Origin of the sequence: Natronolimnohabitans sp. A-GB9, from assembly GCF_030848565.1 — an archaeon.
Classification (GTDB): domain Archaea; phylum Halobacteriota; class Halobacteria; order Halobacteriales; family Natrialbaceae; genus Natronolimnohabitans.
The window spans coordinates 1-56,639 of sequence record NZ_JAVDDV010000002.1 but is presented as its reverse complement, the minus strand read 5'-3'; the positions used below and the strand labels follow the sequence as shown (position 1 = coordinate 56,639).

Here is a 56,639-nt window from a genome sequence, read left to right as displayed (position 1 = left end):
CCGGCGCCGTCGCGATGTACATCAGCGAGGATCCCGACCTCGTGGAACTCTCGACCGGACAGGGCTATGGCTCGGCCGACGAGACCGACTTCCTCAAGCCCAACCAGCAGTTCCCTTCCGTCGACGGGAAACGTTCCGTGCAGGTGTATCTCGCCCGGATGCGGGAGGCCCTGGAGGATTACGAGAGCGTCGCCGGCGACGTTCATCCAGACGACGTCGCGTTCGTGCCGTTCCACACGCCGTTCCCGGGGATGGTTCGGAAGGCGGCCATGCTCGCCTATCGACACGTTATCCGCGATACGAGCATCGAGGACGAACTCGCCGAGGAGATCGGTCGCCAGCCCCGTCCAGAGGCGTTCGATTCCGACGAAGCGTACCGCGACGCCATGCGGGAGTATATGGATGCGCTCAAAGAGACCGCGGCCTATCAGGAGTGGTACGACGCGACGATCGATCCGACGCTGTCGATCTCCCGTGAGGTCGGTAACTGGTACACCGGCTCCGTCCACATCGCCCGCGTGAGCGCGCTCAAACGAGCACTCGAGGACGGCCGCGAGATGACCGACGAGATGCTGCTGGTCGGCTCCTACGGCAGCGGTGCCCAGGCGGAAATCCACGCCGAGACCGTCCAGGACGGCTGGGAAGCGGAGATCGAGGCGCTGAACGTCGAAGAGCAACTCGAGGACCGATACGATATGTCCTGGGAGGACTACGAGGAGATCCACGACGCACACAACCACGACATGGACGTCGACGTCGAGGAGTTCACGACGCCCGAATCCGAGTTCGTCTTCGACGGCTGGGGTCGAATGGGCGAGCGGAAGTACCGCTACGTCGAGTGATACTGTCGGATACGAGCCAGTATCTGTCAGATAACGGTTACCGAGAGCTATTTTCGCGGGACGAATCCGGTGAGCGGGACGATCTCTGAGGGAGGCTCCTATCGTCGCGTGTAGTGGTACGATCGTCGAAAGCCGCGACTCGAGCGAAACGCACTACACCGTCGGCTAACTAGGTCGATCAACGGGGATTCGAGAATCACTCAACTATGGACCCGCTTACGTTCCTCGGTGTCGACGTCGCGCTGTTTCTGGTCATCGGTCTGCTCGCCGGTGCCCACTGTATCGGGATGTGTGGGCCGCTCGTGACGGTGTATGCCAATCGGATGGACGACGGGACCGAGGACGGAGCGACCGCTGCGACCCGACGGACGGGTCATCTCTCGACCTACGAGGTCCGCCAGCACGCACTGTTCAATCTGGGTCGGACGGCGAGTTACACTCTCCTCGGGGCCGCCTTCGGCGCGCTTGGCGGACTGTTGTTCGTCACGACCGAGCAGCTCACGCCGGTCGTCGACGTCGTCCGTGGCGGTCTCGGCCTCGTCATCGGCGCGTTCGTCATCGCGACTGGCGTCTACTACGCGCTGGGGCGGACGACCGGCGGGATCCAGATACCTGGTCTACAGCGAGTCACCGGCTGGCTGACGGCACACGTCGATCGACTCGCGAACGGGCCGGGAATCGTCGGATTAGGTGCGGTTCACGGGCTGTTGCCGTGTCCGGTCCTCTATCCCGCGTTCCTCTACGCGTTTACGACCGGGTCGCCGACCAGCGGCGCCCTCGCACTCGCCGCACTCGGGATCGGAACGGTGCCTGCCGTCTTCGCCTACGGGACCGTCATCGACGCGGTCGATGCGACCCACCGACGGCGCGTCCACCGATTGCTCGGGGTCGCGTTCGTCGTCCTCGGCTACGTCCTGCTAACACACGGATTGATGAGCCTGGGGATCCACCTCCCGCATCCGGAGCTGCCGTTCTACGACGGCCTGGACGCGCCTGGGGGCCACGACCACCACTAACGATCAGTCATGTCGAGTTCGAACTCCTGTACGCTGTGTGAGCTGCCCGTCGAGGAGAGCGGCGTCACGGCGGACGGAAACGCGTTCTGTTGTCAGGGCTGTCGCGACGTGTACGACGCGCTCGGCGACATCGACACCGTCGACGCCGACGACGTCCGCGAGACCCGAGCCGAACGCGACGAGGACCGGACGGTGCCGCCGGACCACGAGACGACGTTCCTCGAGGTCGACGGGATGTACTGTGCGACCTGCGAGGCGTTTATCGAGACGGTCGCAAGCGAGACCGACGGCGTGAGCAACGTCAGCTCGAGTTACGTCACGGACACGGTCAGAGTCGACCACGACCCCGACGTCGCCCCCGTCGAGACGCTCAAAGACGACATCAGCCAACTGGGCTACAGTGCGTACGACCGCAAGGACGCGATCAGCCGCCGACGGGCAGACAACTGGGAGATGGGCCGGATCGCCGTCGGCGTTCTCATGGGAATGATGGTGATGTTACAGTACGTCGTCATCATCTACCCCACTTACTTCGACGGGGCGTTCTACGACGAGCGGACAGCCGAGTTCTTCTCGGAGGCGCTTGCAAGCGACATCGCGACACCGTTTTTCCTCGGGATCGGAGCGCTGACGACGATCATCCTGGTCATAACCGGAAAGCCGATCCTGCAGGGTGCTTACGTCGCGGTCAAAACGCGGTCGCCGAACATGGACCTGCTCGTGTCGATCGCCGCCGTCAGCGCGTGGCTCTACAGTACGATTTCGATCGCCATCGCCGACGAAGTCCACCTCTACTACGACGTCACGGTCGCGATCATCGTCATCGTCACCGTCGGGAGCTACTACGAGTCCGAGATCAAGCGGAAGGCAACCGAACGGCTCTCGGATCTGACGGCCGTTCAGGTCGACGAGGCCCGACGCGTCCGCGAAGACGGTGACACCGAAGAAGTAACTGTCGACGGGCTGACGGCTGGCGACCGTGTACTGGTCCGTGGTGGCGAACGGATCCCGATCGACGGGACGGTCGTCGACGGTGAGGCCGCGGTCGACGAGGCGGTCGTCACCGGCGAATCGCTGCCGGTCACGAAGACCGACGGCGACGACGTCGTCGGCGGATCGACAGTCTCGGATGGCGCACTCACGATTCGCGTCGGCGAAGACGCGACGAGCACCTTAGATCGGATCAGCGAACTCGTCTGGGACCTCCAGAGTGGCACCCACGGCATCCAGAAGCTCGCGGACAAGTTGGCGACGATCTTCGTCCCACTCGTCCTCGTCCTCGCAGTCGTCGTCACGACCATCTACCTTCTGCTTGGCTCGGGTATCGGCGACGCGTTGCTCGTCGGACTGACCGTGCTGATCGTCTCCTGTCCCTGCGCGCTCGGGCTGGCGACGCCGCTTGCCGTCGCTGCCGGGATCCGCGACGCCTTAGAGCGTTCGATCGTCGTCTTCGACGACAGCGTCTTCGAACGTATCCGCGACGCCGATACCGTCGTCTTCGACAAGACCGGAACGCTGACTACCGGCGATATGACGGTCGTCGACGCCGACGTCGACGACGACCTCCTCGAGAAGGCGGCGACACTCGAGGGGCGGTCCGCTCATCCCGTCGGCGAGGCGATCGCGGCCGAGCGACCGGTCGCCGACGGCGGCGCAGTCGAATCGGAGACGGCCGCCACAGCCGATGCCGAATCCGACACGACTGCCGACGAGCGCATCGAGTCCTTCGAGAGCCACCGCAACGGCGTCACGGGCGTCGTCGACGGCGAAGAGATCGTCGTCGGTCACCCGGACCTGTTGCGCGACCGTGGCTGGACGGTGTCCGAGGAGATCCTCGAGACAGTCCACGAGCACCGCGAGACCGGTCGCGTCCCGGTCGCCGTTGGCCGTGACGGGTCCGCTGATGGTGTCGTCGTCGTCGGCGACGACCTCCGCGAGGGGTGGGACGAGACGCTGTCGGCGATCGCCGAGACCGACACCGACGTCGTCGTCCTCACGGGCGACGACGCCCGCGCTGCGAGTCGCTTCCGTGAGCACGCAGCCATCGATCAAGTGTTTGCAGGCGTCCCGCCGGAGGGGAAAGCCGAGACCGTCGAGCGACTCGGCCAGCAGGGCCAGACCGTCATGATCGGCGATGGGACCAACGACGCGCCGGCACTCGCTGCCGCCGATCTCGGCATCGCGCTCGGCGGCGGGACTGCGATGGCTGCCGACGCGGCCGACGTCGCTCTCGTCGACGACGACCTCTCGTCGGTCGACACCGTCTTCGAACTCGCACGCGCGACCGACCGCCGCGTGAAAGGCAACATCGGCTGGGCGTTCTGTTACAACGGGATCGCGATCCCACTTGCCGTGACGAGCCTGCTCAACCCGCTGTTTGCTGCGATCGCGATGGGACTGAGCAGCCTCCTGGTCGTCACCAACTCCTCGCGGTCGCTGCTCGACGATTAATACGGACCGCTGTACGTCACCGAACTGAAAGTCGCCAGTGCAATCATCTGTCGGGGGCTCGTAACACGGCCCATGGCCGACCGATCCGACCCGCCAGGGCCGGGATGGCTCTCTAACCGAACCGGGATGACGATTCTGGCGGCCCTCAGCGTCTTCCTCGCGACGCTTATCCTCCTGCCATATCTCCAGTACGTGTTGCTCGGAATCGTCCTCGCGTATATCCTCATGCCGGCTCAGCGGCGCCTCGAGCGCACCCTCGGCTCGATGCTGGCCGCGCTCGTCCTCGTCACGATTGCCGTGTTGGCGATCCTCCTCCCGGTCACGTACGTGCTCGCGATCGCACTCGGCCAAGCGCTCGAGGTGTTGACGGCGATCCAGGAGGGGTCACTCGGCATGGCAGACGTCGAAGCGCAACTCGAGGACGGCCACGGGATCGATCTCTCCGATCTCTATGACACCTACCAGGAGCCGATCGGAACCGCGTTGCAGGGACTCGCGACCAGCGGCATCGAACTCGTCAGCGGCCTCCCGGCGATACTGATCGGGCTGACAGTGACAGTGTTCGTGCTCTTTGCGCTGTTGCGCGACGGCGATCGGCTCGTCGCCTGGACGCAAACCGTGTTACCGATCGACGACGAGATCCAGCGAGAGCTGCTGGCCGAGCTCGATCAGCTCATGTGGGCTTCCGTGGTCGGGAACGTCGCCGTCGCGGCGATCCAGGCGATCGCGCTCGGACTCGCGCTGGCGGTGCTTGGCATTCCTGCCGTCGTCTTGCTCACCGTGACGACGTTCGTATTGGCCCTGCTCCCGCTGATCGGTGCCTTCGGCGTCTGGCTGCCCGTCGCCGTCTATCTCGCCGCTACCAACGATCTCGTCGGTGCCGTCGCGATCGCGGCCTACGGTTCGCTCGTCAGCGCCTCCGATACCTACCTTCGGCCCGCTCTCATCGGTCGGACGAGTGCCTTCAACTCCGCTATCGTCGTCGTCGGGATCTTCGGCGGGATCGTCGTCTTCGGCGCGGTCGGCCTCTTTATCGGCCCCGTCGTCCTCGGCGGTGCGAAAGTCACCCTCGACGCCTTCGCTCGAGAACGGACCGCCGACCTCGACTCGTCCGCTCGAGTCGAGCCCGAATCCGAGGCCGGCGCCGAGGAAGACGACAGTAACGACGCGGATACGGTGGGTGCCGTCGAAGCGGACGAGCAGCCGTCGGAAGCGTCCGGGCGCGACGGCGTGTCGGAGTCGGATACCGGCGACGAGAGCACCGACAGCGAAACCCGGGACGGACTGGACTCGCGTTCGGGGACGCCGGCCGACACCGAGGCGGATCGATCGGGGTGATCGCCGTCCGGACGGGGCGAGGTGGGGCGACGTGGAGCGGGGTGGGGTACCCCCTCTCGTGTCTATCCGCTGCCGAATCGAAGGGGTGCGTTCATTACCCTCTGTCCGTTATGCTCGGGTATCATGTCTCGGATCGGCGCCCGCAACCGACGCGGGTGGGGATGGACAGACGCGCACGATCGGGACCGGGACGACTAAGCCATGCACGGATCAGACGCCACGGGGAGCCCGTACGCTCCCCACACGGAGACGGAACAGTCGCGGATGCTCGAGACGATCGGCGCGGAGTCGATCGATGACCTCTTCGATATCCCCGACGCGGTCGGGTTCGACGGGACGTTCGGGATCGACGCGAGATCGGAACGGGAGACACGGCGGCTCGTCCGCTCGATTTTACGTCGCAACGACGACCTGACCGAGCTTCTGGGTCGGGGCCACTACGGCTACTACGTGCCGTCGCTGGTCGATCACCTCGCGGATCGCTCGGAGTTTCTCACCTCGTATACGCAGTACCAGCCGGAGGTCTCACAGGGGTTCCTGCAGGCGCTGTTCGAGTACCAGTCGCTTCTGGTCGAGTTGACGGGACTCGACGTCGCCAACTGCTCGATGTACGACGCTGCGACGGCACTCGGCGAGGCCGCGACGCTGGCCGAACGCGTCCGCACGACGAGCGGCCATCGAGTGCTCGTCCCCGACCGCTTGCTCGAGGGACGGCGCTCGACGCTCGAGAACTACGTCGCCGGCACCGATCTCGCGATCGAAGAGTACCCGACCGACGACGGAAACGCCGATCTGGCGGCTCTCGAGGAAGCCGTCGGCGAGGACGTCGTCATGGTTTACGCGGAGAATCCGACAGTACGGGGGACGATCGAGGAAGGGCTCGCGTCGATCGGCGAGTTCGCCGCCGAAAACGACGCGCTGTTCGTCCTCGGCTCGGATCCGATCGCGCTCTCGGTGCTCCAGCGACCGGCCGACGTCGGCGCCGACGTCGTCGTCGGCGACGCGAGCGTACTCGGCTTGCCGACGAGCTACGGGATGGGGCTCGGCCTGTTCGCGTGTCGCGAGGACTACCTCCGACAGGTCCCCGGCCGACTCGTCGGCGCCAGCGAGGACGCGACCGACCGGCGGGCGTTCACGCTGACGCTCCAGACCCGCGAACAACACATCCGCCGGGAACGGGCGACGAGTAACATCTGTACCAACCAGGCCTGGGTCGCGTTGCGAACGGCGATGCACGCCGCGTCCCTCGGCCCCGACGGGCTGGTCGACCTCGCGAACCGCGGTGTCACCCGCGCTCAGAATCTCGCCGCCCGAGTCGACGATCTCGAGGGCGTCGACGCGCCGGTTCACGACCGCCACCACCTCAGGGAGTTCGTCGCCCGGGTCGATCGGCCGGCGCGGGCGGTCGCCGACGACCTCGAGGATCGCGGCTTCGCGGTCCACGTCGTCGGCGAAGACGAGATACAGCTCTGCGTCGCCGGCGTCTCCGACGAACGACTCGATGCGTTCGTCGCGGCCCTCGAGGAGGTGGTTCGATGAGCGACGAACCTGACGCCGCCGACCACGCCAGCGCAGACGAACAGGCCCGTTACGACCAGGCTCGCTACGTCGAGAACGGACAGTACGAGCCACTACTATCGGAGAAAGACCAAACGCGCGTCGAGGTCGGTGGCGACGACTCGCCGCTTCCCGACGACCTCACTCGCGATTCGATCGAGCTCCCGTCTCTCTCCGAGCCCGAACTGGCGCGCCACTACACGCGTCTCTCCCAGATGGTCTACGGGATCGACAGCGGACCGTACCCGCTTGGCTCGTGTACGATGAAGTACAACCCCAAGTTCACCGAGGACGTGGCTGCACTTCCCTCGGGTGCGGTCCATCCCGATCGCTCGGAGAAGTCGGTCCAGGGCACGCTCGAGCTCATGTACCGGCTACAGGATTACCTGGGACGGATCGGTGGCATGGACGCCGTGACGCTCCAGCCACCCGCCGGCGCCGCCGGCGAGTTCGTCGGGATCCGCGTCGCTGCGGCCTACCACGAGCACAACGGCGAGGAAGGCCGCGACGAGGTCATCGTCCCCGAAAGTGCCCACGGAACGAACTTCGCCAGCGCCGCGCTGGGCGGCTACGACGTCGTCTCGCTGCCAAGCGACGACGCCGGTCGAGTCGATCTCGAGGCGCTCGAGGCCGCCCTCTCCGAGAATACGGCGGCACTGATGCTTACGAACCCGAACACGCTGGGACTGTTCGAACGCGACATCGAGGAGATCGCCGACATGGTCCACGACGTCGGCGGACTGTTGTACTACGACGGGGCCAACCTCAACGCCCTACTCGGCCGTGCGCGGCCGGGTGACATGGGATTCGACGTGATGCACTACAACGTCCACAAGACGTTCGCGACGCCCCACGGAGGGGGTGGGCCGGGTGCTGGTCCCGTCGGCGTCGTCGACGAGCTGGCGCCGTTCCTGCCGTCCCCTCGTGTACGGGAAGCCGACTCGACCGACACCGAAACGACCTACGAACTGTTCGACCCCGAACACACCATCGGCAAGGTCCACGGCTATCAGGGCAACTGGCTCGTGTTGATCAAGACCTTCGCCTACATCGCTCGACTGGGCGACGAGGGGCTGACCGACGCCAGTGCGAAGGCCGTCCTCAACGCGAACTACCTCGCGAGCCGGATCGAGTACGACGTTCCTTACGAACCGTTCCACCACGAGTTCGTCGCCAGCGCGGGCGACCAGGACGCCGCCGACGTCGCGAAACGGATGCTCGACTACGGCGTCCACCCGCCGACGACCAAGTGGCCTGAGATCGTCCCCGAGGCGCTGATGACCGAGCCGACGGAGGTCGAGAGCAAGGAGACCCTCGACCGACTCGCAGCCGCGTTCAACGCCGTCGCGGACGAAGACGACGGAACACTCGAGAGCTCGCCCGAACGCACCACCGCCCGACGGATCGATCAGACCAGCGCCGCGCGAAACCCGCGGCTGTCCTGGCACGCACTCGAGGACGGCGAGGAGTAGGACGTCGGCGGACGGTCACGGACTGTTCTTCGGACGCTTCCAGCGGGCTAGCCCATCTACTGGGTCGGAGACTGGATCCCGTCTTCCATGTGCTCGAGCAAGGCCGGATGGAGCGTGCCGTTCGAGCCAAGCAGCGCCGAGCGATCGCCCGTCTCGAGGGAAAACGTGAAGGGATCGCCGTTCTCGTCGGAGATCGTCGCGCCGGCTTCGCGAGCGATCACGAGGCCGGCGGCGATGTCCCAGGGGTAGGTGTCGTGCTCCCAGACGGCGTCGGCGCTACCGCTGGCGAGATAACAGAGATTGAGTGCGGCCGAGCCCAGACGGCGGACGCCGCGGGATTCCTGGTAGAAATGTGAGAGGAAGAGTCCGTCGGGATCGTACCCCGAGATGAGCATGCTCTCGTCGAGTCGGTCGCGGTCGGTCGTCGCGATCGGATCGCCATCACGCCAGGCACCCTCGCCGGCGATACCGGTAAACAGCTCGCCGGTCTCGGGGACGTAGACGACACCGATGATCGGCTCTCCGTTCTCGACGAGGCCGATCGAGACTGAATAGTTGGGATTGCCGTGGGCGAAGTTTCCGGTCCCGTCGAGGGGGTCGACTACCCATGTGTAGTCGGTGTCGGTCCCGTACTGACGAGTGCTCTCCTCGGAGAAGACCGCGTGGTTTGGGTACTCGTTGCGGATGACGGTCGTGATGATCCGGTCGGCCTGGTGGTCGGCCTCGGTGACGATGTCCGACTTGTCAGTCTTTTGATCTATCGACTCGACCTGTCCGTGGAGTTCACACAGCGGTTCGCCAGCGGCTTCGGCGGCCTCCGTCGCGACGGTGAGTGCACGTTCGACGAACCCCTTCGACTCCCGGCGCGACGATTTCGCCGTCGACCGTTGCTCGAGGCGCTTTTCCGGCGGCACCTCGGCGTCGCGGATGTCCCAGCCGAGTTTCTTCGTGATCGCGGTAAAGAAGTGGTCGTCGTAGCTTGTGCGGACGACGTGAGCCAGTTTGTCGGCCCCCGTCACGACGATCTCGTCGTCGCCGCTCAAGATAGTGTGGGCGCGGCCGCCGTCGACCAGCAGGCTCGCCTGTCCTTGCGTGACGATCCGCAGTTCGGTCTCCGGTGAGACGACGATCGGCCGGACGCCGAGTTTGTGTGTATGCAGCGGGACGATCTGGAGCGTGTGGTTGTTCACGGGGTAGTGGACTGGCCCGTTGGCCGACAGCGAAATCCCCGTCGAGCCGGTCGGCGTCGAGACGGCGAGTCCAGTCCCCTCGAACTCGCCGACGTACTCGTCGTCCGCGTAGACGTCGAGTCGAGTCACTTTCCGGTCGATCGGGTTCTCCGGGGGGACCTGCTGGACCATCACGTCGTTGATCCCGGTCGCGTCCACACCCGGAGCGTCGACGTGGATCTGCTGGCGGCTGTCGACCTCGGCGCGCCCGCGTAACGTCTCGTCTAAGGCGTCCTCGAGGTCCTCCGGCTCGACGCGAGCGAGAAACGCGAGCGTCCCCGTGTTGACACCCAGCTGTGGAACGTTCCGAGGAGCGAACGTCTTGATTCCCTCGAGGAACGTCCCGTCGCCGCCGAGCGTGACGCCGAGTGTCGCCCGGTTCTCGTCGTAGACGCCGCCGATGTCGTCGCCGACGTCGACGGTCGAGAGTTCGATTCCGTGTTCGTCGGTCCAGTCGGCGAGTCGCTCGAGGGTCTCGTCGCTGTCCGGACTGACGATCGCGATGAGTTCGTCCGTAGTGGCCAGCCTCCGTCCTTGCATACTGTTACCGTCCCACATTGCACCACAGATCGTGATAAATGGTGTTATCAGCCGCCTGTTCGTTCTGGGGACGGAATACGTCGTCGATTCCGGGAGACATGGGGTAACACTTGTAATCCTCGACGGGGATATACGTGTTGTATGTCTGTCATCGATATCGCACGGGAGACGGTCGTCACCGTCGAGCCGGACGCGGCGTTGTCCGACGTCGTCCGGACGATGCGATCGAACCGGGTCGGGAGCGTCGTCGTCGTCGAGGAAAGCGAACCGATCGGGCTCGTCTCCGATCGCGATCTTGCCCTCGAGGTCCTCGACGGAGAGGGAGCAAACGAGGAGACGCCGGTCTCCGATATCATCACGGGCGAGATCCGGACGGTATCGGCGGACACGGGTGTCTACGATCTCGTCGATCTCATGTCCGACACCGGCGTCCGCCGTCTTCCCGTGGTCGACGACGGTGACCTCGTCGGAATCGTCTCGCTGAGCGACGTCGTGGTTCTGCTGGGAATGGAGCTCCAACACGTCGCGAACACGATCCGTGCGGTGTCACCGGCGTACGAACGGTCCGCGACGGATCTGTGAGACGATTAGTAAACTGGAGTCAACCCGGGTGATCGTATACCGTCGGACAGAACGGGTGATACCTTCACCGGATGCGTCCCCGATGACGGTGTATCAACGCATCTGTCCGACGGTGTATCAGACGGGCGAAACGGTGGATCGGGAGCGTTACGCTTCGGCGCTCGAGTCGACGGCCGTCCCGTTGTTACCGATCTGGACGAAGCCGTAATCACAGTCCGGACAGTGCCACTTGACCTTCTCGCCCAGGTGCAGCGTCGTGCTCGCGGCGCGATAAAACGTCTTCTCTCCGCCGCAGTTCGGACACTCGTGCTCGAGTTCCATCGCCATGAGCGGGGCTTGGGTACGCCACGTGTTTAACGTACCGATTCAGGCGACATCGGCGTTCGACGGCGCTACAGTAACAACTGAAACGATGTTCCTCCGATCGCACTCGCTCCCAGATCACGTCGGTCTCCGGTCGCGTCGCTGGCCTCATACGGACTGCTGTCCCGCTGTCTCGCCGATCGCCAGGACGGGTCGGCGATCGGCGGGAATTGATTACAGTAGACCGTATCATGTACGCCGCTCGCTCCAACCCGCGCTCCACTCGTGCGAACGGGTGTGCAGTGACGGTCAGTAGCTACGATCGGTTCGGTCTCCGCCGTCGACCGTTTGCATCCAGCTGTCGGCTAGTAATTAAGTGTTTACCGGCCGTCGACTCGGGCATGTCGATCTACACTGGACGCGGTGACGATGGAAAGACCGATCTCCGGGACATGAGCCGCGTCTCCAAGACGAGCGCGCGAATCGAAGCCTACGGGACCGTCGACGAACTCAACGCCCTTCTTGGAACGATCCGACCGACGGACCACGACGACGTCAACGACCGGCTGCGGACGGTCCAAAACCACCTTCACGTCGTTCAGGCGGATTTCGCGAACCCCGATCCCGACGAGGACGATCCCGTCGTCCGGGCCGAACACGTCGAGACTATCGAGGACTGGATCGACGAGTACGACGAGGAACTCGAGCCGCTGACGTCGTTTATTCTGCCGACGGGAAGCGAGGACGGCGCAGCACTCCACCACGCCCGAACGGTTTGCCGGCGCGCCGAACGCCGCGCCGTCGCTCTTGCCTCCGAAGACCGGATCAACGAACAGGCCGTGCAGTATCTCAACCGCCTCTCCGACGGCCTGTTCACGTTCGCCCGCGTCGTCAACAAACGCGACGGCGAACCCGAGGAGTCGCCGCAGTACTGACGGCTACGCCTCCCGTTCGGGCTCTACGCCAACCAGTCGCTGTCCGAGCACGTCCGCGTACCCCGACGGCGTGAGCTTCAGCGCGGGGACGCCGGGGAACGTCAGCGTCTGGAGCGTCAGAAGCGGCCGATCGATCTCGACGCCGGCCGCTCGTAGCGCGTCCTCGAGGTCGTCGTACCCACGGACGACGTCTTCGACCGGCGCTTCGGTCGCGACCCCACCGACTGGCAGTTCGAGGTCGGCGACGACGGCGCCGTCTCGAGCGACTGCAAAGCCCCCGCCTAGCTCGGCGACCCGTCGAGCGGCGACGACGGCGTCGTCCGTGTCGGCGGCGACGACTGCCAGCCCGATCGCCTCCCAGGTCAGGCTCGTCGCGACCGCGCCATCCTCGAGGCCGAACCCGGTCAGGAAGCCGGTGAAGCCGCGCTCGTCGGTCCCCGGCTCGCGGTCGAGCAGCGTCGCCGTGAGGACGTCGGCTTCGGGGTCGGGACCGAGTCGACCCTCGTCGGGAGCGTTGCTCGAGTCCGTGCCACCCACGACGGCGGGCTCGGCGGTCGTCTCGGTCGTCACGAGCCCGCGATCGACTGCCATCGCGCGAACGACGCCGCCGACTGCGGCCTCGAGTGGCGCCGTGAACCGATCGCGCTCGAGGTCGACCGACACCTGCTCGTAGACGTAGTCGGGATACGGCTCCGCTCGCGGTTCGACGTTCGGCGTGCCCTCAGAGACGACCTGTTCGCCGTTCGTGAGCACCGTCTCGACGGTCATCGACTCGAGGTCGTCGACGACGATCACGTCCGCGTACGCACCCGGGGCGATTCGGCCCCGCCCCTCGAGCCCGAAGTGTTCGGCGGGGTTGCGCGTCGCCGCGTCGATCGCATCGCGTGTCGGGATCCCGGCCTCGATCGCGCGGCGAACGACGTCGGCCATCCCGAACCCGTCGCGGAGGTCGTTCGGCCAGACGCCGTCGGTCGAGAGCGAAACGCTTCCCCCGTCGAGGTCGGGAAACGCCGCTGCTAGCGCCGGAAGATCGTCGCGGTTCGAGCCACAGCGACCGACGACGTGGAGGCCGTTTGTACCACGCTCACACACTCCGTCGGCGGTGATCGCCTCGTGATCGTTGTCCACGACGGTCGCAAAGGCCCGGAGCGCGTCGCCCCGACAGCCAGCCCCGTGGCCGACAACGACGGCGCCGGCCTCGCGGGCCTGATCGACGAGTGCCTCGAGTGTCGTGTCACGGTCGACGACGTGGATCCAGTCGATCTCGCCGACGCCGACCACGCGCTCCCGGCCGAGCAGGTCGGCATACGCCTCGAGTTCGGCGTCGTCCCCGCGGGCCGGTTCGAACGTGTCGACGAACGGCTGTGGTGGCAGGGTGAGGTAGGCAGTCACCGGCAGGTCGGCGGTGCGCTCGAGGGTCGTCTCGACGCCTCGAGCACCGAAATGGAGCCCGAGTCCGGAGGTTTCGGTGACGATCGCGGTCGTCCCGCCCGCGAGGATCCCGGGGACGATTCGCTCGGGTACCAGCTGGAGGTCGGCGTGGGTGTGGGCGTCGATCAGCCCCGGCAAGACGACGCGGTCGGTCGCGTCGACGACTGTCGTCTCGGGGCCGGTCACGGAATCGGCGTCTTCGAGTAGCGCTGCGATGCGGTCGCCGACGACGGCGACGTCGCGTTCGAGGAACTCCCGGCGATTCGAACAGTAGACCCGCCCGCCTGTGACGACAAGCTCCGCGATTCCGTCCGCTCGCTCGAGAGCGACCGGCTGTAACTCGTTCATAGCCGTGGTAATTCGTGTCCACCGTCGTATGTCATCCGATCGCGAACGATTCTGCCGGGGCCAAAGGAGAGCCGGAGCCAATCCGTCTCGAGGCGGCCCGCGAATCGCTGGCGGCCTAATGCGGACCGCCGAGGGACGGGTTCGGCAGCGACCGGGAGTACTCGAGGATCGCGCTCACGAACCGACACCGACGAGCGCTGAAAGGAAGTCTTAAGTCGGACGATCCGATACACTCTCCTGCGGGTTGGTGATCTAGTCCGGTTATGATACCTCCTTCACACGGAGGAAGTCGGCAGTTCAAATCTGCCCCAACCCACTTTTGACGACACAATTACGAGGAGCGTAGCGACGAGTCCGTGTCGTCAAAAGTGGTCGGCAGTTTGGACCAGACGAGGCGCGCACAGCGAGCTCGTCTCGGCGTGGTTTAAATCTGCCCCAACCCACTACTTCTGTCGCGAACAAACTCGCGAGCGACAAGATTGTGACGTCGGGCAGATTTGAACGAGACCGAGGTTCTGCATTGCAGGCGCGGGTTCTCGGGCGTCGTTCAAATCTACCCCAACCATAGAACTACGCACGGTTTGTAACCATACATCTTCGCGCTCCTCAGGCCTTGTAGCGGCAGGACCGTCGTTTTGGGTAGGCGTTCGGGATCTCGAACTCGCTCAGTCATTTCACGGAGATCATCTCCACCGGGGGTCCGTGTATATATCATATCAGAAATAAATACCGGTATACGATAGGATATCTCCCGGTACTTACCACCTGAGGACTCGCTGTATTCCGTCGTCGAACTCGAATTCGTTACCGAGGTTAGCAGGTCTACAGGTACCACACCGTGCACAGTATCGCGCTGAAGGGTCTCTACTGGCGGAAATCGGTAAATCGATCGGTGACGGGGCGATTCGTTCGCTGGTTTTCCATCCGGTTGAGAACCGGTTTTAGTTCGTCGAACCGGGGACCTCTCGCGACAAGACAGTCCTCTGGATTCCATTCGATAAATCCATACTCTGCCAGCTTAGGAAGGTGAACGTGATGGTTCTGGATGAGTTCCATGTCTGCTTCGGGTATCTCCAACTGCCCCGATAAAAACTGATCGAGGAGTGCGTCGTGGGCTTCGATCAATTCCTGGGACGTGTCGGAGAGTTCTGATACCCGTCGCAGATCGCTGTCCAGTAAGTCGACGAGCAGTTGCCGCCGCTGTCCGTCTGCCAATGCATCGAATACGTCGTCGTCTTCTATCACTTCGCCTCGGAGATGCTGATCTGAGGAATGCGCAATCATGTATGCTATTACGTGCCACTCACGGAAGGGTTCCTGTTACGTCCACAGTTACATGCGCTTCGGATTAAACAGGCTACGGCCGGGAGGTGCGGGAAAGAACAGTAGACTGATGATCACGATCTTTCGGCACCATCCACTCATGACTGCTGTACCGAGTTCCCGCCGATTGCCGACACCGTTCTGGCGATCGGCGGCCAGTGACGACAGGAGACCGTCTCACTCAACGCTTTCCGTGCCCACAGGGGGCTGTTCCTCGATACGTCTGTCTCCGGGCCTCTCAACGAGACGTACTCGTGGCGTGTTCTGTCACGATACTCGGAGAAGAGATACGCCCAGAAGGATACGGCAGAATATACGCACCGGGAGATCAGTCCTCGAAGAGATCCTCTCCGAAGTGATTGAACGGTTGAACGTGGTACTCATTGATGATCTGGCTGGAGACGATTTCGAGGCCGAGATCTTCGATTCCCGTGAGGGTCTCATCTGCCATCTCGGAATCGACGGCTACCGACTCAATATGGACATTGTGGGTGCCAGTTGTCATCTCACGAACGTTGATCACGCCAGGGAGATCTAACGCCTTCTGGGCCAGTTCGGCTCGTTTTGCAACCGGCGCTCGACACACGATGAACAGATGGAGTTCGAATCCCGCCTCCTCGTAGTCGATCTCGGGGAGATAGCCACGAATCACGCCCTCCTCGAGGTATTCGATGCGGTTTCGCACTGTGCTGGCCGAGGTTCCGACCATATCGGCCATCTCCGCGGCTGTAGCTCCCCGTGCATTCTTCTGGAGAAGGTGGAGAATACCTCGGTCAACATCGTCGAGGTTGTGGACCATGAATACGAATACGGACTCCAATTCGAAAGAAGTTTTTTCCAGCTATCTTGTACGATGAACATCCTCCTCGAGCGTCTCATCCAATCCGAATCAGTATCCATCCTGTCCCATTCTGCTGTGACTCACACAGCCCGTCCAACGGTTCTGGATCTATCGTCGTATATACTGGACGCAACTCCCAAGGATCACACTCCGTTAGTGAACTTACAGCATTCTTGATCGGTTTCGCACAGCCGAACGCACCTGTCGCGGGAGAGACGACGGTGATCTCTGCCACTGTTTCTGCTGTCTCTTCACTCGTCGTCGGAAAATCCGCCCGCACAGCGAAACGAGACGTTCGTTCCCGCAGAGGGAGTCTCCGTCTTGGCGTCGTTCGAATCGGTTCCACCCACTTGCAAGTGGAAGGTCAACACATATCATCACGAAACCTGTCCGGAATGACGCTGCGCGTCGCGCCGGAGGACCGGCGCGTCCGCTGTCATACAGTGACCATGAACCGACGAACAGCCATCAGCGTCCTCGCCGGTGCCGGAATCGCATCGATTGCCGTGAGTCCCGTCGCCTCGAGTGACGACGGTTCGGACGAGGCGGACGTGGCGTTCGAACTCTCTGACTACGAAATCGTCGAATGTGGAACTACCTGCCGGGACGCGACTGCCGAGTTGGCCAACGACGGCGACGACGACGCGAGCGACGTCACCGTCTCCGTAACCGTCAGCGCCGATGGGACCGACGTCTGGGAGAGCGAGGAGGACATCGGCACGCTCGAGGCCGGCGACACGGTGACGAGAGAGGAGCGTGTCGACCTCGGCTACCGTGACGCGGCACGGGTGCGGGCCAACGACGGGGACGTCGATGTCACGACGGTCGTCGAGTCCGACGAGGAAAAAGCCGAGTTCGAAAACGAGCAGAACGTACTGTGAATCCGCCGACGGCGGGTGTCGCGTGAGTGCACCGACCGCCGTCGTCGGCGCAGTATAGTAGCCACTGACAGTCAGTGCACACCCGATCGCACGAGGGCTGTACGATCGGTGTGGGAACCGTTTCAGTCGTTACTCTAGCCTGCAAGAGTTAAGCTGTCGGACGTAGTATGGCAGCATATGGCATACCTACTTCGCTGTGATAGCTGCGACCTCGACAGCGAGTGTCCGGACTGGCCGGAAGCCAACCGGCGAGCCAGCGACCACGAGGCCGCGTATCCCGACCACTGGGTGACCATCCACGAACTGCAGGAGGCCTGATACGGACCCCTGGACCGATGTTCCGTCGATCACTGACCCATCCTGGCGATCGTGGGACGTGACGACAGCAGACCGTATCACTCGGCTTCGGCCGTCGGAGAGACGCCGAGCGCGGCCGCGAGGATCGCGGTCTGGACCGTCCGCAGGTCCGTCTCCTGGATCGTCTCCGCGGCCCGAAACCGTTCGCGGATCTCGGAGACGCGCTGGGGTGTTGCGGCCAACTGAACGAGGACGAACTCGTCCGGCGCGACGGCGTCTGCAGCCTCGAAATCGGCCCGATCGTAGAGGCCGGCGAACTCCGCAAGCACGTCCGCGACGAACGCGTCGGTCGCCTCCGCGCCCGGATCGCCCTGGGGGACCGCATCCGCGGTCTCGTCGAAGTACGTCTCGAGGTCGACGACGCCAGCCGTCTCGTACAGAGTGTCGCCGAGAGCGTCGGCGACCGGCCGCGAGAGGTAGACGCCGAACAGCTTGTATCGATCGTCACCGGTCATACTCTCACGTTCGAGCCAGAGCCACTAATCAAAACCGACGCTCGAGTTCCGAGCGGACGGTCGGTGGGAGTTCGAGCGCCGCCACCAGCTCTTCGCGGTGGTCCGGCTCTCCGTGGCCGGCGACGAATCCGTTGAGTCGTGCGACGACCGTCGAATCGACGAACGCGTCGCCACAGCGGGCCGCGAGTTCGTCGCCCGCGACCGGCGTCGATCGGAGTTCGTACTTCTGGTGGTAGTCCTCGGCTCGAGTGAACGCCTCGAGGCGTTCGATGTCGGTCGCGGCCGATCGACCGGCGCGCTCCTCGCGAGCGGTCCGCGATTGTCTGGCCGTCTCGTACTGTGTGTCGTCGTGAGCGAGGACGACGCTGCGGTACTGTCGCTTCGGTGCAGGCGACGCCCAGTCATGGTTCGCCCAGAACCACTCGAGGACGTCCTCGTAGCGGAGTGCGTCCGGATCGTACTCGAACTGGACGACCTCGGTGTGATCGCCCAGCGAGTGATAGCTCGGCTCGGGTGTCGTCCCACCTGCGTATCCGACCCGCGTTCGAACGACGCCCGACCGTGCTCCGAACAACGCGTCGGGGCCCCAGAAACAGCCCATACCGAACGTGGCTGTCGCCGTCTCGCCTGGCGGAAGCGCGCCCACGTCCGACTCGAGTGCCGACGGCCACGGTCGATCCCGGCTCGAACGGTCCATAGCGAATCGACGGGCCGCGGTCGGATGGACTTGTCGCTGTCTCCGCCCTGCACCGTCCGTGACGATCGAGTTGCGTTCACGAACGACGCTGAACTGCCGCCTGAGACGTTCAGAACTCGTAATGTGCGATCTCGGTCGCGTCACAGGTCGGACAGACGACGGGATCGTAATCGAACTTCGACCCGCAGTTGCGACACTCGTAGAGCTCCCCATCGTCGTCGATGAGCAGCCGGAGTCTGGTCACCATCCCCATCCCACGTAACCAATAGTTCCGAACGATCATTAACTAGAGTGCCAGCATTGTTCGACAGCTACCGACAGTCGGTTCGGTAGCGAGCACCGACCTTCGAACTCCGGCTCACGGTTCTCGTCGATCGTTCCGCCGGCAAACCGGGTCGAGTGAACCGGAGTCGACACCGAGTATCCAGCCCTGTGGCGACCGACACGGGCGGAACGACTATCGGACACTCTCTGGTACTGCATCGCATGAACGATGCAGTCATCGTCGATGCGGTCCGGACGCCGTTCGGGAAACGAAACGGGTCGCTTCGTGAGATGCATCCACAGGATCTGGCGGCGAAACCCCTCGAGGCCCTCGAGGAACGGAACGGCTTCGATCCGGAGACGGTCGAGGACGTGATCTACGGCTGTGTGACGCCGGTCGACGAGCAAGGGCTCAACATCGGCCGAATCGCGCCGATGGTCGCCGGCTGGGGCGACGGCGTCCCGGGCGTCCAGCTCAACCGTATGTGTGGCTCCGGCCAGCAGGCGGTCACCTTCGCGGCGACGAACGTCATGGCCGGCCAGCACGACGTCCTCGTCGCCGGCGGTGTCGAGCATATGAGCCGCGTACCGATCGGGTCGGACGGTGCCGACGGCGTCGCCGGCACGGATGCCGTCACCGACACCTACTTCGAACAGTTCGACGAGCTGACCCACCAGGGCGAAGGGGCCGAACGCATCGCCGAGGAGTATGGCTTCTCCCGGACGGAACTCGACGAGCTCGCCGTCGACTCACAGCGCCGCTGGAAGACAGCCTGGGACGACGGCCGGTACGACGACCAGATCGTCCCCGTCGAGACCGAACTCGAGGGCGAATCGATCACCGTCGAGCGGGACGAACATCCCCGACCCGAAACGGATCTCGAGAGCCTCTCGTCCCTTCCGCTCTCGTTTCGCGAGGAGGGCGACGGCGTCCACCATCCCGGCAACTCCTCGGGAATCGTCGACGGGTCGGCGGCCCTGCTCGTCGCAAGCGAGAAGGCGGCTGCCGAACACGGCTGGGAGCCGATGGCCCGGATCGTCGAGACCGAAGTCGTCGGTGTCGATCCCGTGACGATGCTCACCGGCCCGATCCCGGCGACCGAACGGGTCCTCGAGAAGGCCGACCTCGAGCTCGCGGACATCGATTACTTCGAGGTCAACGAAGCGTTCGCCTCGGTCGTCGCCGCCTGGCTCGCAGAGACCGGCGTCTCCTGGGAGCGGGTCAACGTCAACGGCGGCGCGATCGCCCACGGTCATCCCCTGGGCGCGACCGGTGGCGCGCTCCTGACGAAACTGGCCCACGAACTCGAGCGCACGGGTGGGAAGCGAGCGCTCTCGACGATGTGTATCGGCTTCGGACAGGGAATCGCGACGATCGTCGAGCGACTCTGAGGTGCCCACGATGACGGACACGAAACGGGAGTTCGTGGCGGAGGAGCTCTGGCTGTTGATCGCGATCGTGACGGTCGCGCTGACGGCTCTTGCCGGAGCCGCCGGACTCGAGGGACTCGCGGGCGCGATCTCGATACTCGGTCTGGTCCTGTTGACGCCGATCTTTCTGTTCTGGGGCGAGGAACTGGCGACGCTGCTGTTCGACGAGGAGCCGGCGGTAGCACACGGGCGCGGCGCCGAATCCGAACCGACAGCGAAGCCAGACGCACTCGAGGAACTCAAACGCCGCTACGCGGCCGGCGAGATCGACGACGCGGAGTTCGAGCGTCGCCTCGAGCGCCTCGTCGCCGTCGAGAACCTCCCCGACGACGTCTTCGACGCCGGTTCGCGCGACGGTTCGGTTGCGGACCGCGAGTACGGGATCGACCGACGCGAACGGGAGCGAGAGCGAGAGTGATGACGCGTACGCTACTGGCCTTCGACCCTGATCACCGTCCCGATCTCGTCGTAGCGTACGCTCCCGCTTTCGGGAGATTGTCCCTCGAGTTCGAGATAGCCCGGCTCGATTCCGGTCACCTTCCCCGTCACGTCGTGGTCTCCGTCGTCAGTTCGATCGCGCTCCCAGATCTGGACGACGTCGCCGACGTCTACGTGTTCGCGGACGAGCGCTGCGGCTTCGTCCTGGTCTGCGTCCGGAGGAACGTCGAGTTCGGTCATATGCATGCGGAACACGGCGGCGATTCCGGTAAGTGTCCGCGCGTCAGGTGACGGCCGCTTTTGTACGCGTGGCCGACTCCGTAGTTCGATTTCCCCTGCAACTCGAGCGTTTTAGTGTGAGAGAGTCAAAGCGGGGATATGACGACCATCAAGGACAGCGTCCACGACCACATTCGTATCGACGGGGTCGCCGAGGACCTCCTCGATACGCCCGCACTCCAGCGGCTGCGAAACGTCCGCCAGCTCGGCACGGTCTCGCTGGTCTACCCCTCGGCCAACCACACGCGGTTCGAGCACAGCCTCGGCGTCTACCACCTCGCCTGTGAGGCGCTCGAGTATCTCGGCGTCTCCGGTCGGCAAGCCGAACGCGTCCACGCCGCCGCGCTCCTCCACGATATCGGGCACGGGCCGTTCAGTCACAACTTAGAGTCGCTCACCTACCGTCGGACGGGACGATACCACGACGACGTCCACGACGTACTTGAGAACGGCGACGTCGGAACGGTCCTGCGCGAGCACGACCTCGAGCCCGAGCGAGTCGCGGACCTGATCGCCGGCGAGGGCCGGTTCGGACAGCTCGTCTCGGGGGAACTCGACGTCGACCGGATGGACTACCTTGTTCGGGACGCCCACCACACGGGTGTTCCCTACGGGACGATCGACCACGGGCGACTCGTCCGCCAACTGACGTTCGTCGACGGCGAACTCGTCCTGGAAGAGGGAAACGTCCAGACCGCCGAGAGCCTGCTGGTCGCGCGGGCGCTGATGAACCCCGCCGTCTACAGCCACAGCGTCGCTCGGATCAGCAAGGCGATGCTACGCCGGGCGGCCGAGCGACTGCTCGACGCACCCGAGACCGACGTCGACGCGACACGGCTCCAGCGGATGGACGACCACGATCTGATCGCCGCCCTTCGCTCGTGTGAAGCGACCAGCGAGTTCTCGCGTCGACTCGACCACCGGGACCTCTTCAAACGGGCAGTGTGGGCCGAGATCGACGACGTTCCCGGCGGGATCATCGAGGCCGATCACGAGACGATCCGGGAGTTCGAACGCGAGATCGCCGACGATGCAGACGTCGATCCGGACTGTGTCATCGTCGACGTCCCGAGCCGCCCATCGATGACCGAGTCGACGTCTCGAGTGGTCGTCAACGGCGATATTCGCCAGCTCGGACAGCAGTCTCCGCTGGTCGAGGCGCTGCGAGCGGCCCAGTACTCACAGTGGCGCTTCGGCGTCTACTCACCACCGGAGATGCGCGAGCGCGTCGGCCGAACGGCCGTCGACGTCCTGGGACTCGACATCGAAGGGGCGTTAGTTACCGAGGTCCGCGACGGTCTCGACGCGACGCTGGATCAGTTCGTCGAGTAACGACACCGGCGGTATTCGACGATAGTGGCGATAGTGGGCTCTCGAGTCGTCCGTCACCTGCCGCTGTGGGAACCGGAGCCGGACCCGGTCCCGGTCCGAACGTGCGTTCGCTCGGCGTTTGCCACGAGATCGTCGAACAGCGCCGCGGCCTCGTCCGAAAGTGGGTAATCGTCGTGGTAGGGATCGATCTCGCGGTCGACGCCGGAGACGAACCGGATCGCATCGGCCATTCGCTCGTAGCTCTCGTCGACGATGTCCTGAATCAGAACTGGCATCCCCGCCCGATGACAGAGTTCGCTCGCAGCCGACCGGCCAGCCCAGATGCGTTCGGCTTCACGGTCGACGAAAAAGAGCGCGAACGGCGCCTCGTCGAACTGGGCCTCGAGAAACGCCTGTGCGGTCGGATCATCCCAGGAGACGACGCCGACGGACTCGAGTTGGCGCATCGCCGTCGAGGCGGCCGAACAGAACGGACAGTCGCCGTCGTAGAGCAACACACCCGTAAGCGGCTCGTGTTCGTCGGCTGTCGATGTCATCGTGTGGCTGTGTTGTCGGTCGTTCGACGGCCCGTCATATCAGTATGCCCCTGATACTACAGTTTCGATCGGCCCGGTGGCCTGTCGTGGTCGGCACGGTGCTGGAGCAGTTCGTCGTACCGCTCGACCTCGAGGACGACATCGGAGCGTGGTTGGGCGACACAAGTGAGCACGAACCCCGCCTCCTCGTCTTCGGGGTAGTATCGTTTCGCGTTGCTGTGGTCGACCTCGCCCTCGAGGAGTTTCGCGCCGCAGGTGATACACCAGCCCTGCTGGCAGTCCGCGGACAGCCAGAGCCCGGCGCTGCGTGCCGCCGACAGAATCGACTCGTCCTCGCGGACCTCGATCGTGTGCGTTTCGCCGGCGTCGTCGAGGCCGGCGTCTTCGGGAACGCGAAGTTCGACCGACCAGGTCGTCGAAGTGGTCACGAATGGAACGTATGGGGTTCGAAGCGGGAGGCGAAAAGCCTGTTGCGTGCAGGCTGAGGCTCCCACTGAATCGGTTGTTCGTCGAGTACAGTGTGTCGGATCCCTCTCGTTCGAACGGCACAGCGCTCGGCCTCGAGGATGTCCTCGTCCTCGTTCTCGTTCTCGAGACCTCTGGAATCGACCTCGTTTCCGTCCATCGGCGTTGGGAGTTCGGCAGGGTGCCACCGAACGCGTACCCGTAGGAGGTCGTCGACGTAGCGACGGAACACGGGACGCCAGTTCCAGCGGACCGGTAGCGATTCGGTCCGGGGTTCGCTTGGCGACTACGGTCGCCCCCACGGTCTTTGCGCTGGCGGTCGGGACGCCAACCGATGCGAGCCGTAACCGACACCGGCAGGGAAACGCTGGCCCGACCTATTTCCCTCGCTTCGGTGTCTACCGCCTATGACCAACATCGCTATCACCGGCGCATCGGGGAGCGTCGGTCGCGAGGCCATCGAAGCGTTTTCGGAGACGGATGTGGAGCTGACACTCTTCTCTCATAGCGAGACCGAGGATTTGGACACCGAAACCCTCGAGATCGCCAATCGTGAGGCGTTCGTCGACGCCCTCGAGGGCCAGGACGTGTTGATTCATCTCGCGGCGAACCCGGATCCTCGAGCCGAGTGGGACGCACTGTCGGATCCAAACGTCGAGGGCGTTTACAACGCCTACGCGGCCGCCGTCGAGAACGACGTACAGCGAGTCGTCTTCGCGAGTTCGAACCACGCGGTTAACATGGGTAACACGGTCTCGCCGATTCGACCGGAGTCGACCGTCGGGAAGCCCGACGTCGTCAGGACGAGCGACGAGATGGATCCCGACACCTACTACGGCGTCACGAAAGTCTTCGGCGAGGCGATGGGCTACTACTACGCGAAGCGCCACGGGATCGACGTAGTCAACCTCCGTATCGGCTGGCTGCTCACGGAGGCCGAACTCGAAGACGAAGTCACAGACCGGGACGGGGCCGGCGAGCGGTACGCCCGCGCGATGTGGCTCAGCCCCGATGACTGCCAGCGCGTCCTCTACGACGCGTCGATGGCGACTCTCGAGTCGACGCCGGTGACCGCCCACGGCATCTCAGACAACTCCGAGCGGTTCCTCTCACTGTCGGAGACGATGCTCGAGTTGGGCTATCGACCGCAAGACGACTCGGCCGACGTGTTAGACGGCTAGTAGGTAGACGGTCTCGCGTCGACTCGAGCGCGTCTCGGTCGGTGACGGGGCGGCGATCGGTCGTCATGGGACCGTAAGACCGAATAGCGACAGGTACGTATCCATATATATGGCTACAGACGTCGCCGACTCCACGGGGTACGGCCCGAACTTCCAGATGTCTGCGTTCGGGTACATCATGGCGGCCCTCCTCGTGATCGTCTTGCTCCCGTTGCTACCGGTGCTCGTTCCGGCCTACGTCATCTGGCGGCTGTTCTTCGCGGACGAGGCCGAGCACAGTTTCGAATCGTGGCGCCGTGAGGGACGACCGCCGAGTGGAACGTAAGGGAATCGGTGGGGTCGATGTGCCCTCTCGACCCGGGGTCGCCCTCGAGATGCGCTCTTTTGACGGACAGCAGTCCGTCTGAAACACCGTGTTCGATACTGACGGGCGAACATCTGTCAGGATTTTCGTCCGACAGTATCAGTCGTCGACACTGGCCACAGCCAGCTCCGCTGGCGGTCCGCCCGGGAGTTCGTCGCGGTCGTGGGGAGCCTCGAGATCCAGATCGGGACCACGGGCGACGATCCGGTGTGGGTTTACGTCAGGGTGGGTCGTGTAGTAGTGTTCCGTGATGTGGTCCATGTTGACCGTCTCGGCGATGCCGGGCGTCCCGTAGAGATCGCGCAGGTACGGCCAGAGGTTCTCGTACTCACGGATGTACTGGACGTTACACATGAAATGTGTATGGTAGACGTTATCGAACCGAATGAGCGTCGTGAACATAGCGACGTCGGCTTCCGTCAATCGATCGCCAGCGAGATATCGCTGGTCGGCTAACACCTCGTCCCAGTGATCGAGCGCTGCGAAGAGTTCGTCGACGGCCTCGTCGTAGGGGTCCTGTTCCGTCGCGAAGCCGGCCCGATAGACGCCGTTGTTGATCGGTTCGTAGATCTCGTCTACGATACGGTCGACCGTCTCGCGGTAGCCCTCGGGGTAGAGATCGACGTCGCGGGAGGCGAGGTCTCCGAATTCGGTATCGAACATCCGCATGATCTCCCTGGATTCGTTGTTGACGATGGTGTCTTCCTTGCGATCCCACAGGACGGGGACCGTCACGCGACAGGTCGCGTCCGGGTCTGCTTTTACGTATAGCTCCCGCAGGTAGTCGGCGTCGTGGACGTGATCGCGCGTACAACCCTCCTTCGCTGGCATGAACTGCCATCCGTCCTCGTCACGGTACGGATCGACGACTGACACCGAAATCGCGTCCTCGAGGCCCAACAGCGACCGGACCACGAGCGTCCGGTGGGCCCACGGACAGGCGGCGGAGACGTAGAGATGATACCGGTCCGTTTCGGGTCGAAATCGGGCGTCGGGATCGTCACGGATCCGATCGCGAAACGGCGTCTCCTGGCGTTCGAACGCGCCGCCGTCGCCCGTGACCTCGTATGCGTCGGTTCGCCACTCGCCGTCGACGAGCATGTTCATACACGGGGAAAGGACTCGAGGCTCAAAGGCACTCGCTAACACCGATGTTACCGCGGCGGAGAAGATAATTCGTCGGTAGTTACAGCCGTTCGTTTCGACCAGAGCCCACATAAAACCGATTGTAATTCCACGAGCTGACAGTCGATCAGTGAGAACGTTTATGAACGCCAATTTGATTATAACGATCGTGTTGTACGATGAGTGATGCTAGCGACGACTCGCCCGAGGGCGATCCGACCGACTCGTTCGCCCAGGGGACCGGAAGCGACGAGCCACGAATAACGTTTTACGGCGGCCGTGGGATGAGCGCGCTGCCGATCGCGTTTTTCATCGTCTGGGCCATCGCACAGACGGCGCTGTGGCGCATCTCCGATACGAGCGGTCTGGTCGTGGGAATCCTGATCGGGCTCATCCTCGGGATGTTCTTCGTTCGCGGTGACTGGAAGACCTACGCGAACACGATCTTCGAGGGGATGACCCAGCCCGTCGCGGTGACGGCCATCGTCGCCTGGATCTGGGCCGGCATGTTCGCCGAGGTCCTCCAGGACGGCGGCTTCGTCGACGGGTTAGTCTGGCTCGCCGACGTCGGCGGGATCGGCGCGGCGCTGTTCCCCGCGCTCACGTTCGTGCTCGCAGCACTGTTTACGACCGGCATCGGAACCGGCTACGGCGCGGCTATCGCCTTCGTCACGCTGTTTTTCCCGGCCGGGATTTTGCTCGGCGCGAACCCGATCTTGCTGTTCGGGGCGATCCTGTCGGGGGCGATCTTCGGCGACAACCTCGCGCCCGTCAGTGACACCACGATCGTCAGCGCCGTCACGCAGGACTCCGACATCGGCGGCGTCGTCGCCTCACGATTCAAGTACGTGATCATCGCCGCCGTCGTGGCGTTCGTCGGCTACCTCGTCGCCGGCCAGTTCATGGGCGGCCTCGAGATCGCCGGCGACGCCCAGGAGATCTTCGTCGCCGAGAGCGAACCCATCGGCCTCGTACACCTCGTCTCGATGGGCGTCGTGATCGGTGCGGCGGTCGCCGGCCGGCACATCGTCGAGGCCATCTCGTGGGGGATCGTCGTCGCGATCGCGTTCAGCCTCGCGCTTGGCCTGATGAACGTCGGCGACATCGTCTCCTTCAACGCACCGGAGGACGCACCGGTTGCCGAACCGCTCGAGTTCCTGCCGGTCCTCACCATCGTCGAGGACGCCGATGCAGTCGGCGTCGGCGGCAGCCTGATCGAAGGGGCGGCAGGGTTCTTCGAGCTCGCGATCCTCGTCTTGCTGATCATCGCTGCGGCCCAGATCATGATCCGCGGCGGCGCGTTCCAGGCGATCCTCGACTGGTCGATCGAGAACCTCGCGACGAACGTCCGCAACGCCGAGCTCACGATGGTCGGCTCCTCGGCGCTGATCAACGCCGTGATTACCATCAACACGGCCGCAGAGGTCGCGATCGGGCCGTACATCTCGAAGATCGGCGAGCGGTTCAACCTGAACGGCTACCGGCGCGCGAACATCTTAGACGCCCAGACCGCGGCGCTTGGCTATATCTTCCCGTGGTCCGGCGGCGTCCTCGCCGGTTACACTGCGATGCAGGACCTGCCGGGCGAATACGACTGGTTCGAGCCGGGGATGCTCGTGACGCCGATCGACGTCGTCCCCTTCGTCTTCCAGGGCTGGCTGCTGGTCGCCGTCTTCGTGGTGGCGGCCATCACCGGTTTCGGCCGTGAGTATCTCATCGACCGCGAAAGCGAGGAGGTGGCACGACTATGAGTCTCTTGACAAAATACCTCAAAGGCTGGCGATTCAGGAGTACGACGCCGTCGCTCGAGACGGGCGACGAGATCAACGTCTTCGTCGCCGAGACGAACGGCACTGACGAAGGACTCGCCTACATCGGCGACACCGAGTTACGTATCGAGGGCGCCGGACCCGACACCGTCGAGAAGCGCGTCAGGGTTCGCGTTACTGCCTTCGACGAGACCGACGCCACGGCCCGCGGCGAGTTCCTCGAGGTCGTCGGCGAAAGCTCCTATACGGGATAGCAACGCCGCAACGCCGGGTTCGATACGACAGCCGACCGTCTCACGAGAGACCGGCGGACCACAGGTAACGCTTCGACTCCCGACTTCGTTTCGCTGATCGATACTGGAACCGATCGAGAGGTGGCAATTTATGTTATCGTGGCACCCACTCGAGAACTACCATGACCGAGGACGGGGATCGCCACCGCCAGTGTCGGCTGTTCACGGACGACGAGGGGGAGTTCGACGTCGAACGCGCCCGGGACGAGTCGCTGCCGGTCGAGGACGGCGAGGTGATCGACACCGACGAACTGGCCGACCACCAGCGATACGTCGAGGGGCGGGGGATCTACGACGAGCGCAACCGAGTCAACGACCTCACAGGGAAGGAGTGGAAGTACGCGACGAAGTCGGTGATCGCGGAGGGGTATCCCCCGGATCTCCAACACGACCTGCGCAGCGAACACGGCGGACAAAAGCCCCCGCGGCTCTGTGCGGAACTGATCGGCCGGTTCAGTAAGGCCGGTGACACCGTCCTCGACCCGTTTGCGGGCGTCGGCGGCACCTTACTGGGCGCGAGCCTCTGTGAACACGAGGGCACCGGACTCCGGGAGGCCATCGGCTTCGAACGGACCCGACGGTGGGTCGAAATCTACGAGACCGTCCTCGAGCGAGAAAACGAGCAGCGCCGCGAGCGCGGTGAGCCGACGCTGGCTCCCCAGGAACTGCGCCACGGCGACTGTGCGGATCTGATCGCGGACGTTCCCGACGACTCGGTCGACCTCCTGTTGACCGACGTCCCCTACTGGAACATGGACGAACTCGAGCAGACGCGCAACGAACGCGCGATCCGCGAGAGCAAGCTCGGCTCCTTCGACGGCGATGGAGGCTGTGATGGGGGCGGTGGCGGGGACGACCGCGGTTCGGAGTCGGAAGACGGCGGCGATAGCCGGCGTGGTGATACTGACGGCGACGGAGGAAGAGTCGACGAAGACGACGAAACGAATACACGGTCGAAAGCCGAGTGGCTCGAGGACATGGCCGCGAAGTTCGACCGCTTTACCGACGCGGTTGCGCCCGACGGCCACCTCGTCGTCTTCATCGGCGATATGTACCGCGAACAGTCCTACGAGTTTCTCTCGGCGGATCTCGCACGCGCCATCGAGTCGACTGCGCCGGTAACCCTCGTCGCGAACCTGATCTGGTACGATCCAACCAAGGATCTCCACGTCTACGGCTACCCGTTCTCGTTTGTCCCGTCGATGGTCCACCAGAACGTGCTCGTCTTTCGACCCGAGGCCGACGGATAAGCTCGCTCATCTCCGTCATTCAGGCGTCTGACGCGGTTTTATGGATCAGCAACGCATCAATTCGGGTGGCGCGCTGCAATCTCCCCACCCACTCCCACCCCATCCGCGCGCCAGTTCCGTCCACTCCCGCTTTTCACTCGATCGCTTCGAAGGACGAAGAGACGGTCTGACAGCGGTCCGTCTCAGGCCCTCGCGGGCGCCAGCGTCTCACGAACCTCGTCTGCGCGTTCGGTCTCGGCGATGATCGCGACCTCGTCACCGGCCTCGAGTTCGGTTCCCGGCAGCGGGATCGTCAGTGACTCGCGTTGCCGGCCGTGGGCGTAGATCCGTGCGTCGCCGGGGAGGTCGAGTTCGCTCATCCGCTTGCCGACGGCGGGCGAGTCGGCGCCGATTTCGAGGACGGTCAACTGGAGATTCGTCGCGAGGTCGGCGACGACGTTGAAGTCGCCGCCGAGCAAGGCCGTCTTCGCGCCGGCAGCGCCCAGCCGTTCGGGATAGACGATCTCGTCGACGTCTTCGGCGTACTTCTCGTAGATGTCCTCGCGGTAGTCCTCGTCGATCCGGAGGACGGTGCGACAGTCGTGGTGAGTACCGACCATACAGGCCGCGAAGTTGGCGTTCAGATCGGGCGTAAAGGCGCCGATCGCGGCGGCGGACTCGATTCCCGCGTCGACGAGTACTGATTCGTCGGCGCCGTCACCGAGGACCGTCTCGAACCCGTCGTCTGCTGCTCGATCGACGCGATCGGGATCGTCGTCGACGACCACGACGTCGTGGCCTTCCTGGGCCATGATCCGGGCGGTCCGCGAGCCGACTCGTCCGTACCCTACGATAACGAACTCCATGGGTGACGAATGCACGGCCTGAGTGAAATACGTTCGCTCGCCGACCGACGTTACGCCGGTTCGACGACGACGACCCGTAGATCGTTCAGGTTCGTCCCGGTCGGACCGGTGTGAACGATCGCGTTCCTGTCGGCGAGATACGGACAGACGTCGTTGTCGGCCAGTGCGTCCCGGGCCGCTTCGACGTCGTCGACGGTCGTCGCGTCGACGATCGCACCCGCGACGTCGGTCGCGCCGTCGATCCCGTCAGTATCGACTGCGGCGACGGTGATCGCATCCGGGTCTGTGTCCGTGCCGACGAGTTCGATGGCTGCGCTCGTCGCGAACTCCTGGTTCGGGCCGCCGGTACCGTCGCCGGTGACGGTTACGGTCGTCTCACCCCCCGAGAGGACCACGGCCGGCGGCGAAATCGGTGTCTCCGTCGCCAGGATCTCTTCCGCGACCGCGACGTGGGTCGTGGCCGCCTCGCGGGCCTCCCCCCGGACCCGTGAGGAGAGCACGAGCGACTCGTATCCGCGTTCGTTGGCAACCTCGCGGGCCGCCTCGAGGACGGTCATCCCGTCGGCGACGACGTGGTTCGAGACGCGTTCGAAGACGGGATCACCGGGCGCGGGTGTCTCGGGAACCTCGCCGGCGGCGCCACACTCGAGGCGATCGGCGACGGCATCGGGGACGCCGATCCCGTACCGGTCGACGACCGCCAGCGCGTCCTCGAACGTCGACTCGTCGGGGGCGAGGGGGCCGCTTGCGATCACGCTCAGATCGTTGCCGACGACGTCGCTCAGGATCACGGTGCCGACCGTCGCCGGGGCCACATGCCTGGCTAGCCGGCCGCCTTTCAGCGCCGAACAGTGTTTTCGGACGGCGTTGATTTCGCCGATGTCGGCGCCGCTTGCGAGCAACGCGTCGGTCGTCTCCTGGAGGGCTGCAAGCGAGATTTCGTCCGCCGGCGCGGGCATGAGGGCGCTCCCACCGCCGGTGATCGCCGCCAGCACGAGTGTTCCCTCGTCGGCTGCGTCGGCAGTCGCGAGCAGTTCTCGCGTGCTCTCGACGCCACGCTCGCTCGGAACGGGGTGGTCGCCTTCGCGGACCGCAATCGTGTCGGTCTCGACCGGATCGTCCGTCACCACGACGCCGTCGTCGATGCGGTCGCCGAGGACGTCCTCGAGCGCCGCGGCGACGTGCCCAGCGGCGTTCCCGCCTCCGAGGACGACGAGTTCGTCGTACGATGTCAGATCGTACGTCGCGTCGGCAACGTAGAGAGTGTCTCCGTCGAGGGCGACCGCGTCACGAATCACTCGTCGCGGGTGGCCAGCCTCGATTCCCGCCTCGAGACAGGAACGCACCGTGTCGCGGGCGTCGGTCGTCGCGAGTGCCTCGTCGTCTTCGATCATATCCTGTCACCCGATCGATCGGCGCTTACTCGAGCCGTTTCGTCCGGGATTCTGGCGGTCGAACCAATCGCGGGTGGCGTAGACTCCGCGTGTCCCATAGCGAGGCGTTTCTCTCGCTCACGACAAAGGTAACGGGTTCGGACACCGGCTGGATCGTCGTGTCCGTCGCCCGTTCGAATCGACCCGACGAGTCCCCCGTATTGCACGAACGTGTCTATTCGACTACTCGATCCGGACGAGAACGCTTAACTGAACGGTCTTGCTATGCTCGAGCGTCCAAGATGGGGGCTTTAGACACGATCGCTGACTATTTCGATTTCGACGAACACAATACGAATTATCGAACGGAAACGGTCGCGGGGGTGACGACGTTCCTGGCGATGGCGTATATCATCGTCGTCAATCCGACGATCATCGCACCGGCGATCTTCGGGCAGCCACCGGGGGAGCTCGACCCCGGTTCGACCACCGAGATCGCCGGCGAGACGTACACGCTCGTGCAGGTCGAACAGATGCTCGCGGTCGTCACGATCCTCGCGTCGATCATCGCAATCGCCGTGATGGCGTTCTACGCCAAGCGGCCGTTCGGACTGGCGCCCGGGATGGGGCTGAACGCCTTCTTTACCTTTACCGTCGTCCTGATCCTCGGCGTTCCGTGGCAGGTCGCGCTCGCGGCCGTCTTCGTGGAGGGGCTCATCTTCATCGCGCTGACCGCCGTGGGTGCCCGCGAGTACATCATCCAGCTGTTTCCCGAACCGGTGAAGTTCGCTGTCGGTGCTGGTATCGGTGTATTCCTGCTCTTTCTGGGCGTACAGGAGATCCAGCTCGTGGTCGCCGACGAGAGCACCCTCGTCACACTCGGTAACGTCCTGGAGAGTCCGATCGCGGCGTTCTCGCTCGCCGGATTGGTGCTGACGCTGTTGCTCTACGCCCGTGGGATCCGCGGATCGATCGTGATCGGCATTCTGGTGACCGCTATCGCGGCGTGGGTCGTGACACTCGCCGGCTTCGTCGAGCGAGGCACCATCACGCCCGAACAGGGAATCGAGGGCGCCCAGTACGATTTCACGCCGCTGTTTTGGGGCTTCGTCGACGGGCTCAGTATGATCGGTGAGGAGCCGCTCGTCTTCTTGCTGGTCGTGTTCACGTTCTTCTTCGTGGACTTCTTCGACACTGCGGGGACGCTCATCGGCGTCTCACAGATCGCTGGCTTCCTCGACGAGAAAGGCGATCTCCCCGACATCGAAAAGCCGCTGATGGCCGACGCAGTCGGTACCACCGCGGGAGCGATGATCGGCACCTCGACCGTGACGACGTTCGTCGAGTCCTCGACAGGAATCGAAGAAGGCGGTCGTACCGGCTTCACCGCACTCGTCGTCGGTGGCTGTTTCCTGCTCTCGCTCGCGTTTATTCCGCTGATCACCGCTATTCCGACGTACGCGAGCTACCTCGCGCTGGTCGTCGTCGGGATCATCATGCTCCAGGGCGTCGCCGACATCGACTGGCAGGATCCCGCGTGGGGGATCGCCGGCGGGCTGACGATCACGATCATGCCGTTGACGATGTCGATCGCGAACGGCCTCGCGGCCGGTATCATCAGCTATCCGCTGATCAAAGCCGCAATGGGCGAACGCCACGACGTCTCGCTCGGACAGTGGGTGCTCGCACTCTCGTTCATCGCCTACTTCGTCATCTACTTCGGCGTTCAGGCGGGCGAAGTCACGTTCTAGACTACTTCGACCGCCACACACCTGTAACCGCGTTTCCGGCAACGTGCCGGCTGACCAGTGACCTCTTAGGTGTGACTCGGCTAGTCGCGCCCATGGCTGACATCACGATGTACGATCTGCCCGGCTGTCCGTACTGTATGAAGGTTCGATCGAAGCTCGACGAACTCGACCTCGAGTACGACGTGATCGAGGTGCCTCGCTCTCACGCCGAGCGAACGGACGTCGAGGAAGTCAGCGGACAGACCGGCGTTCCCGTCATCACCGACGAAGCCAACGGCGTCGAGGGGATGGCCGAGAGCGACGATATCGTCGAGTATCTAGAGGAGACGTACGGTGAGGAGACGGCCTGATACGGACTGCTATAAAAACAGGACGCGACCGTGAGATGTGGCGGCTCAGGCCGCTTCCTCGTGTTCGGCGCGTTCGCGGATGACCTTTCGGAGCTCCGCGGCGTCGTCGAGTTGCTCGAGTTCGCCGCGTTCGACTAACGCGGTGCCGTCGACGGCCTCCTGTTTGGCGCGGTCGACGACGTACACCGAGTGTGTGTGGGTGACGTGGCCGATCGAACTCATGATTCGGGCGCGTTTCTCGGCGGCCTTCGTGAACTCGGAGTGGCCGGTGAGCACGACGTCTTCGTCATCGTCGTCCTCCTCGTCGCGGCTGACGGCCTTGAACGGCGAGCGCAGCGTCGGGTGGACCTCGTAGCCGGCCCGCGTGAGGACGGCGACGACCTGCTGGTCGTCGGGGTCCGCGTCGGGATCGTCCGGCGTCGACTCGGTCTCGTGGACCTCGTCGGCCCCTTCGAGAACGTCGACCGGACTGGTCAGTGGCGCGTCGAACAACTCCTCGAGTTCCATCGCGACCTCGACGGAGGCGTTCATGCCGTCCTCGTATTTCGAGACGGTTCGACGGGAGACGCCGAGTTCGGTCGCCAGTTGGCCGAGACTCCAGTCTCTGTCCTGTCGTTCGTCAGCCAGCAGGTCGCCGTCGATGTTGACGTAGAGGCCGCCCGGAGCCGCGTAGATCAGCGGCGGAACGCCCTCGATGAACAGGTTGTACGCCGTGTCGGGACTGAGGACGGGGACGCCGTGTCGGAAGTAGACCACGTCCGGTTTGAGATCCTCGTCGCGGCTGCGCAGGCCGATGACGAGCGGCGTCGCCTCGAGATAGGTACCCAGGCGGCGCATCTCGTGGCCCGTCGCCTCGTTGAACGCGTCGATGTTACCGAGGATCTTGACCAGAATGAGGTCCTGTCCCCGGCGAGCAGCAACGTCGAAACTCTTCGGTCGGATCGCACACCGGTCGCTGACCACGAACCCCGCGTCCTCTAACATCGCGGTCACATTGCCGACCAGTGCGGAGCGGGACATAATGGCATGTAAGCTATTCCTCGTATAAGACGCTTTCCCCCGGGGATTCGGATGCCGTGTCGCGGTTCGTTTCTGTACCGGCAGTATACTTATATACCGGTTATCGTCTCCGAATATGAACGTTCGTCCCCGACGACGGATCGAATCCAGCCCGAGGCGGTGACGGCGACGTCCCGAAAGGGGTTACTCGCCGCTTGCCCAACCACGGACGATGACCGTCGTCGGCCTGGACGATACGGACTCACGCGAGCGCGGGATGTGTACGACCTACGTCGCCGCGGAGATCGGCAAGCGACTGCGTCGGGCGGGCGCGACCGTCTCGCGGCTGCTGCTCGTCCGTCTCAACCCCGCCGTGAAGTACAAGACACGGGGCAACGCCGCGCTGGCGATCCACACCGACGCCGATCCCGACCTGGCGTTCGATGTCGCCCGCGAGCGACTCGAGACCCTCGCAGAAGCGACGGACGAGCGGACGAACCCGGGGCTCGCAGTGGCCGCGGACGAGCCGGCGGCCGTCCCCGACGACGTCCAGGCGTTCACTCGGCTGGCGATCCGTGACCACCTCGAGATCGACGACGCGACGGCCCTGCTCGACCGACACGGCTACCGCTCCTGGCACGTCGGCGACGGTCGCGGACGGATCGGCGCCGTGGCCGCCGTCGGTGCCTGGCCGACTCTCGAGGAGTGGACCTACGAGTACATTTCCTATCGCGCGCCCGAGCGATGGGGAACCCCGCGGACGGTCGACGACGAGAGCGTCTTCGCGGCGGCCGACTGGGGCTACCCCACCGTCTGGGACACGGTCGACCGCGGCGAGGACGAACCCGTCTGTGTCCCCCACACGCCGGGGCCGATCCTCCACGGAATCCGCGGCGACGACCCCGACGTCGTCCGCGAGGTCGCCGCCCGTATCGAGAGCGAACCCGTCGTCTCGAGCCAGCTGTTCGTGACCAACCAGGGAACGGACGTCCATCTGCGCGAGGGAACGCTCGAGTCGGTCGTCGACGGTCGCGCCTATCGCGTCGACGGTCGGGTCGCAAGCGAGCCCGAGACGCGCCGCGGCGGCCACGTGTTCGTCGACCTCGAGAGCGTCGCCGACGGTGACGATAGTACGGGCGACGAGCCAGCCCGCCTCGCGTGTGCTGCTTTCGAGCCAACGAAGCGCTTTCGCGACCGCGTCCGCACACTCCGTGTCGGTGACCGAATCACTGCCTGTGGCGAGTGCTCACAAGGAACGCTCAAACTCGAGAAGTTCGCCGTCCGTGACCTGGTGACGACCGAGCGCGTGACGCCGACCTGTCCCGACTGCGGGCGGACGATGAAAAGCGCCGGGCGAAATCAGGGGTATCGGTGTCGAGACTGTGAGACCGACGCGCCCGGAAAGGCGGAACGGTCCCTCGAGCGCGACCTCGAGGTCGGCTGGTACGAGGTTCCGCCGTGTGCCCGACGCCACATCGCGAAGCCACTGGTACGTGGCGGGTTCGACGCGCCGATCCATCCGGAGCAGTAGTCAACTCGATACGATGCGGTCGGCCACGCAACTTATACTACCGGACAGCAGTCACTACCCATCCGATCGTGTCTCGAGTGCGATCGGGTGTTTACTGACTTTTGTCCGGTAGTATGACTGACGGATCCCGATCGCAACACTCGAGTCGCTCACGTCGATCTCGTCGGCGCTACGTGGTGTGAGACGGACAGCGATTCGCCTGAAACCGTTTCGGCGACGACTCGGGAAGATACCAACTGCCTACGTTCCTTTCGACGAGCGAAACGGTCGTCTGTAACCGTTGCAGGATCGCAACCGTCCGGAGTTTTATGAGGGAGAGTCGTGGACCGGGGGCCATGAGCGACGTATTCGCCAGCGCCCTCACGAGGAAGGCCGTCGTCGGCAACGACGGCGTCGAGTTCGGAACGATCCACGACGTAACGCTACACCCGACCTCCGGCGAGCTCGTCGATCTCGTCGTCGAGCCCGCGCGGCGATTCCGATCGCGGTCGGTCGACTTCGAAACCAATGCGGACGATCGCTTGCTCATCCCTCTGGACCGCGTGGCGGTCGTCAACGATACGATCGTCGTCGACAACTGATACGGATCGCTGTAACGATTTACCGCCGATCGCCAGATCCGGGGTCGGCGATCGGCGGTAATTGACTACAGCAGTCCGTATGAGATTGCCGGCGAGACGCTTCGATCCCCGGACACAGCAGCGATGTCACGCTCCCGTGGCGGGGTCGAAAGTGTTTTTCGGGACCGGCGGTTGGATACTGACAAATGGGGCTCGAGGAGGAGATCGAGGAGATCGAAGAGGAAATCGCCAACACGCCCTACAACAAGTCGACCGAGGCCCACATCGGCCGGCTGAAGTCCAAGCTCGCGGAGAAAAAAGAGCAACTCGAGAAACAGCAGTCGGGCTCGGGCGGCGGTGGCGGCTACTCGGTCGAGAAACACGGCGATGCGACGGTCGCGCTGGTCGGCTTCCCCAGCGTCGGCAAGTCCTCGCTGCTGAACTCACTGACCAACGCCGAGAGCGAGACCGGGTCCTACGAGTTTACGACGCTGGACGTCAATCCCGGGATGCTCAACCATCGGGGGGCGAACATCCAGCTGCTCGACGTTCCCGGACTGATCGAGGGCGCCGCCGCGGGACGGGGTGACGGCCAGCAGGTGCTTGCGGTCGTGCGCAACGCCGACCTGATCCTCTTTGTCCTCTCCGTGTTCGAGATCGACCAGTACGACCGTCTGCGAGAGGAGCTCTACGACATCAACATCCGCGTCGACCAGGAGCCCCCGCGGGTCACCGTCCGCCCGAAGCACAAGGACGGCATCAAGATCACCTCGAGTACCGAACAGGAGTTAGACGAAGGGACGATCAAAGACGTCCTCCGCGACCAGGGGTATGTCAACGCCGACCTCAACCTCCAGGAGACGGTGACGATCGACCGACTGATCGACGGTCTGATGGACAACCGCGAGTACATCCCCTCGATCACCTGCGTCAACAAAGTCGACCTCATCGAGCCCGACTACAAGGAAACGGTAGACGAGCAGTTGCGAGAGCGCGACTTAGATCCCGAGGAGGTCACCTTCATCAGTGCCGAGGCCGAGAAGGGACTCGACGTCCTGAAAGACCGTATCTGGGAGAACCTCGGACTGATCCGAGTCTACATGAACAAACCCGGTCGCGGCATCGACTGGGAGGAGCCACTGGTCGTCGAGGAGGGCGCGACCGTCGGCGACGCCGTCGAGAAACTCGGCGGCGAGATGGAAGAGCGGTTCCGCTTTGCCCGCGTCACCGGCCCGAGCGCGACCCACGACGAACAGCAGGTCGGTACCGACCACGTGCTCGAGGACGAGGACGTGTTGAAACTGATTCTGCGCCGCTGAATCCGGCGCTTCCCCGATTTTCGTGACCGATCGAGTGACGGTCGAGCGCCGTCGCCTCGAGTCGACCGCCGACGTGACTTTTTTATAAAAGTTTGATTATTCTTCGAGAGAAGCGTAATCAGTACCGTTATCAGGTCGCCTTCCAAGTAATCACTTATGTCTGAATTCGGAGCGCTTTCGCTCGTGCCGCCGCTGCTCGCGATCGGCCTCGCGATCGTAACGCGGCGACCGATCCTCTCGCTGTTTCTTGGTATCTGGTCGGGCGGCGTCATCGCGACCGGAAGTATCGGTATCGGACAGACATTTACGTGGGTCACCGAGTCGATCGGCGACGTGTTCCACGCGAATATCCTCGTGTTCACCCTGCTTTTGGGCTCGGGTGTGGCGCTGATCTGGCGACTTGGCGGCGCGACCGCCGTCCGCAACTGGGCGACGGCTCGCCTCGAGACCCAGCGCAACACCGGCGTTACGACGTGGGTGTTGGGGATCCTCCTGTTTTTCGACGACTACGCCAACACGGCCATCGTCGGCTCCACGATGCGGGAGATCTCCGACCAGATGCGGATCTCACGCGAGAAGCTCTCTTACATCGTCGACTCGACGGCTGCGCCGGTCGCGACGATCGGGCTCTCGAGTTGGGTTGCGTTCCAGCTGTCGATGATCGACGAAGCCTACGAGGGACTGATCGACAGCGAGGAGTACGACGTGGCAGCCGGGGACGTCCCCGGCGTCTTCGAAACCTTCGTCGGCTCGATCCCCTTCAACACCTACGCCCTGCTGGCGATCCTGATGGTCGGGATCATCGTCCTCTCGCGACGGGACTACGGCGAGATGCTCGACGCCGAGCACCGCTCGTGGCAGACGGGGAAGGTAACCCGTGACGACGCCCAACCTCTCCAGGAGGTCGAGAAAGACCTCGGGGCACCGATCGACGATCGGCCGATGCTGCGGACCTTCTTCGCGCCGATCGTCGTCCTGATCGTCGTCACACTCGCCGGCGCGTTCTGGACGGGGTATCAGGAGTGGATCGACGAACAGGCCGAGGCAGGCGCCCCGACGGCGCTCGAGGCAGCGATGGCCGACGAGGGGACGCTACAGGTACTCGTCGACGTCGTCGGTGCGGGTGACTTTGCGGCCGCGCTCGTCTGGGGTTCGTTCGCGATGGTCGTCACCGCGATCGCGATCGGTCTGTTCTACGACCTCTTCGATCTCGGCGACAGCGTCGAGACGGTGCTGGACGGCTTCAACATCATGCTCACCGCGGTGACCGTCCTCGTGCTCGCGTGGTCGATCAGTGCGGTCGCCGAGGACCTCGGGACCGGCGAATACGTCGCCGGGATCGCCGGCGAGGTCGTCTCGCCGGCCGTTCTTCCGATCGTCGTCCTCCTCGTCGCTGCGTTCGTCGCGTTTACGATGGGGTCGTCGTGGGCCACGATGGGGATCGTGACGCCGATCGCGATCACGGTCGCGTACGACCTCACCGGCACGTTCGATCTCATGCCGGTCATCGTCGGCGCCGTCTTCTCGGGGGCGATCTTCGGTGACCATGCCTCGCCGATCTCGGATACGTCGGTGCTCTCCTCGACGTTTACCGGTGCGGACCTGATCGACCACATCCGGACGCAGCTGTACTACGCCACGACAGTCCTGCTCGTCGTGATCCTCTGTTATGCACTCTATGGCTTCTTCGGCGTCCCGTGGTACATCTTCGTGCCGCTGGGTGCCGTTCTCCTGATCGGCCTCGTCTATGGCCTCTCCGAACTCGACGCCCGCCGCAAGGGAGTCGAGCCGAAGGCGTCCGCGACCGACCGCGATCCGGCCGGGGCAACCACCGGCTCGGAGCCGTCGGCCGACGAGTAGACCACCGCCTTCGCCACGTTTTTGCCGTCCGCAAGCGAGGATTCGCGTATGGACGGAACGCTCGACCACACGATGATCCGCGTCTCGGACCTCGAGGAGTCACTCGACTGGTACCAGACGCACCTCGAGTACGAGGAGAAAGATCGCTTCGAGGGCGACGGCTTCACCATCGTCTATCTGGGTCCCGAGGAGATGCACGAGGAGGGTGCGATGCTCGAGCTCACCCACAACGAAGGCGAGGACGTCGAACCGGGCGACGCCTGGGGCCACATTGCGGTCCGCGTTCCCGAGGGCGAACTCGAGGACTACTACCAGCAGCTGATGGACGAGGGCGTCGCGGATTATCGTGACCCCGAATCCTGTGGCGGCCGCTACGCGTTCGTCAAAGACCCCGACGGCCACGAGATCGAGATCGTCCAGCGCGACCCCGACGAGGGGGCGCTGTGGTCGCTCGACCACACCATGATCCGTGTCGAGGACGCCGACGAGGCACTCGGCTTCTGGACCCGAAAATTCGAGTACCAGCCGACTCGTCGCTGGGAGGCAGACTCCTTCGCGAACTACTTCGTCGAACCCGAAGACGCCGCCCCCGAGGCGATGTCCCTCGAGTTGACCTACAACTACGACGGCCGCTCCTACGAGTTCGGCGACGCCTGGGGCCATCTCTGTATCCGCGTCGACGACCTCACCGACGACTGGGAGACGCTCCTCGAGCGAGAGGCCCCCGACTACCGCGATCCGGAGAGCAACGACAACATGTACGCCTTCACGAAAGACCAGGACGGCCACGAGATCGAACTGTTAGAACGCGATCTCGAGGCCGACTCGCTGTTCCCGTTCTAACTTCCACCACGTCAGTGCTATCGGCGGTCAGGCGACGACCGTCGATCGCTCGATCCTGCTCGTGGCCAGTTCGACGAGAATCGACGCGAGCGGAGACTGTGAACTCCAGATGGCGGTTTCGGTTCCGGCGTCGACGACGCTCAAGAGGATCGTGTCCGTATCGACGACGATCAGTCGTCCCCAACTATCGTCGGCCACGAACTGACGTCGTTGTACGGTGACGTCGATTCCGTCACAGGAGTCGAACCGAGCGCCGACGTCGTCGCTGTCCGTGAGCACGCGAACCGTTATCCCGTCGGCCGCACGTCCCTCGAGCAGGGAGACCGATTCGTCGTCGATCAGCTCTGGATTCGATATCGCAACGACGATCCGCTGATCGGCCTCGCTGACGAGACTCCGAAGACGCTCCGTAACGCGTTCTCGGCCGCGAACGGTCCAGACGCTCTCCTGTTCGTCGTCGGCCTTTGCCTCCTCGCGAACGGATTCGACGTACGTAAACGCACGGTCCTGTTCGGTCTCGAAGTCCTTTCGGAGCAGTTGTCGAGCTTCGTCGACGCTTACCGGTCGATAGCGAATCGGGCTCGATTGCTGTACCTCGATCAGCCCACGCTCGGCTAAGTTTTCGGCGACGCTGTAGACCTGTGATCGTGGTACGTCGACGACGTCGGAGACGTCGCGTGCGGTTCCGGAACCGAGACGCTGGAGCGCGATAAACACCTTCGCCTCGTAGCTCGTCAACCCGAGTCGCTCGAACGCCTCGAGGGCATCCGATGCAGATGTGTTCATGATCTCTCACCCACCGTGAGTACCACTTCTTTTGACTACACGTACTTGATTCTGTACGTTTTCCGGACAAAAACGAAGACTGACGGTTGAGTCGATGTCGATCACCGCCAGGACGCCATCGTCGGCAAGCGATCGGTCGACTCGAGGCGGTCCCAGACGACGATCACCGAGGGAAGAACGAGGATCGACGTAATACAGGCATAGAAGACCCCCAGTGCAAGAAGCAGTCCGAACTCCATGATCAGCGGAATCAACGCCGCGTACAGGACGCCCAGTCCACAGACGGTCGTCAGCATACTGCCGGTCAGCGCACCGCCAGTTCCGCGAACGGTTACGAGAAGCGCCTCGTGGACGTCCTGGCGGTCTTCGAACTCGTCGACGAACCGATGCATGAAGTGGACGGTGTAATCGACGCCGAGTCCGATCGAGACCGAGAGAATCGGGGCGTTGATCGGACTCAGCGGGATGTCGAAGTATCGCATCGAACCGGCGAGGAACGCGACGGTCAACAACACCGGCACGAGGTTGAGAACGCCGTATATCGCCCGTCCCTCGAGCCACCAGTAGGTTAGAACGAGGAAGATTGCCGTCAGGAGAAACGCGATGGCGAGGCTATTGATCGATGCGTCGGTCGTCTCGTCGATTACGGACTCGAAGATGACCAGCTGACCGGTCGCCGTCGCGTCCATCGGGAGTTCGTCGGCGGTCTGTTGTGCCGCGAGAACGGCGTCGTCTTGTTCCGCGTCGACGTCGACCGTAATCTCGATCTGTGTTGCCCCACGGTCGGTCGTGAGCCACTGGCTCGCCTCGTCGCTGGCCTCGGAGTCGAACAGTTCGTCGTAGACCGCGTCGACGTCGCGATCCGGCGTCCCGTCACCGTTCGAATCGTAGCGCGTGACGACCGCGTCGAACTCTGGGTCCTCGGCGGCGTGGCGTTCGATGACCGACAGGATGCTTTCGGCGTCGGCCTGTCTGCCATCGGTCTCGAACTCTTCGGGTGGATTCTCGAGTGCGCGCTCGATATCGCGCAACGCGGTGTCGGAGCGTAACTCCCCGTCGTCGATATAGATCGTGATGGTGCTTTCCATTCCCTGGTCGAAATCCTCTTCCAGGTAGTCGAGGACCGTCATGAACGTATACTCGCCCGGCGCCAGCGGTCCGGGGAGGTGTTCGTACTGTTCGAGTCGCTCTTCCTCGGGGAAGAACGCTTCCTCGTCGAACTCGGTGTCGACGCCGGTACCGTACGCCGCAGCAGCGCCGCCAAAGATCAGCATCGTGACGAGAAAGATCGCCGGCGCGACGCGGGCGATCCGGACCCCGACCGGGAGTATCGCGCCAAGGCGTGAGTTCTCGCGGCCAAGCGGTGTCGTTCCGAACTGCGGGAAACGTGTCCCCTCTCGAAGCCGGTCGAAGCCGACCTTCCCAGCCGGAAGGAAGAGACCGAAAATGAGGAACGTGAAGATCATCCCCGCAGCGGCGACGATGCCGAAGTGTCTGAGCCCATCCATCGAACTGACCAGGTTCGCCGCGAAGCTGAAGACGGTCGTCAGCGTCACGATCAAAAACGCCGTCGACAGCTGTGACGCCGTGATCGACATCGACTCCCCGATAGGCGTCCCCGTGGCTCGCTCCTCGCGGTAGCGATTGATGATGTGGATGCCGAAGTCGATCCCCACGGCGAGCAACAACGGGAAGACGACGATCAGCGAGTCCGAAAACGGAATGTTCGCGAATCCCATAAATCCGAACGTCCAGATCATCGTCATCAGCAACGCGACGAGTCCAAGTCCGAGATCGATCGGATCACGGTAGGCGACAAGCAGGAAAAAGAGGATGAGAATCATCGCTGCCGGGAAGACGACGATCGAGGTATCGCCGAGAAGTTGGAGAGTCTCCTCTTCGATGATCGCATCACCGAAGATGACGACGTTCTCGTCCGTGTCGAATCCCTCGATATCGTTCGCTATTTCAACGGTTTCGAACTGCAGGTCCGCGTGATCGTTCGTCTCCGACATCGGCGCCGTGTCGTACGTGATCGCGATCTGGGCGACGTCTGCCTGGGCGGACGACTGCGTGAAGTCGGTGCTGACAGGGAGGCCGGCGACCTCGTCGGCCTCGGCAATTGCATCCTCGAGCTGTCGCTGTGGGGCGCGTTCGACCGCCCGATACTGCTCTTCGGGCGTCTGTGCCTCTGGATCGAGCTGTTCGGCGACGAGAGAGGCCGGGCTCGTGGTCGATTCGACGCGGAGCCCGTCTCGTGTCTCGACTTCGTCCTGGAACTCGAGCATCCGCAACAGGTTCGGCTGTGAGAGGACGTTTCGTTCGTCTTCGAAGAACAGCTGGGCCGTCGCCCCACCGTCGTCGTGGCCGGTGTGACCGAAGTCGTCCTGGATGCTCTCGAAGGCCTCGGCTTCGTCGGTGTCGTCCGCGAACTGGTCGGCACCTGCCTCTTGCTCCCCGCCGCCCATGCCGGCGCCGGCGATAAAGACGCCGGTCACCAACAGAAACACGAGGACGACCGTCCACGGCCGGTTCGAGATCAGCGGGTTGACGCGACGGGTAAACGGGTTCTCACGGTCACCATCACTCCCCCTCGAGGGCAGTCGCTCGGCGAGTCGCTCGGACAGGCTGGTCCCGGCGCGCTCTCGAGTCGTCGACGCCTCGCTCGAGGCGGTGTCGGACCGACCAGCGGACTCGCCCTCACGCTCCCGGTCGTCGACGCGATCGGCGTCGCTCATTCGGTTATCCCCGTTGGCGCCAGGTTACGAGCCCGATTCCGGAGAGTGCGAGCACGGCGAGGACGCCGACGATCGATCCGAAGCCGCCGCCGTCGTCGTTCTCGCCGTCGACGACGTCGATCGGATGCTGATACGTATCCGAGACGACCGTCTCGCCTCGCTCCGTATCGTACTGGAAGTCCAGTTCGATCGGATGCGTCTCGACTGCGGCGGTGTCCGCAGCGGAGATGTCGAACGGAATCTCGGCCGACTCGCCGGGCTCGAGTTCGGCGACGAACGCCTCGTCGTTATCGGTCGCGAGATCGCTTCCGGTGTACAACATCGCGTCGATGTTCGACAGCGTCTGGGACCGTTCGTTGGTGATCTCGAGCAGGAGGTCGTCGGTCTCGCCCTGTCTGACGGTGGTGTCGACCCCGTCGATCGAGAACTCGTCGACCTGGCCGTCGACGACGACGCGTTCCGAATGAGGGCCGTCCTGGAGCGGCGTCTCGTCGCCACCGGTGTACTCGACGTGGAACTGCAGCTGGCGAGCGCCCGCGTCGGCTTGCCCGCTTACGTCAGTCGAGTAGTCGAACGCGGCCGTCTCGCCCGGTTTCAGCTCCGGCAGAGCGTAGTGGGTATCCTCGACGAACAGCGAGTCGCTCATCGGCTCGACGACGAGCACCGCGTCGTCGATCGTCCGCGGCCCCTCGTTGCGAACGTCGCCCTCGACCGTGCCGGCTGCGCCGACCGAGAGATCGGCCTCGAGCTTCTCGATGGCGAACGACTGCTCGCCTGCGGGTGCGAGACTCGCCGTTTCGGGTTCGGCCGTCTGCTGGACGCCGTTTCCGTCCCGATAGGTGAACTCGAGGTCGAGTGGCTTCTCGCCGGCACTGACGTCGTCGCTGATCTGGGCCGAGACGATCGCCGTCGCCGACTCGCCAGGATCGAGGTCGCCGAGGACCTCTTCGGCCGTCCCGCCGTCGACGACGACGCCGCCACCGGCGGTGATCGTGGTCCGCGTCTCGGTTGCGGGTTCGGTGCCGGTGTTCGTGATCTCGATTTCGGCGTCACCGCTTGCGCCGGGCTCGACGGCCGTCGAGACGTCTGTCACGTCGAATCGAGGTTCGTCCGGAACCTCGACGGTGACGTCGTGGGTCTCGGTCTCGCTCTGGCGGTCGACGCTGCCGTCGCTCGAGACCTGCCAGACGTGCGTGTAACTGACCTCGACGGTGACGTCGTACTCGCCGGGCTCGATGTCTTTGGGGACGCTCACCGGGAGGGGCGCCTCGCTGACGCTGCCGTCCTGGACGGGACCGATAGCGATCTCGTCGGTCTCCGCCTCGAACGGACCGGCGTCCTCGAGTTCGACGGTGACGGCAGTCGCGTCGGTGACGCGGCTATCCGAGCCCGTGATGACGGTGCCGTCGTTGCGGATCTCGAAGGCGAGTTCGTCGATCGTCCCCGGTGTGACCTCGTCGTCGGGCAGGTGGACGGAGAGGTCGGGTTCACCGCGGTCTAGCGATCCACTCGCGGTCGAGGACTGGGACCGGTCCTCAGCAAACACACCGACCGGGACCACCATCGCACTCACGGTCAGTACCACGACGAATACGACCACGGCGAGCCGTCGACGAATCACGGGGACCACCACGCACGCGGGACGTCTCCAAGCGACCGCGCCACCACTGGACCGACTCGACTCGAGTCGGCAGTGCTGGCGGGAGGGCAGTCTGTCATTAGCTAGACCGGTGTACGATCCGGTTATAAATTTTGTGTCTGAACAGTCAGTCAGTCCGAGACGAGCGCGCGATGGCACGCTCGACCGCGGGCGTCCGGCGCCGGTGATTCGGCGTCGGGACGCGACCAGTAATCTGATCGTACGCACGCATCGGGGGCGCGAAAAACGAGCCACGGTCCCTACTCGGTAGCTGGCCCCCACGACGCGACACGCCGACCTCGAGTGGTCGTCTCGTCGATCAGTGTCGACGCTAACGGCTCGTTACCGGGCGTATATTATCGTTGCGATACCCCCTCTTTCTGGGGGTCGTTTCGCTTCGAAATCGGCAACCGGCTCGAGACGTGCTCTCGTCGGTATATTCCCATTAACTCATTTCAGATTGCCGAAAATACGCTAACACAAAACTTATGCCGAGCCTGGAAATAGATTCAGATACCCCTACCCGGAAGGTCGAGTCGGAAGACGATGACCTGACAGTGGAGTGCTGGAATCGCCTCCAGTGAATAGCTCGCTAACTAATCGAAATCAAACACTAACATAACAAATGACAGACAACACGACTTATCGCGAAAAGGGACGCGCAGTGTTCCTGGCCGCGCTTATGGTCATGTCCGTTGTCGCCATGTCCGCAGCGTTCGCGGGCGGCGCAGCGGCGACCGCTCCTGCGGACCCTGACGACGACGGTCCGACGGTGAGCGACCCAGCTGAATTGGATCCCGTTTGGGCAGGACAAGTAGTCACGATTAACGACGCTCACGAGGACGTTGATCTCGAGGGCGTCTCGGGTATCGAGGTCCACGAGGGCCTCTCCTCGTCAGATACTGATTCGGACACGCGTGAGACCACTCTCCGCATTGAGGAGAACGAAACCACTGGTCTCCACGAGGCAGAACTCGACACTACTGAACTCAAGATCGACGAACCGTACCACTTGGTCGCTGACGAGAGTACGGGACTCGACGAGGTCGAGTTCTGGGTTGAAGAAGAAGACCTCGACGTTGAGTTCGACAGCAGCACCGTCAACGAAGATGACGAAGACGCCGTTGTCGAATTCGAGTCCGACCGTGACGAGCAGTGGGTGAACGTCACTGCGGACGATCTCGATTACGACGAGCTCGAAGAGCTCTTCGAGAACGAGTTCGACAACATCGAAGTGGATGACGACGACGACGTCGTCTCCCTGCTCGTCGGTGACGACCAGTACGAGGGTGACGACGAGTTCGAATTCGACGCCGAATTCACCAACGCTGACATCGACACCGGCGAGTACGAGTTCACCTTCAACGTCACTGACTCCTTCGCAGAGGACACCGCCTCGGTTACGGTGACCGACGACGATGCTGACTGGGAGTTCGTTGACGTCGACTCCGTCAGCGAAGGTGACATCGCGAACATCACGTTCACCGCCGAGGAGTCCGACGAAGCGACGCTCGTCCTCGGTGACGCGGACGACGGCTACGTCTCCGCGGTCTCCGTCTACGATCTCGACGAACTCGACGACGACGAAGTTGTCGTCCAGTTCAACGCTCACACGTCGACCTGGGTCCTCCCAGACGACTACGATGATGCGGAGATCTCCGACGAATACATCCCGGAGGATGCAGATGAAAACCTCCTCGACGGTGACGACACCGAGTCCCTCCCTGCGTACAACTGGGACCTGTCTGTCGGTGAACTAGAGAGTACCGAGGACGTTGACGCTCAGGCTTACTTCGACGACGCCTGGGATGCTGACGAAGAAGAATTCGAGTGGGAAACTGAAGGCGACCGTGACCGCCTCGTCGTTGGCGACCGCGCTGACTTCAGCGACGTCAACGTCTACACGGCACCTGAAGACGAATCCGTTAGCGACTTCGAAGACTACCAGGAAGCGATGGAAGATGGTCTGATCACGGAGACCAGCGAGATCGCTGACGACGACGGTGTCTTCATCGAAGTCGAGGACTTCGGTGCTGACGGCATGATCGACGAGCTCGCAGAGTACGACGTTGACGAGCTCTACGATGAGGAAGGCATCGTCGTTGAGCTGGAAGGCGACGATGACGGTCCGTTCGACGATGAGTACACGTGGGCCACCAACAACAGTGTCGACGACCACGGTGACGAAGAACTCGCCCTCTCGCTCGTCACTGACGACGAGGACGACTACGAAGGCAACCTGATCTTCGAAGTCACCGAGGGTATCACCGAGGACGACACTGACTCGATCGAAGGTACGTTCATCGTCAACTACAACAGCGACTACGTTGACGAAGACGACGATGACGATATCGAACTCGAGTTCGCGTACGATCTCAACGAGCGCGAGGTCGAGTGGGACGACTCCGCTGACCAGATCGAAGCCGTTGACGGCGCAACCGTGACGGGTACGACGACGGTCGCACCCGGTACGGAGCTCCCGGCTGACATCGACTCGCCGTCTGACGAAGGTGGCTTCGTCGACACCACGGACGCTGTCGTCGAAGCGAACGAGGACGGCAACAACGTCTTCACGGCCGAGTTCGACCTCGGTGACGAGCAGTCCGGCGTCTACGCTGACCTGCTCGTCGAAGACTCCCTCGATGAAGATGACGACGAAATCGAGACGCTGCTCGTCGACGGTGACGAGCCTGTCGACGACGATGAGGGTCTCGACGTTAACGTCGACGTCGACGACATCGAGGAAGGCGAAACCGCTGAGTTCGACACCACGGTCACCAACAACGACGCCGACGAAGTGACCACGACGGTCGAACTCGAGATCGCCGGCTCGGTCTACGACGCTGACCTGACGGTCGACGGTGACGACTCCGCAACGGTCACCTTCGAAGTCGACGGCCTTGACGCTGACAGCTACGACTGGAAGGTCACTGCCGACGACGCCACCGATGAGGGTACGCTGACCGTCACCGAGAAGGATGACGGCGACGACGACGCACCCGTCGACGATGACGACGACGCAGCTGACGACGACGCAGCTGACGACGACGATGACGACGAAGCCGACGATGACGGTACGCCCGGCTTCGGTGTCGCTGTCGCCATCTCGGCTCTGATCGGCGCCGCCATGCTGGCGCTCCGCCGTCAGAACTAACTGACGCACGCAGCTTCCGAACCACCGGACTTCGTCCGGCTTTCGACGCACATTCCATTTCTTTCGACCGCTACACCGACCAGCGACAGCTGTAGCGTCCGAAATCTCAGCGAGCGTCGATCGGATACAAAAGCAGCGCGTCGAGGCGAACCTATTCGTCGCCCTCGAGGGCACTCGCCTCGAGGTCACCGTCGAGATACGCACGTCCCTTCTCGGTGATCTCGTAATACCCTGCGTCGTCGATGTTCGTGAGCAGGCCGTGGGACTCGAGTTCGCCCAATCGCTGGCGAACGGTCGAGTAGCCGATCTCGTGGCCGTGTCGATTCAGATTTCGGTAGAGTGGCTTTGCTGGAAGCTCGAGGTCGTGCTCTGCGAGGAACTCGAGGATGAGTCCGTCTTTCAGTGACATCCACTCTGGCCGGGGTCGCATTCGGCGCAGTTGTCCCACCGACGCACATTAACTTGAATTGGTTCGTCGATTTGATAGCGTATACTGTATCCAATAATAGCGTAAATACGCTAATCTATAAATACACAGGAGCTGGTAGTGTACTGCACGGACGTGACGCTTCCGACCCCCAACGCAGCGACCACAGTCGCGAGTCCCCAGGAGAGTTTGCGGCCGCTCGATGGATTCTCGACACGCTCCAACACCGCTTTTCGACTCGTCAGTTCGAGTCGGGGTCCTCGAGGGCACTCGCCTCGAGGTCACCGTCGAGATACGAACTGCCACGATCCGTCAGCCGGTAGTAGCCGCGTTTTTCGTCGGTTTTTTCGAGTAATCCCGCATCCGAGAGCACGTTCATGCGGCGAGAAATCGTGTTCTGACTCCGATCTAACACGGCGAGTTCCTCGACGAGGTTGTACCAGACTGCAGTCGGTGGTAACGCGATCCGGTGGCCCGTCTCGGTCTCGAGTTCCTGTAGGTACTCGAGGATCGCGTCGTCGGCTTCGTTCATCCAGGCGACACGGGCCCGCATACCCCGCAGGTCGACTGTGTAGTGATTAACTGCAACGGATCGAGCGCTGTTTGAGGTATATACTCCACATACGGAACAAATACACTAGAAATTAAGTACCTGGGGCCGTGACTTCGCATCACGGAAGCTACACGTGGGTCCGAAGCCAGCGAGTCATACTGTTGGACAGCACGATTCGACGATCGTCACGCGACTGCGGCCGTCCCGACGGTGACGGCCGCGCGTTCGCGACCGCCGGCTCACTGACTGCTGGCCGACAGTATCAGCAACAGCGGATCGATCTAGAGACACCGAGTCCGCGAGGGGCTTCCGTCACACCCTCCAGAAGCCATGTCGAACGACGATTCACGGGATCGAAACGCTCCCGACCGACAGGACGAACCGACTACTCGAGACCGACCTATCGAAACCCGCCTCGAGCGACTCGACGCTCTGACCCGGGCGCTCCTCGCGGACATCCAGCATCCGACGGGGACGGCCTTCGAGGAGACGACCGCCCGAACCCGACAGCAGGCCCGCAGGCACGTCCTCGAGATCCGCGCGCAGGCGAGCCAGCTGGGGGTTCGTGTCGTCGGCCCGGACGCGGCGATCCCCTATCGGCCGGACGACCGCGAGGGGAGGACGAACGATGGTTAACGCCGACCGCCCGCTGTGCTTTTCGACTCTCGAGGACAGGACCGACCGAATTCGACGTCGAGGCCCGGTTCGACGACCTCGCGTCCTGAGTCGAGTCGTGGGGAAGTCAACGGTCGCGTGCCATGCGCTCGTAGCCGTCTGACGGCCGCTTATCGCGCGCTTGCGTCCGCTGCGTAGCCACGGCCAACAAAAGGAACGAAAACGTTGTACTCGCTCTACAGACGCCTCGGGTGGAACCGGTCGCGTCACCGAGACCGGACGCCACTACGTAATCGGCGCGACAGCGGTACAGCGCAGTCCGTCTCAGTCGTCGGCCGCTGCGGTTTTGGCCTCTTCGGCGCCAGAGTCGGCGCGCTCGACGTCCTCTAAGTACTCGTCGGCGTCGAGTGCCGCCTTCGAGCCCATGCCGGCCGCGGTGACGGCCTGCTGGTAGTGGTAGTCGACGACGTCGCCGGCACCGAAGATACCGGGGACGTCGGTCTCGGTCTGGCCACCGCCCGAGCCGCCCTGGGTCCGGAGGTAGCCTTCGTCGTCCATCTCGACGCCGGTGTCCTCGAGGTAGGCCGTATTGGGCGTGTGGCCGATCGCGAGGAAGACGGCGCCGACGTCGAACTCGAACTCGTTGGTCTCGGGGTCGTCCAGTCGATCCGTGGGATGGCCCATCTCGTTTTCGACGAGCGTGACGTGGTCGACGCCGTCCTTCTGGGAGCCGTGGACCTCGATCAGTTCGGTGTTTTTCATGATCTCGATCTCGCCGTCCTCGACCTTTTCGTGGACGCGGTCGATCCAGTGATCCTCCGCGCGGAACTCCTCGCGGCGGTGGGCGATGTAGACGGTGTCGGCGAACTTCGTGAGGAAGGTCGCTTCCTCCATGGCGGCGTCGCCGCCACCGACGACGAGCATATCCTCGCCACGGAAGAAGGCGCCGTCACAGGTCGCACACGTCGAGAGACCGTAGCCCATCAGTTCGTCCTCGCCGGGAATGCCAAGCGTCCGAGCGCTGGCCCCGGAGGCCGCGATCACGGCGTCGGCAGTGTAGACGTCGCCGTTTTTCAACTCGACGCGGAACGGCCGCGTCGAGTCGTCGACCGACTCGATGACGCCGTTTTTGAGGTCGGCACCGAACTTCCGAGCCTGCTCTTTCATGTTGTTGACCAGTTCGGGGCCGCTGATCCCCTCGGGGAAGCCGGGGTAGTTGGCGACGTCGGTCGTCAGCGTGAGCTGGCCGCCGGGCTCGTCGCCTTCGATGACCAGCGGATCGTTGTTCGAACGACCGGCGTAGATCGCCGCAGTGAGGCCGGCGATCCCCGTGCCGGCGATGAGCAGCGGTCGGTGTTCGACGATCTCCTCGCCGCCGTCGGTCGCCAGCCCGAGTTTCTCGTCGAGTTCACCCGTCTCGTCGAGGGCGCTCGTATCGTCCCAGCCGCCGACGAGTTCGTCGTCGATGAAGACCTCGGGAGCGGTCTTGCGTCCGTCTGCGCGGTCGACCATCTCCTCGAACAGCTCGTCGTCGCCGGAGACGTTGTACTCCTCGTACTCGACGCCCTTGCTGTCGAAGAGATCCTTGGCCTTCTCGCAGTACGGACACTCGTCTTTCGTATAGATCTCGACGCGTGGCTGGTCGCTCATGTCCCTGTATATGGGAGACGGGGTGTATACGACTTGTGTTCCCTGCAGAACGATGGGGACGTTCCGGACGATATCGAGCGCGGACGGGTCGACGACTTTACGAACGGGCCCGCGGACACTCCGATATGGCTGCACAACTCGAGGAGAAGACGGATCGCTACGGGGAACTGCTCGCGGAGGCCCTCGAGGCGGCGTCGATCGCGCCGCCGGCGGGGACCCCGATGGCCGAGGCGGCCGAGGAGTGTTACGAGATGGCGACTTCGTATCTCGAGGACGGCCGCCACTTCCGCGAGGAGGACGACCTCGTCAACGCGTTGGCGTCGTTTTCCTACGGGCACGCGTGGCTCGATGCAGGGGCCCGCGTCGGCCTCTTCGACGTGCCGACCGAGGGACATCTCTTTACGGTTTGAGCCGAGGCCGCTCGAGGCGTCGGTCGAAACTGCCGATCCGACCGGTTCGATCGTTGAACAGTTCGGATAGCGATGCCAATCTGTATGGACACCACGCTTCTGTAATGGGAGCGTATAGACGTACGTAGGTGGTACTCACGTGCACCGAGCGACACCCACCGCCCTTGATACGTTTCCCACGACGGTCGGTCGGCGACTCGTCCGGGCGCCGCCGAGGACGCGGACCGAAATGATTAATAAGTATATATCCGAAACATATATAACAGGAAACCCGGTTAGTTTATACGGTAGGCGAAACACTTATATGCGTTACGGCCTTACTCTATGTTAGCTGAGGCGACCGGGTTTCTTCTGGTTCCCCCACCCGGGAGTCCCGAGTAACGCACCCGATACGAGTCCGATACACCATGACAGACACCACCATCAGAACCTACGAAGGCGAGACCGAAGAGGAAAAAACGACCGAACAGGCCGGAGAGAAAGAGCAATGCCCCGAGTGTGGCGGCCGGCTCATCTCCGACACCGAACACGCCGAGACGGTCTGTGACGACTGTGGCCTCGTCGTCGAAGAAGACGAGATCGACCGCGGCCCAGAGTGGCGTGCGTTCGACGCCGCCGAGAAAGACGAGAAGTCGCGTGTCGGCGCTCCGACGACGAAGATGATGCACGACCAGGGGCTGTCGACGAACATCGGCTGGCAGGACAAAGACGCCTACGGCCGGGCGCTCTCGAGTCGCCAGCGCCAGAAGATGCAGCGCCTGCGCACCTGGAACGAGCGGTTCCGCACGCGTGACTCCAAGGAGCGCAACCTCAAACAGGCGCTGGGCGAGATCGACCGGATGGCCTCCGCGCTCGGGCTGCCGGAGAACGTCCGCGAGACCGCAAGCGTCATCTACCGTCGCGCACTCGAGGAGGACCTGCTCCCTGGCCGATCGATCGAGGGCGTCGCGACAGCGTCGCTGTACGCCGCCGCCCGCCAGGCCGGCACGCCGCGCAGTCTCGACGAAATCTCGGCGGTCAGCCGCGTCGAGAAGATGGAGCTGACCCGAACCTATCGGTACATCATCCGGGAACTCGGCCTCGAGGTCAAGCCGGCCGACCCCGAACACTACGTCCCGCGGTTCGTCAGCGACCTCGATCTCTCGGACGAGACCGAGCGGATGGCCCGCGAACTGCTCGAGTCGGCCCGCCAGGAAGGCGTCCACAGCGGCAAGTCGCCGGTCGGCCTCGCGGCCGCCGCCGTCTACGCCGCCGCCCTGCTGACCAACGAGAAGGTGACCCAAAACGACGTCAGCGAGGTCGCCAGCATCTCCGAGGTCACGATCCGCAACCGCTACAAGGAACTACTCGAGGCTTCGGACACGGCGGCCCCTGCGTAAGGAGACGTTTCTGGCCCTGTCATCGGCGGTATCGGTGCGACTGCGGGCGGACGTTTCCCGACGGAACGAGCGACAACACTTTTGAGGTGCGGTGTGAAATGACGTACCATGGATGAAACGACCGTGCAACTGTTGTGTCCAGAATGTGCGAAGGATTGGCAGCTTTCTCCGGGTAAACTTCCTGCAGCCGCCGATATGTTTCACTGTCCGAACTGCCATGCCACCCGGCGAATGGCAGAGTTCACTCGAACGGATCGTGACCTCCAGACGCTGAAACAGCTCGGGTAGCGACGGCTCGTTCCTCGTTTTTGTCGACGTTTCGATTGGCCGACCGGTAATATCGATATTCCGCCGGCCGTTTCGACGCGCATACCAGCAGTAGCGACGGTTTACCTCTCGAGAGTGTGACTTTCGAAACCTGAGACGAAAGCACGGATTATTCTGGAAATACCGTCTTACAGGCACTCCCTGCGGTCGGTTTCGGATCGATACAGCAGGCGTGCTCGAGTTCTTCGACCGTGATATCCCGGGTTTCCGACACAGGGTGCGTGCTAACGCAACTCAAGATAATAATATAACCCTGCAGTGGATAGGAATGCATGGTTATGAAGAAGCAGGAGCTCATTCACCTTCACGGCCTTCTCGCGGAGGTATCGAACCAGTGTGCGGAGTGGGAAGACTGTCAGATCGACCTCGAGGAGTACGAGTCGCTCGGTATTCGACCGACGTCGATTCACAAGTCGAAAACAGATCATAAGGCTGCCGTTTTTGCACTCGCCGGCGGGATCACAACGAACATGCGTGAGGGCGAGCAGGAAGCAGTCGCCGCTACTGCAGACTGAGGAACTCGTCGACTCCTTCGGCTACTACTGCTACTGACTGGCGAGACTCGTCGTTTCGACTCCCCTGTTGCGGTTCTTGCCGCCGTCCCCGTCCGGGTGGGATCGGGTCGGCGATTTCACTGCTGTTTCGCTTCGTTTCGACTGTTTCACCGAGTCGGGAACGACCGAAAAACGGTGGTTCGATCGGGATTATTCGACGAGGTCCTCGAACTCGGGGAGGATCTCCTCGTCGTCGGACTCATCGCTCCCCTCGGCCGAGGTCTCATCGCGTTCCGACGACTCTCGGTCGTTCGTCGACTCCGTCTCCGACTCCGACTCCGACTCGTCTTCGATCTCTTCTTCCTCGAGTTCCTCGACCTGTTTGACCTCGAGGGGGATGTTCTCGAGTCGCTGCCCGATCTCCTTGCGCGCGATCCGCGAGGCGTGTTCCTCGCGCTCGACGTTGAAGACGGTCATCTCCAACTCGAGTGCGACCAGTGCCTCGTCGGCCGCGATGAAGGCGGGCGGCAGCTCTTCCCCGGATGGGGAGGTGCGCTCGCCCATGTTGATCTCGACGTAGTTCAAATCAGGGTTCAACATCTCGCCCGTCTTCGAAATGGCGATGCGAATCGCCTCGTCTGGCGTCTCAACGTCGAACACCGGCACGGCGGCTTCGACGACAACCCTGCAGTTCATACACTGGTATTGTTTCGCATCCAGTATGAAAGTTCGCCTCGTTAGAACGGACTCACGGGCTGGCAGACAGGTTCGATCCGCCGTCGAAACGCGACCGCCGACGCCACCCGAACGGGGCTTCGAAAGGCAAAAGCCCGCGCCGTCGAAGCCTCCCACGAATGGAAACCGGGACGATTCCTCTCGGCGAACTCTCCGGCGGGCTCGACCTGTATCGAACCCTCGAGAGCGGCCAGAGCTACCTCTGGCGACGCAGCGACGGCGAGATGTACAGCGGAACGCCCGCACCCGAGGCGTGGTATCACACCGTCGTCGACGGCGAGGTCGTCCGCGTCCGCCAGACCGAGGACGCCCTCGAGTGGGCGGCGACGACCGACGCCGACGCCCTCGTTCGCAGGCTGTTGTGTCTCGAGGACGACCTCGAGGCGATCGTCGAGAACGCACCCGACGACCCCCTACTGACGGAGGCGTACGCGGCCCACCGCGGAATGCGTCTGGTCGACGATCCGCCCTTCGGCTGTCTGATCGCCTTTATCTGCTCGACGCAGATGCGGGTGAGCCGCATTCACACGATGGTCTCGACGTTGGCCCGCGAGTACGGCGAGCCGGTCGATTTCGACGGTGAGACCTATCACGCGTTCCCGACGCCGGCGGAGTTGGCGGCTGCGACCGAAGCCGAACTGCGCGATCTCGGTCTCGGCTACCGTGCCCCGTACGTCGTCCGGACGGCAGAGATGGTCGCGAGCGGGGAGGCCCACCCAGCCGACGCACGCGACCTCGAGTACGAGGCCGCACGCGACTATCTCTCCCAGTTCGTCGGCGTCGGCGACAAGGTCGCCGACTGCGTGTTGTTGTTCTCGCTGGGCTTCGACGAGGCCGTCCCGCTCGATACCTGGCTCAAGTCGGCCGTCGAGGAGTACTATCCCGACTGTGATCGGGGTTCCTACGCCGCCACCTCACGGGCGATCCGCGAGCGACTGGGCGGGGAGTATGCCGGCTACGCCCAGACGTACATCTT

55 protein-coding genes and 1 tRNA gene (1 of these 56 running past the window's edge) are annotated in these 56,639 nt (G+C 63.5%); 33 read left to right on the top strand and 23 right to left on the bottom strand.

The features are described from left to right. The 6 genes from hmgB to gcvPB form a co-directional block, all read left to right on the top strand. A protein-coding gene (gene hmgB, locus RBH26_RS02705; RefSeq protein WP_306756380.1) for a hydroxymethylglutaryl-CoA synthase crosses the window boundary here: on the top strand, positions 1-842 show its 3' portion. It extends 496 nt beyond the left edge of the window; the window shows 842 of its 1,338 coding nt (coding positions 497-1,338); its start codon lies off the left edge, out of view; it ends in the stop codon at positions 840-842. Between the two features lie 206 nt (positions 843-1,048). Next, positions 1,049-1,858: a sulfite exporter TauE/SafE family protein gene (locus RBH26_RS02700; RefSeq protein ID WP_306756379.1), complete on the top strand. Its 810-nt coding sequence runs from the start codon at positions 1,049-1,051 to the stop codon at positions 1,856-1,858. 9 nt (positions 1,859-1,867) lie between these two features. Next, complete coding sequence (locus RBH26_RS02695; RefSeq protein ID WP_306756378.1) at positions 1,868-4,309, top strand: cation-translocating P-type ATPase; 2,442 nt, start codon at positions 1,868-1,870, stop codon at positions 4,307-4,309. 72 nt (positions 4,310-4,381) lie between these two features. Then, entirely contained in the window at positions 4,382-5,647 is a 1,266-nt protein-coding gene (locus RBH26_RS02690) for an AI-2E family transporter (RefSeq protein WP_306756377.1), read from the top strand. A 201-nt stretch (positions 5,648-5,848) separates the two neighbouring features. Next, positions 5,849-7,186 carry an aminomethyl-transferring glycine dehydrogenase subunit GcvPA gene (gcvPA, locus tag RBH26_RS02685; RefSeq protein WP_306756376.1) on the top strand — a complete coding sequence of 446 codons (1,338 nt, stop codon included), beginning with the start codon at positions 5,849-5,851 and terminating at the stop codon, positions 7,184-7,186. Beyond that, on the top strand, positions 7,183-8,676 hold the full coding sequence (gcvPB, locus tag RBH26_RS02680; protein WP_306756375.1) for an aminomethyl-transferring glycine dehydrogenase subunit GcvPB: 1,494 nt from the start codon (positions 7,183-7,185) through the stop codon (positions 8,674-8,676). The genes gcvPA and gcvPB overlap by 4 nt, the downstream gene beginning before the upstream one ends. 56 nt (positions 8,677-8,732) lie before the next feature. Here the strand turns inward: gcvPB and RBH26_RS02675 are convergent, their stop codons facing one another. After that, positions 8,733-10,445, bottom strand: a complete 1,713-nt coding sequence (locus tag RBH26_RS02675) for an inositol monophosphatase family protein (RefSeq protein WP_306756373.1) — start codon at positions 10,443-10,445, stop codon at positions 8,733-8,735. Between the two features lie 141 nt (positions 10,446-10,586). Between RBH26_RS02675 and RBH26_RS02670 the strand changes: the two genes are divergently transcribed. Next, entirely contained in the window at positions 10,587-11,027 is a 441-nt protein-coding gene (locus RBH26_RS02670) for a CBS domain-containing protein (RefSeq protein ID WP_306756372.1), read from the top strand. 147 nt (positions 11,028-11,174) lie between these two features. Here RBH26_RS02670 and RBH26_RS02665 read toward each other — a convergent pair whose 3' ends face one another. Beyond that, positions 11,175-11,354, bottom strand: coding sequence for a hypothetical protein (locus RBH26_RS02665; protein ID WP_306756371.1), 180 nt, complete (start codon positions 11,352-11,354; stop codon positions 11,175-11,177). 377 nt (positions 11,355-11,731) lie between these two features. Between RBH26_RS02665 and RBH26_RS02660 the strand changes: the two genes are divergently transcribed. Further along, positions 11,732-12,265 (top strand): cob(I)yrinic acid a,c-diamide adenosyltransferase, encoded by a 534-nt coding sequence (locus RBH26_RS02660; RefSeq protein ID WP_306756369.1) that lies wholly within the window; start codon positions 11,732-11,734, stop codon positions 12,263-12,265. Positions 12,266-12,268: 3 nt separating this feature from the next. Here the strand turns inward: RBH26_RS02660 and RBH26_RS02655 are convergent, their stop codons facing one another. Further along, entirely contained in the window at positions 12,269-14,044 is a 1,776-nt protein-coding gene (locus tag RBH26_RS02655) for an adenine deaminase C-terminal domain-containing protein (RefSeq protein WP_306756368.1), read from the bottom strand. 241 nt (positions 14,045-14,285) lie between these two features. Here RBH26_RS02655 and RBH26_RS02650 point away from each other — a divergent pair. After that, positions 14,286-14,360: transfer RNA gene (locus RBH26_RS02650), tRNA-Val, on the top strand. 548 nt (positions 14,361-14,908) lie between these two features. Here the strand turns inward: RBH26_RS02650 and RBH26_RS02645 are convergent. Then, a complete protein-coding gene (locus RBH26_RS02645; RefSeq protein ID WP_306756367.1) occupies positions 14,909-15,289 on the bottom strand; it encodes a hypothetical protein in 381 nt (126 codons plus the stop codon). Between the two features lie 406 nt (positions 15,290-15,695). Then, positions 15,696-16,166: an AsnC family transcriptional regulator gene (locus RBH26_RS02640; protein WP_306756366.1), complete on the bottom strand. Its 471-nt coding sequence runs from the start codon at positions 16,164-16,166 to the stop codon at positions 15,696-15,698. Between the two features lie 491 nt (positions 16,167-16,657). Here RBH26_RS02640 and RBH26_RS02635 point away from each other — a divergent pair, with 491 nt between their 5' ends. After that, on the top strand, positions 16,658-17,089 hold the full coding sequence (locus RBH26_RS02635; RefSeq protein ID WP_306756365.1) for a hypothetical protein: 432 nt from the start codon (positions 16,658-16,660) through the stop codon (positions 17,087-17,089). 177 nt (positions 17,090-17,266) lie between these two features. Continuing rightward, the gene (locus RBH26_RS02630) at positions 17,267-17,407 is read left to right on the top strand and encodes a hypothetical protein (protein ID WP_306756364.1); all 141 of its coding nucleotides are present in this window, start codon (positions 17,267-17,269) and stop codon (positions 17,405-17,407) included. A gap of 77 nt (positions 17,408-17,484) precedes the next feature. Here RBH26_RS02630 and RBH26_RS02625 read toward each other — a convergent pair whose 3' ends face one another. The 3 genes from RBH26_RS02625 to RBH26_RS02615 form a co-directional block, all read right to left on the bottom strand. Beyond that, positions 17,485-17,901 carry a hypothetical protein gene (locus RBH26_RS02625; RefSeq protein ID WP_306756363.1) on the bottom strand — a complete coding sequence of 139 codons (417 nt, stop codon included), beginning with the start codon at positions 17,899-17,901 and terminating at the stop codon, positions 17,485-17,487. A gap of 28 nt (positions 17,902-17,929) precedes the next feature. Beyond that, positions 17,930-18,598, bottom strand: a complete 669-nt coding sequence (locus tag RBH26_RS02620) for a peptide-methionine (S)-S-oxide reductase (protein ID WP_306756362.1) — start codon at positions 18,596-18,598, stop codon at positions 17,930-17,932. A 109-nt stretch (positions 18,599-18,707) separates the two neighbouring features. After that, on the bottom strand, positions 18,708-18,845 hold the full coding sequence (locus RBH26_RS02615) for a hypothetical protein (RefSeq protein ID WP_306756955.1): 138 nt from the start codon (positions 18,843-18,845) through the stop codon (positions 18,708-18,710). A gap of 239 nt (positions 18,846-19,084) precedes the next feature. On the opposite strand from RBH26_RS02615, the gene RBH26_RS02610 reads away from it, so the two are divergent. Together RBH26_RS02610 and RBH26_RS02605 are read left to right on the top strand one after the other, a co-directional pair. Beyond that, positions 19,085-20,254, top strand: coding sequence for a thiolase family protein (locus RBH26_RS02610; protein ID WP_306756361.1), 1,170 nt, complete (start codon positions 19,085-19,087; stop codon positions 20,252-20,254). Between the two features lie 10 nt (positions 20,255-20,264). Then, the gene (locus tag RBH26_RS02605) at positions 20,265-20,711 is read left to right on the top strand and encodes an SHOCT domain-containing protein (protein ID WP_306756360.1); all 447 of its coding nucleotides are present in this window, start codon (positions 20,265-20,267) and stop codon (positions 20,709-20,711) included. 11 nt (positions 20,712-20,722) lie between these two features. Here the strand turns inward: RBH26_RS02605 and RBH26_RS02600 are convergent, their stop codons facing one another. Further along, positions 20,723-20,971, bottom strand: a complete 249-nt coding sequence (locus tag RBH26_RS02600; RefSeq protein WP_306756359.1) for a hypothetical protein — start codon at positions 20,969-20,971, stop codon at positions 20,723-20,725. Between the two features lie 138 nt (positions 20,972-21,109). Here RBH26_RS02600 and RBH26_RS02595 point away from each other — a divergent pair, with 138 nt between their 5' ends. Then, positions 21,110-22,342 carry an HD domain-containing protein gene (locus RBH26_RS02595; protein ID WP_306756358.1) on the top strand — a complete coding sequence of 411 codons (1,233 nt, stop codon included), beginning with the start codon at positions 21,110-21,112 and terminating at the stop codon, positions 22,340-22,342. 53 nt (positions 22,343-22,395) lie between these two features. On the opposite strand, the gene RBH26_RS02590 is transcribed toward RBH26_RS02595, so the two are convergent. Genes RBH26_RS02590 through RBH26_RS02580 form a run of 3 tightly spaced genes read right to left on the bottom strand, consistent with a single transcriptional unit; the run spans position 22,396 to position 23,575 of the window. Then, positions 22,396-22,878, bottom strand: a complete 483-nt coding sequence (locus RBH26_RS02590; RefSeq protein ID WP_306756357.1) for a DUF393 domain-containing protein — start codon at positions 22,876-22,878, stop codon at positions 22,396-22,398. Positions 22,879-22,934: 56 nt separating this feature from the next. Further along, complete coding sequence (locus tag RBH26_RS02585) at positions 22,935-23,306, bottom strand: 2Fe-2S iron-sulfur cluster-binding protein (RefSeq protein WP_306756356.1); 372 nt, start codon at positions 23,304-23,306, stop codon at positions 22,935-22,937. Then, positions 23,303-23,575: a hypothetical protein gene (locus tag RBH26_RS02580; protein WP_306756355.1), complete on the bottom strand. Its 273-nt coding sequence runs from the start codon at positions 23,573-23,575 to the stop codon at positions 23,303-23,305. The genes RBH26_RS02585 and RBH26_RS02580 overlap by 4 nt, the downstream gene beginning before the upstream one ends. A gap of 175 nt (positions 23,576-23,750) precedes the next feature. Between RBH26_RS02580 and RBH26_RS02575 the strand changes: the two genes are divergently transcribed. Together RBH26_RS02575 and RBH26_RS02570 are read left to right on the top strand one after the other, a co-directional pair. Beyond that, positions 23,751-24,524, top strand: coding sequence for an NAD(P)-dependent oxidoreductase (locus RBH26_RS02575; RefSeq protein ID WP_306756354.1), 774 nt, complete (start codon positions 23,751-23,753; stop codon positions 24,522-24,524). 109 nt (positions 24,525-24,633) lie between these two features. After that, positions 24,634-24,849 (top strand): hypothetical protein, encoded by a 216-nt coding sequence (locus RBH26_RS02570; RefSeq protein WP_306756353.1) that lies wholly within the window; start codon positions 24,634-24,636, stop codon positions 24,847-24,849. Between the two features lie 138 nt (positions 24,850-24,987). Here RBH26_RS02570 and RBH26_RS02565 read toward each other — a convergent pair whose 3' ends face one another. Beyond that, positions 24,988-25,995, bottom strand: a complete 1,008-nt coding sequence (locus tag RBH26_RS02565) for a glutathione S-transferase family protein (protein WP_306756352.1) — start codon at positions 25,993-25,995, stop codon at positions 24,988-24,990. Between the two features lie 197 nt (positions 25,996-26,192). On the opposite strand from RBH26_RS02565, the gene RBH26_RS02560 reads away from it, so the two are divergent. The 3 genes from RBH26_RS02560 (at position 26,193) to RBH26_RS02550 (ending at position 29,325) form a co-directional block, all read left to right on the top strand. After that, on the top strand, positions 26,193-27,764 hold the full coding sequence (locus RBH26_RS02560; protein ID WP_306756351.1) for a Na+/H+ antiporter NhaC family protein: 1,572 nt from the start codon (positions 26,193-26,195) through the stop codon (positions 27,762-27,764). Continuing rightward, a complete protein-coding gene (locus RBH26_RS02555) occupies positions 27,761-28,036 on the top strand; it encodes a TRAM domain-containing protein (protein WP_306756350.1) in 276 nt (91 codons plus the stop codon). The genes RBH26_RS02560 and RBH26_RS02555 overlap by 4 nt, the downstream gene beginning before the upstream one ends. A 161-nt stretch (positions 28,037-28,197) precedes the next feature. After that, complete coding sequence (locus RBH26_RS02550) at positions 28,198-29,325, top strand: DNA methyltransferase (protein ID WP_306756349.1); 1,128 nt, start codon at positions 28,198-28,200, stop codon at positions 29,323-29,325. A 182-nt stretch (positions 29,326-29,507) separates the two neighbouring features. Here RBH26_RS02550 and RBH26_RS02545 read toward each other — a convergent pair whose 3' ends face one another. Then, entirely contained in the window at positions 29,508-30,170 is a 663-nt protein-coding gene (locus tag RBH26_RS02545) for a TrkA family potassium uptake protein (RefSeq protein WP_306756348.1), read from the bottom strand. 50 nt (positions 30,171-30,220) lie between these two features. Further along, positions 30,221-31,564 carry a DUF4147 domain-containing protein gene (locus tag RBH26_RS02540; RefSeq protein ID WP_306756346.1) on the bottom strand — a complete coding sequence of 448 codons (1,344 nt, stop codon included), beginning with the start codon at positions 31,562-31,564 and terminating at the stop codon, positions 30,221-30,223. A 281-nt stretch (positions 31,565-31,845) separates the two neighbouring features. On the opposite strand from RBH26_RS02540, the gene RBH26_RS02535 reads away from it, so the two are divergent. After that, positions 31,846-33,294 carry an NCS2 family permease gene (locus tag RBH26_RS02535; RefSeq protein ID WP_306756345.1) on the top strand — a complete coding sequence of 483 codons (1,449 nt, stop codon included), beginning with the start codon at positions 31,846-31,848 and terminating at the stop codon, positions 33,292-33,294. Between the two features lie 92 nt (positions 33,295-33,386). Beyond that, positions 33,387-33,644: a glutathione S-transferase N-terminal domain-containing protein gene (locus RBH26_RS02530; protein ID WP_306756344.1), complete on the top strand. Its 258-nt coding sequence runs from the start codon at positions 33,387-33,389 to the stop codon at positions 33,642-33,644. 45 nt (positions 33,645-33,689) lie between these two features. On the opposite strand, the gene RBH26_RS02525 is transcribed toward RBH26_RS02530, so the two are convergent. Beyond that, the gene (locus tag RBH26_RS02525; protein WP_306756343.1) at positions 33,690-34,664 is read right to left on the bottom strand and encodes a transcriptional regulator; all 975 of its coding nucleotides are present in this window, start codon (positions 34,662-34,664) and stop codon (positions 33,690-33,692) included. 211 nt (positions 34,665-34,875) lie between these two features. Here RBH26_RS02525 and RBH26_RS02520 point away from each other — a divergent pair, with 211 nt between their 5' ends. The 5 genes from RBH26_RS02520 (at position 34,876) to RBH26_RS02500 (ending at position 40,756) form a co-directional block, all read left to right on the top strand. After that, positions 34,876-36,174: a tRNA(Ile)(2)-agmatinylcytidine synthase gene (locus tag RBH26_RS02520; protein WP_306756342.1), complete on the top strand. Its 1,299-nt coding sequence runs from the start codon at positions 34,876-34,878 to the stop codon at positions 36,172-36,174. Between the two features lie 335 nt (positions 36,175-36,509). Beyond that, positions 36,510-36,755, top strand: coding sequence for a PRC-barrel domain-containing protein (locus tag RBH26_RS02515; protein ID WP_306756341.1), 246 nt, complete (start codon positions 36,510-36,512; stop codon positions 36,753-36,755). 185 nt (positions 36,756-36,940) lie between these two features. Next, complete coding sequence (locus RBH26_RS02510; protein WP_306756339.1) at positions 36,941-38,053, top strand: GTP-binding protein; 1,113 nt, start codon at positions 36,941-36,943, stop codon at positions 38,051-38,053. Between the two features lie 156 nt (positions 38,054-38,209). Then, on the top strand, positions 38,210-39,913 hold the full coding sequence (locus RBH26_RS02505) for a Na+/H+ antiporter NhaC family protein (protein ID WP_306756338.1): 1,704 nt from the start codon (positions 38,210-38,212) through the stop codon (positions 39,911-39,913). Positions 39,914-39,961: 48 nt separating this feature from the next. Beyond that, the gene (locus RBH26_RS02500; protein ID WP_306756337.1) at positions 39,962-40,756 is read left to right on the top strand and encodes a VOC family protein; all 795 of its coding nucleotides are present in this window, start codon (positions 39,962-39,964) and stop codon (positions 40,754-40,756) included. 27 nt (positions 40,757-40,783) lie between these two features. Here the strand turns inward: RBH26_RS02500 and RBH26_RS02495 are convergent, their stop codons facing one another. The 3 genes from RBH26_RS02495 to RBH26_RS02485 all read right to left on the bottom strand — a co-directional run bounded on the left by RBH26_RS02495 (position 40,784) and on the right by RBH26_RS02485 (position 45,844). Continuing rightward, positions 40,784-41,542 (bottom strand): helix-turn-helix domain-containing protein, encoded by a 759-nt coding sequence (locus RBH26_RS02495; protein WP_306756336.1) that lies wholly within the window; start codon positions 41,540-41,542, stop codon positions 40,784-40,786. Between the two features lie 101 nt (positions 41,543-41,643). Continuing rightward, positions 41,644-44,280, bottom strand: a complete 2,637-nt coding sequence (locus tag RBH26_RS02490; RefSeq protein ID WP_306756335.1) for an MMPL family transporter — start codon at positions 44,278-44,280, stop codon at positions 41,644-41,646. Between the two features lie 4 nt (positions 44,281-44,284). Continuing rightward, positions 44,285-45,844, bottom strand: coding sequence for a hypothetical protein (locus RBH26_RS02485; protein WP_306756945.1), 1,560 nt, complete (start codon positions 45,842-45,844; stop codon positions 44,285-44,287). Between the two features lie 700 nt (positions 45,845-46,544). Here RBH26_RS02485 and RBH26_RS02480 point away from each other — a divergent pair. Further along, positions 46,545-49,073 (top strand): BGTF surface domain-containing protein, encoded by a 2,529-nt coding sequence (locus RBH26_RS02480; protein ID WP_306756334.1) that lies wholly within the window; start codon positions 46,545-46,547, stop codon positions 49,071-49,073. A gap of 151 nt (positions 49,074-49,224) precedes the next feature. On the opposite strand, the gene RBH26_RS02475 is transcribed toward RBH26_RS02480, so the two are convergent. Both RBH26_RS02475 and RBH26_RS02470 read right to left on the bottom strand, forming a co-directional pair. Continuing rightward, positions 49,225-49,482, bottom strand: a complete 258-nt coding sequence (locus tag RBH26_RS02475) for a winged-helix domain-containing protein (RefSeq protein WP_306756333.1) — start codon at positions 49,480-49,482, stop codon at positions 49,225-49,227. Positions 49,483-49,741: 259 nt separating this feature from the next. Continuing rightward, entirely contained in the window at positions 49,742-50,053 is a 312-nt protein-coding gene (locus RBH26_RS02470; RefSeq protein ID WP_306756332.1) for a winged helix-turn-helix domain-containing protein, read from the bottom strand. A 330-nt stretch (positions 50,054-50,383) separates the two neighbouring features. Between RBH26_RS02470 and RBH26_RS02465 the strand changes: the two genes are divergently transcribed. Further along, positions 50,384-50,689 (top strand): hypothetical protein, encoded by a 306-nt coding sequence (locus tag RBH26_RS02465; RefSeq protein WP_306756330.1) that lies wholly within the window; start codon positions 50,384-50,386, stop codon positions 50,687-50,689. Between the two features lie 303 nt (positions 50,690-50,992). On the opposite strand, the gene grxC is transcribed toward RBH26_RS02465, so the two are convergent. Next, on the bottom strand, positions 50,993-52,318 hold the full coding sequence (grxC, locus tag RBH26_RS02460; RefSeq protein WP_306756329.1) for a glutaredoxin 3: 1,326 nt from the start codon (positions 52,316-52,318) through the stop codon (positions 50,993-50,995). Between the two features lie 125 nt (positions 52,319-52,443). Here grxC and RBH26_RS02455 point away from each other — a divergent pair, with 125 nt between their 5' ends. The 4 genes from RBH26_RS02455 to RBH26_RS02440 all read left to right on the top strand — a co-directional run bounded on the left by RBH26_RS02455 (position 52,444) and on the right by RBH26_RS02440 (position 54,949). Continuing rightward, a complete protein-coding gene (locus RBH26_RS02455) occupies positions 52,444-52,728 on the top strand; it encodes a DUF357 domain-containing protein (RefSeq protein ID WP_306756327.1) in 285 nt (94 codons plus the stop codon). A 407-nt stretch (positions 52,729-53,135) separates the two neighbouring features. After that, positions 53,136-54,107 (top strand): transcription initiation factor IIB, encoded by a 972-nt coding sequence (locus RBH26_RS02450; RefSeq protein WP_306756326.1) that lies wholly within the window; start codon positions 53,136-53,138, stop codon positions 54,105-54,107. 108 nt (positions 54,108-54,215) lie between these two features. Next, on the top strand, positions 54,216-54,395 hold the full coding sequence (locus RBH26_RS02445; RefSeq protein ID WP_306756325.1) for a hypothetical protein: 180 nt from the start codon (positions 54,216-54,218) through the stop codon (positions 54,393-54,395). Positions 54,396-54,712: 317 nt separating this feature from the next. Further along, positions 54,713-54,949, top strand: coding sequence for a UPF0058 family protein (locus RBH26_RS02440; RefSeq protein ID WP_306756944.1), 237 nt, complete (start codon positions 54,713-54,715; stop codon positions 54,947-54,949). A 189-nt stretch (positions 54,950-55,138) separates the two neighbouring features. Here RBH26_RS02440 and RBH26_RS02435 read toward each other — a convergent pair whose 3' ends face one another. Then, positions 55,139-55,624, bottom strand: a complete 486-nt coding sequence (locus tag RBH26_RS02435) for a DUF555 domain-containing protein (protein WP_306756324.1) — start codon at positions 55,622-55,624, stop codon at positions 55,139-55,141. A 158-nt stretch (positions 55,625-55,782) separates the two neighbouring features. Here RBH26_RS02435 and RBH26_RS02430 point away from each other — a divergent pair. Then, on the top strand, positions 55,783-56,639 hold an 857-nt coding region (locus RBH26_RS02430), incomplete at its 3' end, for a DNA glycosylase (RefSeq protein WP_306756322.1).

Bases quoted from the DNA above. Each gene is read 5' to 3' on its own strand.
- RBH26_RS02700 (WP_306756379.1), top strand. From the start codon at position 1,049: ATGGACCCGCTTACGTTCCTCGGTGTCGACGTCGCGCTGTTTCTGGTC.
- RBH26_RS02695 (WP_306756378.1), top strand. From the start codon at position 1,868: ATGTCGAGTTCGAACTCCTGTACGCTGTGTGAGCTGCCCGTCGAGGAG.
- RBH26_RS02690 (WP_306756377.1), top strand. From the start codon at position 4,382: ATGGCCGACCGATCCGACCCGCCAGGGCCGGGATGGCTCTCTAACCGA.
- gcvPA (WP_306756376.1), top strand. From the start codon at position 5,849: ATGCACGGATCAGACGCCACGGGGAGCCCGTACGCTCCCCACACGGAG.
- gcvPB (WP_306756375.1), top strand. From the start codon at position 7,183: ATGAGCGACGAACCTGACGCCGCCGACCACGCCAGCGCAGACGAACAG.
- RBH26_RS02675 (WP_306756373.1), bottom strand. From the start codon at position 10,445: ATGCAAGGACGGAGGCTGGCCACTACGGACGAACTCATCGCGATCGTC.
- RBH26_RS02670 (WP_306756372.1), top strand. From the start codon at position 10,587: ATGTCTGTCATCGATATCGCACGGGAGACGGTCGTCACCGTCGAGCCG.
- RBH26_RS02665 (WP_306756371.1), bottom strand. From the start codon at position 11,354: ATGGCGATGGAACTCGAGCACGAGTGTCCGAACTGCGGCGGAGAGAAG.
- RBH26_RS02660 (WP_306756369.1), top strand. From the start codon at position 11,732: ATGTCGATCTACACTGGACGCGGTGACGATGGAAAGACCGATCTCCGG.
- RBH26_RS02655 (WP_306756368.1), bottom strand. From the start codon at position 14,044: ATGAACGAGTTACAGCCGGTCGCTCTCGAGCGAGCGGACGGAATCGCG.
- RBH26_RS02640 (WP_306756366.1), bottom strand. From the start codon at position 16,166: ATGGTCCACAACCTCGACGATGTTGACCGAGGTATTCTCCACCTTCTC.
- RBH26_RS02635 (WP_306756365.1), top strand. From the start codon at position 16,658: ATGAACCGACGAACAGCCATCAGCGTCCTCGCCGGTGCCGGAATCGCA.
- RBH26_RS02630 (WP_306756364.1), top strand. From the start codon at position 17,267: ATGGCATACCTACTTCGCTGTGATAGCTGCGACCTCGACAGCGAGTGT.
- RBH26_RS02625 (WP_306756363.1), bottom strand. From the start codon at position 17,901: ATGACCGGTGACGATCGATACAAGCTGTTCGGCGTCTACCTCTCGCGG.
- RBH26_RS02620 (WP_306756362.1), bottom strand. From the start codon at position 18,598: ATGGACCGTTCGAGCCGGGATCGACCGTGGCCGTCGGCACTCGAGTCG.
- RBH26_RS02615 (WP_306756955.1), bottom strand. From the start codon at position 18,845: ATGGTGACCAGACTCCGGCTGCTCATCGACGACGATGGGGAGCTCTAC.
- RBH26_RS02610 (WP_306756361.1), top strand. From the start codon at position 19,085: ATGAACGATGCAGTCATCGTCGATGCGGTCCGGACGCCGTTCGGGAAA.
- RBH26_RS02605 (WP_306756360.1), top strand. From the start codon at position 20,265: ATGACGGACACGAAACGGGAGTTCGTGGCGGAGGAGCTCTGGCTGTTG.
- RBH26_RS02600 (WP_306756359.1), bottom strand. From the start codon at position 20,971: ATGACCGAACTCGACGTTCCTCCGGACGCAGACCAGGACGAAGCCGCA.
- RBH26_RS02595 (WP_306756358.1), top strand. From the start codon at position 21,110: ATGACGACCATCAAGGACAGCGTCCACGACCACATTCGTATCGACGGG.
- RBH26_RS02590 (WP_306756357.1), bottom strand. From the start codon at position 22,878: ATGACATCGACAGCCGACGAACACGAGCCGCTTACGGGTGTGTTGCTC.
- RBH26_RS02575 (WP_306756354.1), top strand. From the start codon at position 23,751: ATGACCAACATCGCTATCACCGGCGCATCGGGGAGCGTCGGTCGCGAG.
- RBH26_RS02570 (WP_306756353.1), top strand. From the start codon at position 24,634: ATGGCTACAGACGTCGCCGACTCCACGGGGTACGGCCCGAACTTCCAG.
- RBH26_RS02565 (WP_306756352.1), bottom strand. From the start codon at position 25,995: ATGAACATGCTCGTCGACGGCGAGTGGCGAACCGACGCATACGAGGTC.
- RBH26_RS02560 (WP_306756351.1), top strand. From the start codon at position 26,193: ATGAGTGATGCTAGCGACGACTCGCCCGAGGGCGATCCGACCGACTCG.
- RBH26_RS02555 (WP_306756350.1), top strand. From the start codon at position 27,761: ATGAGTCTCTTGACAAAATACCTCAAAGGCTGGCGATTCAGGAGTACG.
- RBH26_RS02550 (WP_306756349.1), top strand. From the start codon at position 28,198: ATGACCGAGGACGGGGATCGCCACCGCCAGTGTCGGCTGTTCACGGAC.
- RBH26_RS02545 (WP_306756348.1), bottom strand. From the start codon at position 30,170: ATGGAGTTCGTTATCGTAGGGTACGGACGAGTCGGCTCGCGGACCGCC.
- RBH26_RS02540 (WP_306756346.1), bottom strand. From the start codon at position 31,564: ATGATCGAAGACGACGAGGCACTCGCGACGACCGACGCCCGCGACACG.
- RBH26_RS02535 (WP_306756345.1), top strand. From the start codon at position 31,846: ATGGGGGCTTTAGACACGATCGCTGACTATTTCGATTTCGACGAACAC.
- RBH26_RS02530 (WP_306756344.1), top strand. From the start codon at position 33,387: ATGGCTGACATCACGATGTACGATCTGCCCGGCTGTCCGTACTGTATG.
- RBH26_RS02525 (WP_306756343.1), bottom strand. From the start codon at position 34,664: ATGTCCCGCTCCGCACTGGTCGGCAATGTGACCGCGATGTTAGAGGAC.
- RBH26_RS02520 (WP_306756342.1), top strand. From the start codon at position 34,876: ATGACCGTCGTCGGCCTGGACGATACGGACTCACGCGAGCGCGGGATG.
- RBH26_RS02515 (WP_306756341.1), top strand. From the start codon at position 36,510: ATGAGCGACGTATTCGCCAGCGCCCTCACGAGGAAGGCCGTCGTCGGC.
- RBH26_RS02510 (WP_306756339.1), top strand. From the start codon at position 36,941: ATGGGGCTCGAGGAGGAGATCGAGGAGATCGAAGAGGAAATCGCCAAC.
- RBH26_RS02505 (WP_306756338.1), top strand. From the start codon at position 38,210: ATGTCTGAATTCGGAGCGCTTTCGCTCGTGCCGCCGCTGCTCGCGATC.
- RBH26_RS02500 (WP_306756337.1), top strand. From the start codon at position 39,962: ATGGACGGAACGCTCGACCACACGATGATCCGCGTCTCGGACCTCGAG.
- RBH26_RS02495 (WP_306756336.1), bottom strand. From the start codon at position 41,542: ATGAACACATCTGCATCGGATGCCCTCGAGGCGTTCGAGCGACTCGGG.
- RBH26_RS02490 (WP_306756335.1), bottom strand. From the start codon at position 44,280: ATGAGCGACGCCGATCGCGTCGACGACCGGGAGCGTGAGGGCGAGTCC.
- RBH26_RS02485 (WP_306756945.1), bottom strand. From the start codon at position 45,844: ATGGTGGTCCCGGTCGGTGTGTTTGCTGAGGACCGGTCCCAGTCCTCG.
- RBH26_RS02480 (WP_306756334.1), top strand. From the start codon at position 46,545: ATGACAGACAACACGACTTATCGCGAAAAGGGACGCGCAGTGTTCCTG.
- RBH26_RS02475 (WP_306756333.1), bottom strand. From the start codon at position 49,482: ATGTCACTGAAAGACGGACTCATCCTCGAGTTCCTCGCAGAGCACGAC.
- RBH26_RS02470 (WP_306756332.1), bottom strand. From the start codon at position 50,053: ATGCGGGCCCGTGTCGCCTGGATGAACGAAGCCGACGACGCGATCCTC.
- RBH26_RS02465 (WP_306756330.1), top strand. From the start codon at position 50,384: ATGTCGAACGACGATTCACGGGATCGAAACGCTCCCGACCGACAGGAC.
- grxC (WP_306756329.1), bottom strand. From the start codon at position 52,318: ATGAGCGACCAGCCACGCGTCGAGATCTATACGAAAGACGAGTGTCCG.
- RBH26_RS02455 (WP_306756327.1), top strand. From the start codon at position 52,444: ATGGCTGCACAACTCGAGGAGAAGACGGATCGCTACGGGGAACTGCTC.
- RBH26_RS02450 (WP_306756326.1), top strand. From the start codon at position 53,136: ATGACAGACACCACCATCAGAACCTACGAAGGCGAGACCGAAGAGGAA.
- RBH26_RS02445 (WP_306756325.1), top strand. From the start codon at position 54,216: ATGGATGAAACGACCGTGCAACTGTTGTGTCCAGAATGTGCGAAGGAT.
- RBH26_RS02440 (WP_306756944.1), top strand. From the start codon at position 54,713: ATGAAGAAGCAGGAGCTCATTCACCTTCACGGCCTTCTCGCGGAGGTA.
- RBH26_RS02435 (WP_306756324.1), bottom strand. From the start codon at position 55,624: ATGAACTGCAGGGTTGTCGTCGAAGCCGCCGTGCCGGTGTTCGACGTT.